The organism is Streptomyces sp. NPDC102514, from assembly GCF_055584525.1.
The window spans coordinates 256419-314089 of the sequence record NZ_JBVJLW010000007.1; the positions used below are offsets into that span (position 1 = coordinate 256419).

Here is a 57671-nt window from a genome sequence, read left to right on the forward strand (position 1 = left end):
GCCACCGTCGAACTCGCGGCGGACGACGTCGGCGCCGCCGCCGAGATCTGCCCGAGCACGTCGATGACCTGCTTGCACCAGCGTACGAAGTCACCGGCAGGCATCTCCGCCTCGCGCAGCACCTCGTCGAGGCCCTTGCCCGACGCCCACTCGTGCGCAGCCCAGGCGAAGCCCAGGTCGGGCTCGCGCTGGCCCACGCCCTCGGTCTGGGTGATGCGGAAGTCCTCCTCCAGGGCGTCGAGGCGGCCCCAGATGCGGACCATCTCGCCCAGCGCGGCCTTCGCCCTGCCGGACGGCAGCTTGGGCGCCATCGCGTCGTCGGCGACCCTGGACTCGTACACCAACGCCGAGACGCACGCGGCCAGTTCGGCCGGTCCCAGGCCCTCCCACACTCCCTCGCGCAGGCATTCGCTGGAGAGGAGGTCCATCTCGCCGTACAACCGGGCGAGCCGCTTGCCGTGTTCGGTGACCTCGTCGTTGCGCAGGTAGTCCATCTCGGTGAGCAGCGCCACGATGCGGTCGAAGGTGCGGGCGATGGTGTTCGTCCGGCCCTCGATGCGCTGCTCCAGCTGTGCGGTGTCACGCTTCAGCCGGTGGTAGCGCTCGGCCCAGCGGGCGTGGTCCTCGCGGTCGCTGCACCCGTGGCAGGGGTGGGCCCTGATGGCGGTCCGCAGACGGGCGATCTCGCGGTCGTCGGCAGCCTCGGCGCGCTTCTTGCGGTGCCGGTCGGGCACGATGTGCCCGGCCTTGGTCCGCAGCGCGGAGGCCAGATCGCGGCGCGACTGCGGTGAGCGCGCGTTGAACGACTTCGGGATGCGCATCCGCTCCAGGGCCTCCACGGGCACCGGGAAGTCCATCGACGCGAGCCGCTTGACCTGCCGCTCGGCGGTGAGCACCAGCGGGCGGGGCCCGTCGTGCTGCTCGAAGCCGCGGTGGCCGTTGGACCGCCCCGCGGGCAGCCCCGGGTCGAGGACCAGGGCGAGCCCCGCGAACTTGCCGGTGGGCACGTGAATGATGTCGCCCGGCTTGAGCTTCTCCAGCGCGACGGCCGCCTCGGCGCGCCGCTGGGAGGCGCCCTGCTTGGCCAGTTCGGTCTCCCGGTCCTTCAGCTCGCGCCGCAGTCGCGCGTACTCGTCGAAGTCCCCGAGGTGGCAGGTCATCGACTCCTTGTAGCCCTCAAGTCCCTCCTCGTTGCGCTGCACCTGGCGGGAGATCCCGACGACCGACTTGTCGGCCTGGAACTGCGCGAAGGACGTCTCAAGGAGTTCGCGCGAGCGGTGCCGCCCGAACTGCTCGACGAGGTTGACCGCCATGTTGTACGACGGCTTGAAGCTGGAGCGCAGCGGGTACGTGCGCGTGCCGGCCAGTCCCGCGAGGTGGTCGGGGTTCATCCCGCGCTGCCACAGCACCACGGCGTGGCCCTCGACATCGATGCCACGGCGGCCCGCCCGCCCGGTGAGCTGGGTGTACTCGCCGGGGGTGATGTCCGCGTGCTGTTCGCCGTTCCACTTGACGAGCTTCTCCAGGACCACCGAACGGGCGGGCATGTTGATGCCCAGCGCGAGGGTCTCGGTGGCGAACACGGCCTTCACCAGTCCGCGGACGAACAGCTCCTCGACGACCTCCTTGAACGTCGGCAGCATGCCCGCGTGGTGGGCCGCGATGCCGCGCTCCAGGCCTTCCAGCCACTCGTAGTAGCCCAGGACGTGCAGGTCCTCGTCCGGGATGGACGCCGTGCGCTCCTCGACGAGGGCACGCACCCGTTCCCGGGCGTCCTCGTCGTTCAGCCGCAGGCCCGCGTACAGGCACTGCTGGACGGCCGCCTCGCAGGCCGCGCGGCTGAAGATGAACGTGATGGCGGGCAGCAGCCCTTCGGAGTCGAGCCGCTCGATGACCTCGGGCCGGCCCGGCGTCCACACCCGGGACCGCTGCCTGCGCTCGCGCTCCCGGTCGGCGTCGCGCATCGCACGGCCGCGCTTGCGGTCCTGGTACGACGGACGGCTGGCCTCCATGCGCGCCATGCGCGTGAGGTCGGGGTTGACGGCCTTCTTGTGGCCCTCGCCCTCCTCGAAGAGGTCGTACATCCGCCGGCCGCCGAGCACGTGCTGGAACAGCGGGACGGGCCGGTGCTCGGAGACGATCACCTCGGTGTCGCCGCGCACGGTGTCGAGCCAGTCCCCGAACTCCTCCGCGTTCGACACGGTCGCCGACAGCGACACCAGCGTGACCGATTCGGGGAGGTGGATGATCACTTCCTCCCATACGGCGCCGCGGAAGCGGTCCGAGAGGTAGTGCACCTCGTCCATGACGACGTACCCGAGGCCGAGGAGGGTCTGCGAGCCCGCGTACAGCATGTTGCGCAGTACCTCGGTGGTCATCACGACCACCGGGGCGTCGCTGTTGACGCTGTTGTCGCCGGTGAGCAGACCCACCTTGTCCGCGCCGTAACGGCGGGACAGGTCCGCGTACTTCTGGTTCGACAGGGCCTTGATGGGTGTCGTGTAGAAGCACTTCTTGCCCTGCTGGAGGGCGAGATGGACGGCGAACTCGCCCACGATCGTCTTGCCCGAGCCGGTGGGCGCGGCCACCAGGACTCCTTTGCCCCCTTCAAGAGCTTTACAGGCCTCGATCTGGAAGGGGTCGAGGCCGAAGTCGTACATCTCGCGGAAGCCCGCGAGCGCGGTGGCCTGCTCGACAGCGCGCTTCCGTGCTGCCGCGTACCGCTCGGCCGGTGAGAGGTCGTCTGTCATCGTGCTTTCGAGACTACCGGCCACCACTGACAACAGGACGATCATTATCCGATCGGAGTTCGCGGATCCACCTCGACCCGGTTCCGTCCGGTGTGTCCGCCCCGCTCCCGGAGGCACCTCCGCCGCCTCCCAGGGCCGCGATCAGGGGCCCGTCCGAAGGCCCGTTCAGGGCCCCGCGACGCGGACCGCTCCCCGTACGCATTCCGCCGTCAGCGGGAGGGGCCCCAGGCGTTCGCCGTCCGCGTAGCCCGTGATGGTCTCCGCGGAAAGTTCGACCTTCGTGGCGCGGTGCGTGGTGATCATGGGGTGGTTCAGGTGGGTGCCCTTGTAGACCTGGGGGAAGACCCGCAGCAGCGAGGCGCGGCTGCACGGGCCGACCACCGTGATGTCGAAGAGTCCGTCGGTGAGGTCGGCGTCCGCGCAGATCCGCATGCCTCCTCCGTAGGAGGGCCCGTTGCCGACGGCCACCAGCGTCGCCTCGATCTCCCGTACCTCGCCGTCGTCCAGCGTGATCCGGTACGGGAAGGGCTTGAAGGCGGCGAGTTCGGCGAGCATCGCGAGGTCGTACCTGAACCGGCCGCTGGGCCAACGCATGCGGTTGCCGCGGTCGTTGACCCGCGAGTCGAAGCCGGAGGCGAGGACCGTGCCGAACCACGTGCCGCCCACCCGGCCGAGGTCGATGTCGCGCACCCGGGCCCCCTTGAGCGCCTCGGCGACCGTCCGTCCCGCGGCGGCCGGGTCCCGTACGGGCAGCCCCAGGGCCCGCGCGAAGTCGTTCCCGGTACCGACGGCGACCAGCCCCAGCGGCGTGTCCGTCCCCGCGACGGCCTGCAGAGCGAGGCCTGTCATGCCGTCGCCCCCGACGGCCACCAGGGCGCCGGTACCGGCCGCCACGGCGGCACGCGCGCGCGTGAGGGCGTCCCGGGCGTTCTCGCCGAGGACCGTACGCACGGAGAAGCCAGCGGCCCGGAGAGCGGAAGCGGCCGGCTGCGCCGCGCGGGCGCCCCGGCCACGTCCCGCGGTGGGATTGACGAAGAGGGTGATCTCGCTGGTCACGGCCCGGACCCTACAAGGCCTGCGCCCGGCTCAGGTCACGTCGTCGTAACCGTTGATCCGGTCCCGCTCGCCGTCCGGCTGCGCGGGCAGCGCGCGGTTGGCCGTCACGGGTTCGATCTCGCCGATGTCCTCGGGGGTGAGGTCGAGCTCGGAGGCCTCGTCGTCGTCGGGGCCCTCGGCCTCACGACGGTCCCTGCGGCGGTCGTTCAACACGGAGAAGGCGGTGGCCGCGAAGTACAGGACCCAGATGGGCCCGGCGAGCGCCAGCATCGTCAGCGGGTCCGTACTGGGCGTGGCGACGGCGGCGAAGACGGTGATGCCCATGATCATGCCGCGCCACCAGCCGGCCATGCGCCTGCCGGTGATCACACCGGTCATGTTGAGCATCACCAGGAGCAGCGGCAGCTCGAAGGAGAGACCGAAGACGACGACCATGCGGGTCACGAGGTCGAGCAGATCGTCCAGCGGCAGCAGGTTGTCGACGCCGAACGGCGTGAACTCGATCAGGACCTTCGCGGTGGTGGGAAGCACCCTGTAGGCGAAGAAGGCGCCACCGAGGAAGAGCGGGACACCCGACGCGACGAACGCGTACGCGTACTTCTTCTCGCTGCGGTGCAGACCCGGCGCGACGAACGCCCAGAGCTGGTACAGCCAGACCGGCGAGGCCAGCACGACACCGGCCATCAGCGAGACCTTCAGGGCCAGCGTGAAGGGCGTCAGCAGACCGTTGATCGTGATCTGCGCGCAGGGGTCGTCGGACGACGACTTCGCCAGCTGCTGGAAGGTCTTGTCGCAGCCGACCTCTTTGAGGATCGGCTCCGTGAAGAAGTTGATGATGTCGTTGTAGAAGAAGGCGGCGACGATCGTCACGAGGACGATGGCCAGCATCGCCTTCGCGAGCCGGTTGCGGAGCTCGCGAAGGTGTTCCGCGAGGGGCATCCGCCCCTCCGGATCCTTCTCTTCCTTCTGACGGACAGACTTCAGCAACCCACGTTCCCATCTCGTGCAGGGGGCCGGCGGTCACCGGCCCTGCGTCAGCGCTTGGTCGTGTCCGTGGGCTCGGTGACCGGGCGGGAGCTGGTCACGTCACCGGGCGCGGCCTGGATGGTGCGGTGGGGCTGCTGGTCGTCCTGGGGCGGCGCGGCCGGAGCGGCGGCGTCGTCCTTGCCCTCGCTCTTCATCGCCTTGGCCTCGCTCTTGAGGATGCGGGCGGACTTGCCCAGGGAGCGGGCCATGTCGGGAAGCTTCTTCGCGCCGAACAGCAGGATGACGACGACGAGGATGAGAATGATCTCGGGAGCGCCGAGCCTTCCGAACATAAGCTTTTACCTTCTCACCGAGGCGGCGTGGTTGGGTTGCTGCCCGACCGGTCGGACGTCTGTCCGAGGGTCGCGCTGGCAGCGATCGTAACGCTCAGGGGTGAACGCGAGGCAATCCCTGTGCGTACTCCCAGTTCGCGGTCGGCGCCTCACTCTCCGGTCCGCGACCTGCAGCGTACCTTCCGACCCCTTGAAGTTGACAGGTCGGAGCGGTTCAAAGCCCGGGCACAGGACGACTCAGAGGGCGTCCGCGGAACGGGCCGCTCCGACCGACGCGTGCTCCAGATCCTCGGCCGCACGGCTGATCCGGCGTGCGGATTCGTCGACCTGCCTGCCCAGCCGCTCCGCCTCCAGGAAGACACGGACGGCGAGCACGCCGAGCACGGCGATTCCCAGGAAACCCACAGCGATCGCGAACATCGGCCAGAACATGGCTCGAGCCTAAGCCCCCCGGACCGTGCCCTGCAGACGCAGGGCACGCACCCCTCCTCCGGTGAGCAGCTCGACGATGCGCTCCCCGGCCGGTTTGCGCACCGCCGCGCGGCACTGCGGGCAGGTGAAGGAGTAGAAAGTGGTCCGATGTGTGGCACCGACGACCAGGCGCAGGGCGCTCGCGGCGAGCTCGAAGCCGCCCCGGCAGTCAGGGCACGCGGCCTTGAACAGCACGGGATCCACTCTCGTCATCCCGGAGAACGCCGACGCCACGGACATCTCACTCGTACCAGACATTGCCGACCCGCTCACAGCCCCTGCTCCTGCCTGCCGTACAGCCCGTCATGAACTCCGTGCGGCCCGTCCTGCGGGTGCCGCACTCCCCCGTCACCACCGGAGGGAGCATCCGTGACACCGTCGCGAGACGCCTCTGAGAGGGCCTGCGGCCCGCTCCCGGCGTCGTACACGTCCAGTGGTCCGTCGTAGGCCGCGAGCGCCTCACGCGCCGCCCGGCGGGCGCTGTCGGCGACCTCCGGCGGCGAGACGATCCGGCCGTCGCGCCCGAGCCGCAGGGCCAGGCGGCGCAGCGACGCCGGGTCCGGGGTGCGCAGCGTGATGCGCAGCCCGCCGTCCGGCAGCTCATCGGCGCTGTCGTGGGGGTAGTACTCGGCGACCCAGCGTCCGCCGGGGCCGACCTCCACGACCACCTCGGGGTCCTCGGCGGCGGGCTGCACCAGCCCCTCCGAGAGGTCCCGCAGTTCGATCTCGGGCGGCGCGGACGGCTCGTCGAGGATCTTGATCTCGGCGACCCGGTCCAGCCGGAAGGTGCGCCGGGCCTCCGAGCGGCGGCACCAGGCCTCCACGTACGTGTGCCCGACGCTGACCAGGCGGATCGGGTCGATCTCGCGCTCGCTCAGCTCGTCCCGCGACGGCGAGTAGTAGCGGATCCACAGCCTGCGACGCTCGGAGATGGCCCGGTCGACGTCGGCGAAGACGCCGCCCTCCGCCTCGAAGGTCACCGACAGCCGGGAGCTGGCGCTCGCCGCCTCACCGGAGGCGGCCTCCACCTTCGCGGTGGCCCGCAGCAGCGCCTGCCGGTCGCCCTCGCGCAGGCCCGGCAGGGTCGACACGGCCCGCGCGGCCACCAGGAGCGCGGTCGCCTCGTCGGCGGCGATCCGCAGCGGCTCCGCGACGTCGTCCGGGTTGTGCCACCAGATCCGGTCGCCGTCGGTGTCGATGTCGAGCAGGTCGCCGCCGCGGAAACTGGTCCCGCACAGCGGCAGCACGTCGAGGTCGGAGATCAGCTCGTCCTCGGTGATCCCGAAGGCCCGCGCCACGTCCTCGATCCGGGCGCCGGGGCGCTCGCGCAGATACGTCACCAGGGACAGCATCCGCCGCGTCTGGTCGATCGCGTTCGTGGGCCTGGCCGGTTTTCCTGCCACTTTCCTACGTCCCCCTCAGCCCTTGGCCACAGCGCGCAGCCGGTCCACGACGTCGGCCCGCAGCTCGGCCGGCTCCAGGACCACCACGTCGGGCCCGAACTCCACCAGCCAGGCGTCCAGACCGTGCCCGTACGGAACCTCCAACTCGTCCCACCCGTCACCGAGTTCCCGCACGGACGCCACCTTGGCGCGCAGCGGGTACCCCGAGCCCGTCCGCAGCCGGATCAGCGCGGAACGGTCGGTGATGTCCCCCGCCCAGCCCGCGACGGTCTCCCGCACGGTGACGACGTCGGGCACCTCCGCCGTGTACGTGCCACTGCGGGTACGGACCTTGCCGGTGATCCGGGACAGCCGGAAGACGCGCTCGGCCCCCCGGTCGCGGTCCCAGCCGGCCAGGTACCAGTGGCCGCGCCAGCACTCCAGGGCCCAGGGCTCCACATGGCGGGGCCCGGGGCGGGCCGCGGTCGCCTTGCGGTAGTCGAAGGTGACGGGACGCCGGTCGCGGCAGGCGAGCATCAGCGGCTCGAAGGCCGCCTCGTGCACGGGGATCCGCGGCTCAAGCGCCCCATGGGACTCGTACGGGTCGACGCCCTCGGGCAGTCCCGCGGCGCGCAGCTTCTGCAGGGCGCCGCTCGCCGCGCCCGCGAGCCGGGCCTGCTGCCAGACCTTGGCGGCCAGCCCGAGAGCGGCCGCCTCCTCGGCGTCCAGCGTGATGGGCGGCAGCCGGTTGCTGTCACGGCGGGCCAGATAGCCGACCTCGCCGTCGAGGTTCTCCACCGTCTCGATGACCAGGCCGAGTTCGCGCAGATCGTCCTTGTCCCGCTCGAACATCCGGTTGAAGGAGTCGTCCGAGCCGGCCTCCAGATAGGCCTCGATGGACTCACGGAGTTCGCGTTTGCTGAGCGGTCGCCGCGTCCCGAGCAGACACAGCGCCAGGTTCATCAGCCGCTCCGCCTTGGCAATGGCCATCGACGCCCTTCCTATGGTGCTTCCGACCGATGACCGTACCGCCCCAGGGTGTCGTGGCAAAAGCCGAGGGCCCATGCCCGGACAGGCATGGACCCCAAGTGATCAAATCCGGTCGGATCGCGATCACACGACCTAGGAAAAACGAGACGTCAGACGCCTACGAGGTCACAGACGAAGATCAGCGTCTCGCCGGGACCGATACGGCCACCCGCACCGCGGTCGCCGTACGCGAGGTGCGAGGGGATGACCAGCTGGCGACGGCCGCCGACCTTCATACCCTGCACACCCTGGTCCCAGCCCGCGATGACCTGACCGACGCCCAGCTTGAACTGCAGCGGCGTACCCCGGTTCCAGGACGCGTCGAACTCCTCGCCGGTGGAGAAGGCCACACCGACGTAGTGGACCGAGACGGTGTCGCCCGCCTTGGCCACCGGGCCGTCACCCTCCCAGATGTCCTTCACTTCGAGGTCCTTGGGGGGCTCGCCGCCCGGGAAGTCGATCTCGGGCTTCTCGATGCTCACGTCAGTGCTCCTGCTCGTTCTCGGTGGGACAACCCGGACAGTCTGCCATCCTCAGCTCGCGGCCAGGATGTCGACCACGAACACAAGGGTGGACTTGGCCGGCAGCTCCTCGCCCTTGGCCTCGTCGCCGTACGCCTGGGCCGGCGGAATCACCAGCAGGACCCGGTCCCCGACGTGCTTGCCGACGAGCCCCTTGTCCCAGCCCGCGATGACCTGACCCTGACCGATGACGGTGCTGAAGGGCTGACCGGTCTTCCACGACGAGTCGAAGAGCGTGGCCTTCGCCTTGCCCTCGTTGAGCTTCCACGCGGCACCGCTGTACTGCATGGTGACCGACTGGCCGCTCTTCACCTCGGCACCCTTGCCCTTGATGAGGACCTGGTCGACGAGCTTGGCCGGCGGGTCGTTCTTCGGCACGGAGATCGTGGCGGGCGCCTCGTCGTCGGCCTTGATCTGCGGCAGGTCCGACGGGATCGTGGCCTGCTTGCCCTCGACCTTGTTCGGGACGACATCGCCCACGTCCAGCGCGAAGACCAGGGTGTCGGTGCCCGTGACCCCGGCCTGCTGGTTGCCCTGACTGCCGAACCCGGCCGCCGGCGGCGCGACCACCAGGACGCGGCTGCCCTCCTTCTGACCCACGAGCGCCTGCGAGAACGCCGGAATGACCGTCTCGGAACCCGCCGTGATCAACTGCGGCGCCCCGCCCTCCTGGTACGAGGAACCGAGGTCCTTGCCGCTCTTCCAGACCTTCCCGGTGAAGTTCATCGACACCAGGTCGTCCTTCTTCACCACCGAGCCGTCGCCCTCGGAGACCGTGTGCACGACGAACTTGTCCGTCGGGTCGCCCTTGGGCACCTCGATCGTCGCCTTCTTACCGAAGGCACCCTTCACCGCGGGCATCGGCGACGCCGAGTCCACCGGCTTCGGCGCCGCGGCGTTGGACGCGGAGGACGACGCCGACGGATCGGCCTTGTCCTTGTCGCCCTTGTCGTCGTCACTTCCGCAGGCGGACGCGGTCAGCGCCAGGGCAGGCACGATCAGGAGAGCAGCAAGTCGGCGTCGCACATCGATCCTCAGGTCGCTCGAATGGGGTCCGGCCACTCTAGGCCCTCGCACCACCGGGCCGGGGCAGGCGGAACCGACCGTACCGACCGAGACATACAGAGGAGATAACACAGGACATGGCAGGGGTCCTGCACACCCGCGGTGCACAGGACCCCTGCCATGCCGACGAACCCCTACATGCCGGCGATCAGCTTCTCCACGCGATCGTCGACGGACCGGAACGGGTCCTTGCACAACACCGTGCGCTGCGCCTGGTCGTTGAGCTTCAGATGCACCCAGTCGACGGTGAAATCACGGCGCTGCTCCTGCGCACGCCGGATGAAGTCACCCCGCAGCCGGGCCCGAGTGGTCTGCGGCGGAACGGACTTGCCCTCGAAGATCTTCAAGTCGTTGCAGATCCTCGCGGCCTGACCCCGCTTCTCCAGCAGGTAGTAGAGACCCCGGCGACGGTGGATGTCGTGGTAGGCGAGGTCTATCTGGGCGACGCGCGGATGCGACATCGTCATGTTGTGCTTGGCGCGATACCGCTCGATGAGCTTGTACTTCATCACCCAGTCGATCTCGGTACCGATCCGGTCGAGGTCCTCGGACTCGATCGAATCCAGCGTGCGGCCCCACAGCTCCAGAACCTGGTCCACGACGCCCGTACGGATACCGCGGCGCTCCACGAAGTCCACGGCCTTCTCGTAGTACTCGCGCTGCACCTCCAGCGCGGATGCCTCCCGGCCACTGGCCAGGCGCACCTTGCGGCGGCCCGTGATGTCATGGCTGACCTCGCGGATCGCCCGGATCGGGTTCTCCAGGGTCAGGTCACGCATCACCGTGCCCGCCTCGATCATGCGCAGCACGAGATCGGTGGCACCGACCTTGAGGAGCATGGTCGTCTCGGACATGTTCGAGTCACCGACGATGACGTGCAGCCTGCGGTAGCGCTCGGCGTCCGCGTGCGGTTCGTCCCTGGTGTTGATGATCGGCCGGGAACGGGTCGTCGCCGAGGAGACGCCCTCCCAGATGTGCTCCGCCCGCTGACTGACGCAGTACACCGCGCCCCGCGGGGTCTGCAGCACCTTTCCGGCACCGCAGAGGAGCTGCCTCGTGACGAGGAAGGGAATGAGAATGTCCGCGAGCCGGGAGAACTCCCCGTGACGGGCCACCAGATAGTTCTCGTGACAGCCGTAGGAGTTGCCCGCCGAGTCGGTGTTGTTCTTGAAGAGGTAGACGTCGCCCGCGATTCCTTCCTCGTGCAGGCGTCGTTCCGCGTCTACCAGGAGTCCTTCCAGAATGCGTTCGCCGGCCTTGTCGTGGGTGACGAGTTCCGTCAGGTTGTCACATTCGGGAGTGGCATATTCCGGATGTGATCCCACGTCTAGATAGAGGCGGGCACCGTTTCGCAGAAAGACATTGCTGCTGCGGCCCCATGACACGACACGGCGGAAGAGGTACCGCGCCACCTCGTCGGGAGACAGGCGCCGCTGTCCCCTGAACGTACACGTGACGCCGTACTCGTTCTCCAGCCCGAAAATGCGGCGGTCCATGACTGAACATTACGCCTGATGGACTGTGCTGAAACGGGGTTCGGCTCCTACGTTTCGATCATTTCCGAACTTGACTCCACCACCGCACCCCCGCCCGTAGCTGCGAGGACCCGCCCCGTGGCCAGCAGAACCAGCAGCGCGGCACCCCCCGCCACCCCCGGTACGGCGAAGCCCCGCACCGCTCCGCCCCACTCGACGACCGGTCCCGCGAGGCCCGTTCCGACCGACGCACCCACGGTGAACGTCGTCACCAGCCAGGAGAACGCCTCGGTGACCGTGCCCCTCGGAGCATGCCGGTCGACGATGATGAACGCACACGCGATACACGGCGCCAGGAAGACACCCGCCAGCGCCACCAGCCCCGTCATCGCCACCGCGCCCGGCATGAGCGTCAGCGGCAGATAACACAGCGCCAGAAGCGCCACGAGGACCCGCAGTCGCCGCTCCGGCGCACCACTCCACTGCCGCGCCCCGTAGACCGTGCCCCCGACGAGCGCACCCAGCCCGAGCGCCGCCATCAGCCAGCCGTACGTCGCGTCACCCCCGTGGTCGTCCGCGTACGACACACCCGCGACCGTGATGGACCCGAGCGCCATACCCACAAAAAGGAACGCGCCCAGCAGCGCGATGAGCCCGCGCGAGCGCAACGCGCCGAGCCAGTGCGCCTCCCGGGGCGCCGAACGCCACGCGCGCGAGGGCCCCGACACCACTACGGAGAGGGCACCCAGGACACCGATGACGTTGATGACGACCAGCGCCGCCTGCGCGGACCACAGGGCCACGCACAGGGTCACCAGCAACGGCCCGACGGTGAACATGACTTCCTGCGCCACGGCGTCCATCGCGTACGCCGTGTGCACCTGGCCCTCCTTGCGCAGGACCGACGGCCACAGCGCCCGCAGACCGCCCTCCAGCGGCGGCGTGAAGAATCCGGCGACCACCATGAGGGCGTACGCGAGCGGAAGCGACTGCAGGCCCGTGAGGGCGATCACGGTCACCCCGAGGGCGGAGACGAGCGCGGCGGGCAGCTGGATCCGCGGCTGCCCGTGCAGGTCCACCAGACGGCCGAGCAGCGGCTGCCCCACGGCGTTGGACACTCCGTAGACCGCGGTCAGCGCCCCCGCCAGGCTGTAGCTGCCGCCCTCCGCGCGCACGAAGAGCACGACGGCGATGGCACCCGCGGCGTTCGGCAGGCGGCCCACCAGAGTGCCCGCGAGCAGCCGTGCGGCATGTCTCGTCCGGAGGATCTCCAGGTACCCCGCGGCCATGTCCCGCCCCTCTGTCCCGTCCGGCTGACTGATCCGGCTCCCTTGTGCGGTCTCCTTGTGCGGCTTTCTTCCTCCGTGCCGCCGCGAGCGTCGGACGTTTTACGTATAACGTCGCTCGTCATACGTACCATGTGCGCAGTCCGCGAGTCCAGCAGAAAGACAGGTCGACGGTGGCAGCAGGCAGCCCCCGCCCCACGAGCCGTGACGTCGCCCAGGCCGCCGGAGTGTCCCAGGCGGCCGTCTCCCTCGTGCTCGGCGACAAATGGCGCGGACGGGTCTCCGAACGCACCGCCGAACGCGTACGAGAAGCCGCCCGGGAACTCGGCTACCGACCCAACCTCGCCGCCCGCAACCTCCGCCTCGGCAGCACCCGCACCGTGCTCCTGGTGGTACCCGCCCTCACCACCGAATTCTTCGCGGGTGTGTACACCGGCGCGGCCCGCGTCGCCGCCGCTCACGGATTCGGCGTACTGCTCTACCCCTCCCCCGAAGGCATCGGCCCGGCCCGCGACCCCTTCGCCTCCGCCCAGGCCGCCCTCGACGGCGTCATCGCCTCCTCCATGGCCGCCGACGCCCTCACCGCCATCCGCGGCGACCAGCTCCCCCTCGTCATGCTCGACAGCGACCCCGCGGGCAGCACCGGCGCGGCGACCGTCAACCTCGACATCCGCGACGGCGTCCGACAGGTCGCCGAACACCTCCTGGCCCTGGGCCACCGCCGCTTCCTGCACCTCGCGGCGGACATCCCGTCCTGGACCTTCGACATTCGCGCACGCGAACTCGCCGCACGCCTGGCCGCCGTCCCCGGCACCGAACTGCGCACGGCCGCCGCCCCGATCTCGATCGACGACGCACGGGCCGCCGCGGAAACCGCCCTCTCCGCCCCCGGACCCCGCCCTACGGCCCTCGTCTGCGACGACGACAAACTGGCCGCCGGCGCCTACAAGGCCGCCCGCCGCCTCGGCCTGCGCATCCCCGACGACCTCTCCGTCACCGGCCTCGACGACCTGGCCCTCGCCACCGCCCTCGACCCCGAACTGACCACGGTCCGCCTCGACGCCGAACTCTTCGGCGAACGCGGCATGCAAGCGCTCCTGGCGGTCCTGGAGTCCCGCGCCCCCACCCCGGGCGACATCCCGGTCACCTTGGTACTCCGAGGCTCCACGGCACGACCGGGGGCCCGTTAGGGGCGGCGGTTCCCTGGGGGCGCGGGAAGCGGAGCAATCTTGTGTCTTCGGCTTCTACGGGCACGGCGAACAACGCAGCCTTCCGCCCCTAAGGGGCGCGGGGAACGGCGCAGTCTTTTGTCTGTCAGGGGCGCGGGGAACGGCGCAATCCTGTCGCTTGTAAGGGGCGCGGGGAACTGCGCGACCAGCCCCCACCGGGCCCGCACAACACCGCGTGCCCCCGGCCGGAGAGGCCAGGGGCACGCAGGAGCCAAGAAGGTCGAGGAGACCGAGGAGGTCACTCCTCGTCGTCAGGATCCTCCGCCTCCGCAGCGGTGGAAGCCCCACCTTCCTCCAGCAACCGCCCGAGCTGCCGCCCGACGATCCGCTTGAACTTCCGCGCCTGCGGCCGCGTCCGGTCCAGCACAGCGACCTCCAGCCGCTCCGCCGGAATCTCCCGCTCACTGCCGTTCGTGTCACGCGACAACGCCTGAACGGCCAGCTTGAGCGCCTCGGCCAAGGACATCCCGTCCTCGTGCCGCTGATCGAGATACGTACTGATCGTCTCGGCGTTCCCGCCGACCGCCACCGAACCGTGCTCGTCCACGATCGAGCCGTCGTGCGGCAGCCGGTAGATCTGGTCACCCTCGGGGGTCTCCCCCACCTCGGCGACCACCAGCTCCACCTCGTACGGCTTCTCCGCCGCCGACGAGAAGATCGTGCCCAGCGTCTGGGCATAGACGTTGGCGAGACCGCGGGCGGTCACATCGTCACGGTCGTACGTGTAACCCCGCAGATCGGCATAGCGGACACCGCCGATCCGCAGATTCTCGTACTCGTTGTACTTGCCGGCGGCCGCGAAGCCGATCCGGTCATAGATCTCGCTGAACTTGTGCAGCGCACGGGACGGGTTCTCGCCGACGAACACGATGCCGTCGGCGAACTGCAGCACAACGAGGCTGCGACCACGGGCGATGCCCTTGCGGGCGTATTCCGCCCGGTCGGCCATGGCCTGCTGGGGTGATACATAGAACGGCGTCGACACCGGCTATCCGTCCCTTTCTGTGGAAGTCACTGGATCACCTGGAAAACGGGCCGCTGCTAGAGCAGCGCGGCGCGCGGACCGTCGGGCTGCTCCAGGCGCCGCTCGATGATCGCGCGAGCGATGTCGGAGGACTCCTCGTCCGTCAGCCGGCGGAAGCCGTCCTCGGTGATCACGGTGACGATCGGGTAGATCCGGCGGGCGACATCGGGACCACCGGTCGCCGAGTCGTCGTCGGCCGCGTCGTACAGCGCCTGCACGACGAGCGTCGTGGCCTGCTCCTCCGTCAGATCCTTGTGGTACAGCTTCTTCATGGCACCGCGCGCGAAGAGCGAACCGGAGCCCGTGGCCGCGAAGCCGTGCTCCTCGGAGCGGCCGCCCGTCACGTCGTAGGAGAAGATGCGGCCCTTGTCGCGGTCGACGTCGAACCCGGCGAAGAGCGGGACCACGGCGAGGCCCTGCATGGCCATGCCGAGGTTCGAACGGATCATCGTGGACAGGCGGTTCGCCTTGCCCTCCAGGGAGAGCGTGGTGCCCTCCACCTTCTCGAAGTGCTCCAGCTCGAGCTGGAACAGCTTCACCATCTCGACGGCCAGGCCTGCCGTACCGGCGATACCGACGGCCGAGTACTCGTCCGCCGGGAACACCTTCTCGATGTCCCGCTGCGCGATGACATTGCCCATCGTGGCCCGCCGGTCGCCGGCGAGGACGACACCACCGGCGAAGGTGACGGCGACGATGGTCGTGCCGTGCGGGGCCTCGATGACTCCCTGCGTGGGCGGCAACTGCCGCTTGCCCGGGAGCATCTCCGGCTGATGGTCGGACAGGAAGTCCATGAAGGACGACGACCCGGGCGTCAGGAAGGCAGCTGGTAGACGCCCGGTGCTACGGGTGTTGGCTTCCACGAGGATCCCTCCAAGTAGGCGGCAGCCCGACGAACTGCGTCGGGATCATCTCCCAACTTGCCGATGGCCGAATTGCAGTTGAAGCACAGTACGCCACGGACCCTACCCGTCTCATGGCAGTGATCCACATGAACGGCCGGAGCTTTCAGGCAGATCACGCAGAGCCCCTTTTGAGAGGCGACCATCTCGTCACGCTCAGCTTCGGTCATGCCGTAGTGGCGCTTCAGGTGGCCCTGCCGCCCCTGTACGACCCGACATGCTTTGCAGCGCGTGGAAAGACCGTCCGACGCAGACGCGTTGCGGTGCCACTCACCGTGCGGTTTGATCTCGCCGCACGTCCGGCACAGCTTGTGCCCAGCCGGAACATCCACCTTTTCTCGGACTGCTTTTCCTTCAGCCTCGCGACGACGGCGGTAGTGCGCTGCGCCGTATTCGGCGACGCACTCCTTGCATCGCACCTGAAGGCCATCGAGTCGGTTCCTGTCCCGTGCAAAGGCAGCGAGAGGGAGAACCCTCTCGCAGCCCGTGCACCGCTTCTCCGGCAGCCTTCCCGCCATCTCCCGCACCTTCACTTCGAAGGCAAGCTAGCCGATCGGCCTTTATTCTCCGCCTTTTTGCACGAAACTTCGAACGAAGTCCTCTGCATTTTCCTCTAGTACGTCGTCAATTTCGTCCAGGACCGAGTCGACATCGTCGCTCAGTTTCTCCTGGCGTTCCTTGAGGTCCTCCGATGCCTGTGCCTCGGGCGCTTCCTCGACCTGCTCGGTCTCGCGCGTCGCCTTCTGCTGTCCGCCGCCGGTGTCCTTGGTCGCCATAACCCTCACCCCGCTCGGTTTCGACGTTCTTGATCAGACCCTACAAGCAGGGTCCGACATCGGCCCCACAGTTGCCACAACGTCCGGGAACCACCTCGATGATTCCCGGACTGGGGCTTTTCCACCCTGTCGGGCCGGATCGGCCCGGTGGTCGTTTCAGTTGCCCGACAGGACCTTGACCAGGTCTTCTGCCGTCCGACAGCGGTCGAGAAGCTCTTTCACGTGATTACGCGTTCCGCGAAGCGGCTCCAGGGTTGGAACGCGCTGGAGCGAGTCCCGGCCCGGCAGATCGAAGATCACCGAGTCCCAGGAGGCCGCCGCGACGTCGTCCGCGTACTGTTCGAGGCAGCGCCCGCGGAAGTACGCGCGGGTGTCCTCCGGCGGCTTCGTCTCGGCCCGCTCGACGCCCGTCTCGTCCAGCAGCCGCTTGATGCGGCCGCGGGCCACCAGGCGGTTGTAGAGGCCCTTGTCGGGCCGTACGTCGGCGTACTGGAGGTCGACCAGGTGCAGCCGGGCGGCGTCCCAGTCGAGGTCGTCACGGCGCCGGTAGCCCTCCATGAGTTCCCGCTTGGCCACCCAGTCCAGCTCGCCCGACAGGCTCATCGGGTCGGTCTCCAGCCGGCCCAGGACGTCCTCCCAGCGGGTCAGCACGTCCTTGGTCTGCTCGTCCGCGTCGGCCCCGTAGCGCTCCTCGACGTACTTGCGCGCCAGTTCGAAGTACTCCATCTGGAGCTGGACCGCGGTGAGTGTCCGGCCGCTGCGGAGGGTGATCAGTCGCTTGAGGGTGGGGTCGTGCGAGACCTGGTGCAGGGTGCGCACGGGCTGGTCGACGGCGAGGTCCACGGCGATGAAGCCGTCCTCGATCATGGACAGGACGAGGGCGGTGGTGCCGAGCTTGAGGTAGGTCGAGATCTCGGAGAGGTTCGCGTCGCCGATGATCACGTGCAGGCGGCGGTATTTCTCGGCGTCCGCGTGCGGCTCGTCGCGGGTGTTGATGATGGGGCGCTTGAGGGTGGTTTCGAGGCCCACCTCGACCTCGAAGTAGTCGGCGCGCTGGCTGAGCTGGAAGCCGTGTTCGTGTCCGTCCTGACCGATGCCGACGCGGCCCGCTCCGGTGACGACCTGACGGGAGACGAAGAACGGCGTGAGGTGGCGCACGATGTCCGAGAAGGGGGTCTCCCGCTTCATCAGGTAGTTCTCGTGCGTGCCGTAGGAGGCGCCCTTGTTGTCGGTGTTGTTCTTGTAGAGGTGGATCGGCTGGGCGCCGGGGAGCTGGGCGGCGCGCTCGGCGGCCTCCGCCATGATGCGTTCGCCGGCCTTGTCCCACAGGACGGCGTCCAGTGGGTTGGTCACTTCGGGGGAGCTGTATTCGGGGTGTGCGTGGTCGACGTACAGCCGTGCCCCGTTGGTGAGGATGACATTGGCGAGGCCGATGTCCTCGTCGGTGAGCTGACTGGAGTCGGCGGCTTCGCGGGCGAGGTCGAAGCCCCGCGCGTCCCGCAGCGGGTTCTCCTCCTCGAAGTCCCAGCGGGCCCGCCGGGCCCGGTGCATCGCCGCCGCGTAGGCGTTGACGATCTGGGACGAGGTGAGCATGGCATTGGCGTTGGGGTGGCCGGGGACGGAGATCCCGTACTCCGTCTCGATGCCCATTACTCGCCGTACGGTCATGCGGCCCTCCTTGCCCGGCGGCGTCCTCGGTCGGGGACGCCGCTCAAGTACCGCTGGCGCTCCGGTGCGTGTGCGGTGCCCGTCCCCGCACTGCGCGACTCGGCGGTACCGAAGAGCCTAGAGCGCCTTTGCGCTGGTGGGGAGATCATTTGCGTCATTGCTCAGCTCCAGCTGTGCCCTGGAAAACAGTTGGCTGCGGGTACCCGGTGAGGGCACCCGCAGCCACCCTGTCTTTTACAGGTACTGACCGGTGTTCGCCACCGTGTCGATGGAGCGTCCGGTGTCCGCGCCCTGCTTTCCGGTGATGAGTGTCCGGATGTAAACGATCCGTTCGCCCTTCTTTCCGGAGATGCGGGCCCAGTCGTCCGGGTTGGTGGTGTTCGGCAGGTCCTCGTTCTCCTTGAACTCGTCCACGCAGGCCTGGAGCAGGTGGGAGACCCGCAGGCCCTTCTGGGTGTGTTCGAGGAAGTCCTTGATCGCCATCTTCTTGGCGCGGCCGACGATGTTCTCGATCATGGCGCCGGAGTTGAAGTCCTTGAAGTAGAGGACTTCCTTGTCGCCGTTGGCGTACGTGACTTCGAGGAAGCGGTTTTCCTCGGACTCGGTGTACATGTGCTCGACGGCGGTCTGGATCATGCTCTGGACGGTGGTGCTCTTGCTGCCTCCGTGCTCTCCGACGTCGTCGGGGTGCAGCGGAAGGCGCTCGGTGAGGTACTTGGCGAAGATGTCCTTGGCCGCTTCGGCGTCCGGACGCTCGATCTTGATCTTCACGTCGAGGCGGCCGGGGCGCAGGATGGCGGGGTCGATCATGTCCTCGCGGTTGGAGGCGCCGATGACCACGACGTTCTGCAGGCCTTCCACGCCGTCGATCTCAGCGAGCAGCTGGGGGACGATGGTGTTCTCCACGTCCGAGCTGACGCCGGATCCGCGGGTGCGGAAGAGGGATTCCATCTCGTCGAAGAAGACGATGACGGGGGTGCCCTCGCTGGCCTTCTCACGGGCGCGCTGGAAGACGAGGCGGATCTGCCGCTCGGTCTCGCCGACGTACTTGTTGAGGAGTTCGGGGCCCTTGATGTTGAGGAAGAAGCTCTTGCCGGTGGCCTGGCCGGTCACTTCCGCGACCTTTTTGGCCAGTGAGTTGGCGACGGCCTTGGCGATGAGTGTCTTGCCGCATCCGGGGGGCCCGTAGAGGAGTACGCCCTTGGGTGGGCGCAGTTCGTGCTCCTTGAACAGGTCGGGGTAGAGGTAGGGGAGCTCGACCGCGTCGCGGATCATTTCGATCTGGCCGCCCAGACCGCCGATCTGCTCGTAGCCGATGTCGGGGACCTCTTCGAGGACGAGTTCTTCGACCTCGCTCTTGGGCACGACCTCGTAGACGTAGCCGGAGCGGGGTTCGAGGAGGAGGGCGTCGCCCGGACGGATGACTACGTCCAGGAGTGGTTCGGCGAGCCGTACCACCCGTTCCTCGTCGGTGTGGCCCTGTACGAGGGCGCGCTCGCCGTCCTCAAGGATCTCCTTGAGGGTGACGATGTCGCCGACGCTCTCGTACTCCATGGCCTCGACCACGTTGAGAGCTTCGTTGAGCATCAGTTCCTGGCCGCGTCGGAGCTCTTCGAGTTCGACGCTGGGGCTGACGTTCACCCGGAGTTTGCGGCCGCCGGTGAAGATGTCGGCGGTGCCGTCCTCGTTCGCTGCGAGGAAGACTCCGAAGCCGGCCGGCGGCTGTGCGAGCCGGTCGACTTCCTCCTTGAGTGCCACGATCTGGTCGCGGGCCTCTCGGAGGGTGTTGGCCAGCCGCTCGTTCTGCGCGGACACGCCGGCCAGGTTGGTCTGCAGCTCGACGATCCGCTCTTCGAGAATCCTCGTGTGTCGCGGAGAGTCGGCGAGCTTGCGTCGCAGGACGGCGATCTCCTGCTCAAGGTAGGCAATCTGCCCGGACGGGTCGTCGGACCCTCGTCCCGGGCGGATGCCGCGGTTCATGTCGTCGTCGTGGGCTGCCACGGTCCTCACCTCCTCCAAGGGGAGCTGGACGCTTCCAGACCCTACCTGGGTGGGTGTCGATTGAAACCCCTAGATCAAAAGACTGTCGGGGTGTGTCCGATCTTCACCCTTGCGCTCTCCCTCACGCCAGTGGAATACCCACCGAACATGCTCGGGAAGCCGACGGAGGTAGGGTCGAAGTGTTCAACACCCGTCAGAGCTGGCGCGATTCCCCGTCTTCGGGCCGCTCTGCGCAGGAAACGGCAGGAGAAATGACCGTGCAGCAGGAGGCCGGAGTCGACGGCGAGGCGCTTGAGGTCTGGATCGACCAGGATCTGTGCACCGGCGACGGGATCTGCGCCCAGTACGCGCCCGAGGTGTTCGAACTGGACATCGACGGGCTGGCCTATGTGAAGAGCCCGGGTGACGAGCTTCTGCAGACTCCGGGTGCGACAACGCCCGTACCGCTGACGCTTCTGCGTGATGTCGCCGACTCCGCGAAGGAGTGTCCGGGCGACTGCATCCATGTACGCCGTGTGTCGGACAGTGTCGAGGTCTACGGTCCCGACGCGGAGTGAGTGTGCGGGCACCTCGCGTGACGCGGGTGCCCGGGTCCTCCTGGTTGTCTTTCTTCTCACATGGGCGGGCTCAGCCGCTGCGGTGTCCCGGTCTCACATACTGCGGGCCGCGGGTGGTGTCGAGCGTACGAAGGCGCCGTTCTTCCACTGCCACTTGGCGCTCTCGTTCACGTCGGGGCAGCAACTGGGTACGTCGGGCGAGGAGTAGCCGAGCAGGGTCGCGGTGACGGCGGCGTCGCGGACGGCGAAGTCCTTGACGGAGAGTCGCTCCTTGGGGTCCACGAGGGTGGCGACGACTCTGGCTTTGGCTTTCGGGGTGTCCTCGGTCTTGGTGAGGACGTAGACGCCGCTGGGCGGGGTGCCGGATCCCGCGTCGCAGCGGACGACGGCGACCGTCTCGGGGAGGCCGTCGCCGTCGAGGTCGCCGGAGGCCTTCTTCTGGACGAGGACCTTCGCGGGGCCGCAGTCCAGGGGGTAGTCGGCGTGGGCGGGGTCGGGGGGCGTCGCGGCCGCGGGGGCGCCCTTGGCCTCGATGCCGTGCTGGGCGGCCGTGGCCTTGTCGGGCTGGAGGAAGCCGGAGGCCGCGACGACCGCGGCGAGCGCTGCCGCCGTGGCGACCCAGTGGATCGGGCGGGTGTGGGTGTGGGCCAGTTCCGGGACGGCGGAGTGCTGCACTAGGAAGTGTCTCCTGTGAGGGCTGTGCCGGTGGGGTGGCCAGAATGGTGCCACACGTCACACCGCGAGGGAACGGTGGGGTGGACGGTACTGGCGGAACGTCAAGGGGAATGCGCTGTGGCCGAGTTCCGAGGGGTCCTCGGGAACTCGGCCACGGTGTTTGCGCGTTGTGTGCGGCACGGGGCCGCGTCAGCGGCCGGGGGCTCCGCCGTCGGCGTTGGGGCCGGTGTAGTCGTCGCCGTAGGCGCCCTTGGAGGGGCGGCGGCGGCGCATGGGCGGTTCGACGCCGTCCGCGAGGCGGCGGGCGGTGAGCAGGAAGCCGGTGTGGCCGATCATCCGGTGGTCGGGGCGGACGGCCAGGCCCTCGATGTGCCAGTTGCGGACCATGGACTCCCAGGCGCTCGGCTCGTTGAAGCAGCCGATCTCGCGGATGGACTCGACGGTCCGGGCGAGCTGGGTGGTGGTCGCGACGTAGCAGCAGACGATGCCGCCGGGGACGAGTGCCTTGGAGACGGCTTCCAGGCACTCCCAGGGGGCGAGCATGTCGAGGACGACGCGGTCGACCTCGGTGTCCGAGAGGTTGTCCTGGAGGTCGCCGACGGTGAGCTGCCAGGCGGGGTGGGGGCCGCCGAAGTAGCGCTCCACGTTCTGCTGGGCGATCTCGGCGAAGTCCTCGCGGCGCTCGTACGAGTGGAGCATGCCCTGGTCGCCGACGGCGCGGAGCAGGAAGGTGCTGAGCGAGCCGGAGCCCACGCCGGCTTCGACGACGCGTGCGCCGGGGAAGATGTCGGCGAAGGCCAGGATCTGCCCCGCGTCCTTGGGGTAGACCACGGCGGCGCCGCGGGGCATGGACAGGACGTAGTCGGGGAGCAGGGGGCGCAGCGCCAGATAGGCGACGTTCCCCGTGGTGCGGACAACGCTGCCCTCGGGTGCGCCGATCAGCTCGTCGTGCGGGAAGGAACCCTTGTGGGTGTGGAAGTTCTTCCCTGCTTCGAGCGTGAACGTGTAGTGGCGGCCCTTGGGGTCGGTCAGCTGTACCTGGTCCCCGACCTTGAAGGGCCCGCGTCGGCGGGCGGCACCGGTCGGTTCGGACATGTGCGCCAGCCTACCCGCCTCCGGGGCGGGGTCCGACCACTGTCCGGGTGTGCTCGGGTGCGTGGCTCGCTGCGGGTGCTTCGTGGCTGAGCGCGCGGTTCCCCGCGCCCCTGCGGGCGCTCAGCTGGGGCGGGCCATGGCCTTGACGAAGGCCTTCTCCACGTCCGCCGCTGAGAGGACTCCGTAGATCTCTCCGGAGTCCTCGACCACGAGGTATTCGGTGGCCGGGGTGGCGCGCAGGACTTCCAGGAGGTCCTCGCCGGCGAGTTCGGCGGAGACGCGCATGCCGTCGGTGAGGTCCTGGGCGAGTCCGCTGACGGCGACCCAGGGGCGGCGGTGTTCCGGTACGCCGACGATGGCGGCCTCGCGGACGAGGGAGAGGGGGTCGCCGTCGGCGTCCACGACGACCAGGGCGCGTGCGCCGGCCTCGTTGGCGCGGCGCAGTGCTTCGGAGAGCGGGGTGTGGGTCTCGACGGGGACCGCGCGCCGGGTGAGGGCGCGGGCCCTCAGCTCGGGCAGGTGTTCGCGCAGTCGGGCGACGCGGAGGCTGTTTCCGGCGCCGGTCCAGATGATTCCGGCGAGGATCGCGGCGAGCAGGGCGTCCATGACGGTGTCCATGCCGCCGATGTCCTGGGCTTCGGTGCCGAGGCCGCCGGAGTGGGTGAGCAGGGGCAGTCCGATGAGTACGGAGATCGCGAGGGCGCGGCCGACCCAGGCGGCGGCGATGGTGCCGCTCATGGGTTTGCCGGTGATCTTCCAGACGACGGCCCGGAGCATGCGGCCGCCGTCGAGGGGCAGGCCGGGGAGGAGGTTGAACGCGGCGACGATCAGGTTGGAGATCATCAGGCCGCCCAGCAGGACGCCGGGGACGGTGCCGGGTTCGACGGTCTGGAGGGCGAGGTAGAAGACGCCGCCGAGGATGAGGGAGAGCAGGGGGCCGACGAAGGCGAGGACGAACTCGCGTCCGGGTGTCTCGGACTCCTTCTCGATCTCGGAGACGCCGCCGAAGAACTGCAGCTGGATCCGGCGTACGGGCAGCTTGAAGCGCAGGGCGGCGACCGTGTGCGCCAGTTCGTGGACGAGCACGGAGGCGTAGAAGGCGACCGCGAAGAACAGGGAGACGAGGTAGCGGGCCATGCCCAGTTCGGGCAGGACGCGTTCGAGCTGGCCGCCGAAGACCCAGGTGATGAGTGCGGCGACGAGGAACCAGCTGGGTGCGACGTACACGGGTACGCCGAAGGGGCGTCCCATGAGGAGACCGCCGCCGGGTTCCTTGGCCCGCTTGGGGGCGGGGCCCTTCCTGCCCTTCTTGCCGCCGGGCGGCGCGGGGGTGTGGGCCTCGGACCTGTGGGTGGGGTGCGGCTGTTCGGGCGTGTGGCTGTCGCTTCGCGTGTCCGCCGGGGCCGGAGTGGGAGCCGGGGCGGGAGCGGGAGCAGCGTGGTCGCTCTTGTCGGTGGGCGGTGCGGGGGGCCGCTCTTCGCCGTCCTGGCCGTCGGCCGCTTCGGGGTGGGCCGCGTCGGCTGCCTTCTCCGGTGCGGCCGGGGTGGCGGCGTCGTGCGGCTGCTGGTCGGAGGGCGGCCGGGCCGTCGTGGTCGCCGGGTCACCGGGTCGCGGCCGACCCGTGCGGCGCTCGTCCGCCTCGTCGGTGCCGGAACGCGGCTGCCCGCTCCCGCCGCTCTCGTCCACGATGTCCCCTCGTTCGACGCGTGTCCCGCTCGCGATCATGCACGCGAGAGGTCTTGTGGTCGATGGTATGCGGCCGTCGCGGCGTGTTCGGCCCCGGCACCCCCTCCGTTTCCCGGGCGGGCGCATGGCACGCAGGTCACCGTGTGTCGTGGTGTCAGTGGCGAGCCGTAAGGTCTGTCGTCATGGAAACCAGCACCGACGGCGTCGCGCGGGACGGCTCCGAAGCCGTACCGGCGGGCGATGCGGTCCAGCTGTCCGACGTCGTGGCCGCGCCGCCCGCGGCCTCCCCTGCCGGACCGGCCGGAGCCGTGGTGCCCCGGCCCGCGGACGCCGTCACCGGGTCGGGCGGGTCGTCCGGGCGGGTGCGGGAGCCCGCGCCTCCGACCTCGTTGTCGCCGTCGCGGGCCGGGGACTTCATGCAGTGTCCTTTGCTGTACCGCTTCCGGGTGATCGACAAGCTGCCCGAGAAGCCGAGTGAGGCGGCGACCCGCGGGACGCTGGTGCACGCGGTGCTGGAGCGGCTCTTCGACGCTCCGGCCACCGAGCGGACGGCGCCGCGCGCCAAGTCGCTGATCCCCGGTCAGTGGGACCGGCTGCGGGAGGCGAAGCCGGAGCTGGCCGAGTTGTTCGCGGACTCCGACGAGCAGACGGCCGGCGAGAAGCTGACGCGCTGGCTCGGTGAGGCGGAGCGGCTGGTCGAGCGCTGGTTCACCCTGGAGGACCCGACCCGTCTGGAGCCGGCGGAGCGCGAGCTGTTCGTGGAGGCGCAGCTCGACTCGGGTCTGAAGCTGCGGGGCATCATCGACCGGGTGGACGTGGCGCCCTCGGGTGAGGTGCGGATCGTCGACTACAAGACGGGCAAGGCCCCGCGTCCGGAGTACGCGGAGGGCGCCCTGTTCCAGATGAAGTTCTACGCCCTGGTGGTGTGGCGGCTGAAACAGGTCGTCCCGCGCCGTCTGCAGCTGGTCTATCTGGGCAGTGGTGACGTGCTCACGTACGACCCGGTGCCGGCCGATCTGGAGCGTGTGGAGCGGAAGTTGCACTCGTTGTGGGAGGCGATCCGGCTCGCGACGGAGACCGGTGACTGGCGTCCGCGGCCCACGAAGCTGTGCGGCTGGTGCGATCACCGGGCGGTCTGTCCGGAATTCGGCGGTACTCCCCCGCCGTATCCGCTGCCGGTGCGTGCTCCCGGGTCCGACGCGGTCTGAGCGTGGGGCGGCCGGCGTGCCCCGAGGGCGTGGCGGGTGACCGTCGCAGGGCAGAATGGGGCCGGACTAGCGAAGGAGACTTACGTGGCCATCCGCGTCCTACTGGTCGACGACCAGCCGCTGCTGCGCACCGGCTTCCGGATGATTCTGGAGGCGGAGCAGGACATCGCGGTCGTCGGCGAGGCCGGTGACGGTCTCCAGGCGATCGATCAGGTTCGTGCCCTGCAGCCCGATGTGGTTCTGATGGACATCCGTATGCCGAGGATGGACGGGGTCGAGGCGACCCGTCAGATCACCGGTCCCGGCCGGGACGGTCCGGCGAAGGTGCTGGTGCTGACGACCTTCGATCTCGACGAGTACGTGGTGGAGGCCCTGCGGGCCGGCGCCAGCGGTTTCCTGCTGAAGGACGCCCCGGCCAACGAGTTGGTGCAGGCGATCCGGGTGGTGGCGGCGGGCGAGGCGATGCTGGCACCGAGCATCACCCGCCGGCTGCTCGACAAGTACGCGGGTCATCTGCCCTCGGGCGACGAGCCGGTGCCGGACACCCTGCACACGCTGACCGAGCGTGAGGTCGAGGTGTTGAAGCTGGTGGCCCGCGGGTTGTCGAACGCGGAGATCGCCGCCGATCTGTTCGTCAGCGAGACCACGGTCAAGACGCATGTGGGCCACGTCCTGACCAAGCTGGGGCTGCGGGACCGGGTGCAGGCCGCGGTGTACGCGTACGAGAGCGGTCTGGTGCGTCCCGGCGCGCAGTGACCGTGCGCGGCCCGCGGTGATGGCCGAAAACGGTTCCGGCGGCACAACAGGAACGGCCGCCCCCTTCTGGAAGGGGGCGGCCGTTCTCATGTGCCGGTCGTCAGTCGCTGCCGACTCCGCGGCCCAGCTCCCACAGCTGCAGCGTGGCCGACGAGTTGAGCGCGTACTCGGCGCCGGTGATGTCGTCCCGTACGGCGACGTACTGCTTGCCCTGCCACAGGGGCAGGAGCGGGACGTCCTTGGCGACGATGGTCTGGATCTCCTCGATGCTCTTCGAGGCGCTGAGGCGGTCGGCCTCGCGGCGGGACTCCGGGATCAGGTTCTCCCGGATGCGCTTGTTCACGTACGGCGACGCGATGGTGTTGTCCTTGTCCAGGAACGGCGTGAGGAAGGTCTCCGCGTCCGGGAAGTCGGGGAACCAGCCCATGCCGTACGCCGCGAACTTGCCCTCACGCTGCTTGGGACGGTAGGTGTCCCACTTCTCGCCCTTGATGTCCACGTCGAAGAGGCCCGTGTCGTTGAGCTGCTTCTGCAGCGTCTCGAACTCGGTCTTGGTGGCGGGTCCGTAGTGGTCCGTCGTGTAGTTCATCGTGAACTTCACCGGCGTGGTGACGTTCGCCGCGGCGAGGAGGTTCTTGGCCGCGGTGACGTCGGGCTCGCCGTACTCGTTGAAGAACGAGTTGGCGTGGCCGGTGACGGTGGCCGGGACCATGGAGTACAGCGGGTCGGCGCCGGTGCCGTACACCTTGGAGGTCAGTTCGCCGCGGTTGACGATGTGGGCGATCGCCTGGCGGACGGCCTTGTCCTCCAGGGACGGCTTCTCGACGTCGAAGCCGATGTAGCGGATCTCGAGGCCGGGCTGCTCGATCACATCGATCTTGCTGTCCTTGGCGTTCTGCAGCTTCTTGATCTGCTCGGGCGACATGGTGCGGGTCATCATGTCGATGTCGCCCTTGTCGATCGCGGCGCCCATCGAGTCCGTGTCCTCGAAGGACCGCAGCTCGACCTTGTCGTTCTTGACGTCCGAGATCCCCTGGTAATACGGGTTCTTGGTGAAGACGACCTTGGTGACGTCGTCGCCCTTGGTCTCGGCCTTGAGGCTGTACGGGCCCGAGCCGCTGACGTCGAAGCCGTCCCGCAGCTTGTTCTTGGCGTAGTCCTTGGGGTTCAGGATGCCCGCGACCGGCGTGGACAGCTTGAACGGGAAGGTGGCGTCGGCGCTGTTGAGGTGGAAGATCACCTCGCGGTCGCCCTTGGTCTCGACGGCGTCGACGGTCGACAGCAGGGCGAAGACGCCCGTGTCGGCCTTGATCTGCAGCGCGCGGTCGATGGAGAACTTCACGTCCTCGGCGGTGACGGGGTCACCGTTGGAGAACTTGAGGTCCTTGCGCAGCGTGCAGGCGTACCGCTCGTTGCCGGAGTCGGTGAATCCGCACTCCTCGGCGGCCTCCGGAGTGGGGTCGCCGCCGCCGTTGGGCATGGCCATGAGGGTCTGGACCGTCTGGCGCAGCACGTTCCAGGCGCCGACGTCGTACGCGTAGGCCGGGTCGAACGGGGCCGGTGCCTCCTTCGAGGCGGTGAACCGGTCGGTGGTACCGACGACGATTGCGTCGCCGCCGTCGCCTCCACTGTCGGAACCGCCGCACGCGGCGAGGACAGAGGCGAGCAGACCGATCGCGGCCGGCAGCACCAAAGGCTTACGGTTCATGCTCGAAGTTCTCCAGAGCTGTCGATCCCGCGGGCCCGGCATGCCGGGGTGTTGCGGTCGGGTACACGGGGGTTACGGCGATGTTCTCGCGATGAGATTAGTCGGGACCGGCAGGACGGTTCGCAGGTACCGGAGTTGAGTTCCCATCACGCTGCGAGACCGGCTGTGGACGCACCGAAAACCCGACAGTGGAAGGATTCGTACAGGTTTCCACGAATCAGGACACAAGGGCGCGCACATGACCCCCACAATGGCTCGTCAGACACACCGGGAGCCTCTTGTCGACCCCCTCGGCAGTGGCGAACGTCACACCTTCAACTGTGTGTGAGAGTACCGGAATTCGGCCATCCGAGGCGCGCGGCCGATGATCGAATTAACTCGATGCAGTGACCACGCAGTTTTTCCGCATTCACGCGTGCACCGTGGGTGAACGATTAGCGCTTTTCCGTCATCAGGCCCCGGAGAAAAGGCAGGTCGACCTGTTCGAGGGATCGTACGACGGTCCTTCCGGCAGTCGGGGCGATCGGTGCCACGGAGGGTACGGCCACGACCTGGCAGCCCGCCGCCTCGGCGGCCGCCACGCCCGTCGCGGTGTCCTCGATGACCGCGCACCTGGCCGGATCCGCGCCGAGCCCGGCCGCCGCGATCAGATACGGGTCGGGGAACGGCTTGGTGCGTTCCACCTCGTCCCCGGCGACGGTCAGGGTGAAGTTCCGCGCGCCGAGCGAGAGCAGGACGCGGTCGATGATGCGGCGGTGCGAGGCGGAGACCAGCGCGGTGGGGACGCCGTGCGCGGCCAGCTCGGCCAGGAGTCTCGCGGCGCCGGGCATCAGCGGGAGGGAGCGGGCGATGCGGTTCTCGAACCCGTCGTTCAGCAGCACGGTGAGTTCGGAGAGGGTGATCGTCGCGCCGGTGGCTTCGATGAGGAAGCCGGCGCTGCGGGTCATGGGGCCGCCGACCACCACGTGGCGCCAGGCGTCGTCCAGCCGGTGGCCGAGCTGGGCGAAGACCTCCACCTCGGCGTCCCACCAGAAGCCCTCCGTGTCGACGAGGGTTCCGTCCATGTCCAGGAGAACTGCCTGGAGGGTGGAGCTTTCGGCTGTACGGGTGCCTGGTGGGGGGACCGTACTGGTCATAGGCGCACCTCCGTTTAAGGGACGAGAAGGCCGGCTCCCTCCTGGGGAGCCGGCCTGCGCTGGACCGACCAGTGTACGTCCACGCTCGCGCCGGCGCCTGTTGGTATTGCGGGGCTGGTGCGTGGGGGTGCGTCGTCGGCTGACGGTGCGTCGTGGTTGCTCGCGCAGTTCCCCGCGCCCCTAAAAGCCAAAAGACTGCGCAGTTCCCCGCGCCCCTGAGTGGGACGGGGCGCAGCCCCTCCCTGAGGGGCGCGGGGAACTGCGCGGCACGCCCCCACCGGGCCCGCACCCGTTTGTCGTGCTCCTCAAGAAGTTCTCAACGGGCGTTGAAGTACTTCGCTTCCGGATGGTGGATCACGATCGCGTCCGTGGACTGTTCCGGGTGGAGTTGGAACTCCTCCGAGAGGTGGACGCCGATGCGCTCCGGCTCCAGGAGGCGGGCGATCTTGGCCCGGTCCTCCAGGTCGGGGCAGGCGCCGTAGCCGAGGGAGAAGCGGGCGCCGCGGTACTTGAGCGCGAACATGTCCTCCATCTCGGCCGGGTCGTCGCCCGCGAAGCCGAGTTCGGAGCGCACGCGCGCGTGCCAGTACTCGGCCAGCGCCTCGGCCAGCTGGACGGACAGGCCGTGCAGTTCGAGGTAGTCGCGGTAGGAGTTCGCCTCGAAGAGCTTCGCCGTCTCCTCGCCGATCCGGGAGCCGACGGTGACGACCTGGAGGCCGACGACGTCCGTCTCGCCGGACTCCTCCGGGCGGAAGAAGTCGGCCAGGCACAGCCGGCGGCCACGGCGCTGGCGCGGGAAGGTGAAGCGGGTGCGTTCGTTGCCCTGGTCGTCCAGGAGGATCAGGTCGTCGTCCTTGGAGACGCACGGGAAGTAGCCGTATACGACCGCCGCTTCGAGGAGGTTGCCCGTCTGCAGCTGGTCCAGGAGACCGCGCAGCCGCGGCCTGCCCTCCGTCTCCACCAGCTCCTCGTACGTCGGCCCGTCGCCCGAGCGGGCCTGCTTGAGGCCCCACTGGCCCTTGAACAGCGCGCCCTCGTCGAGCCAGGACGCGTACTCCTTGAGCTGGATGCCCTTGATGACGCGGGTGCCCCAGAAGGGCGGGGCGGGGACCGGGTTGTCGACGGCCACGTCCGAGCGGGCCGCGCCCTCCTCCGGGCGTTCCTCGACGACCGTCCGGGCGGTGGCCCGCACCCTGCGCTGCTTCAGCTCCGGCAGGGTGGCTCCGGGTACGCCGCGCTTGACCGCGATGAGCGCGTCCATCAGGCGCAGGCCCTCGAACGCGTCGCGGGCGTAGCGGACCTCGCCCTCGTAGATCTCGTGGAGGTCCTGCTCGACGTAGGCGCGGGTAAGGGCGGCGCCGCCGAGGATGACCGGGTAGTCGGCGGCCATCTTGCGCTGGTTGAGCTCCTCCAGGTTCTCCTTCATGATCACCGTGGACTTGACCAGGAGCCCCGACATGCCGATGACGTCGGCGCGGTGTTCCTGGGCGGCCTCCAGGATCGCGGAGACGGGCTGCTTGATGCCGAGGTTGACGACGGTGTAGCCGTTGTTGGACAGGATGATGTCGACGAGGTTCTTGCCGATGTCGTGGACGTCTCCGCGGACGGTGGCGAGCACGATGGTGCCCTTGCCGTCGTCGTCGGTCTTCTCCATGTGCGGCTCCAGGTGGGCCACCGCGGTCTTCATGACCTCTGCGGACTGGAGCACGAACGGCAGCTGCATCTGGCCGGAACCGAACAGTTCGCCGACGACCTTCATGCCGTCCAGGAGGGTCTCGTTGACGATGTCGAGGGCCGGGCGCTCCTTCAGGGCGTCGTCCAGGTCCTGTTCGAGGCCGTTCTTCTCGCCGTCGATGATGCGCCGCTTGAGCCGCTCGTCCAGGGGCAGTGCCGCCAGTTCCTCGGCGCGGCCGGCCTTGAGGGACTTGGTGGTGGCGCCCTCGAAGAGGGCCATCAGCTTCTGCAGCGGGTCGTAGCCCTCGCGGCGGCGGTCGTGGATGAGGTCGAGGGCGGTGGCGACCTCCTCCTCGGTGAAGCGGGCGATCGGCAGGATCTTCGAGGCGTGCACGATCGCCGAGTCGAGGCCGGCCTTGACGCACTCGTCGAGGAAGACCGAGTTGAGCAGGACGCGCGCGGCCGGGTTGAGGCCGAAGGAGATGTTCGACAGGCCGAGGGTGGTCTGGACGTCGGGGTGGCGCTGCTTGAGCCGGCGGATCGCCTCGATGGTGGCGACGCCGTCGCCCCGGGACTCCTCCTGGCCGGTGCAGATGGTGAAGGTCAGGGTGTCGATGAGGATGTCCGACTCGTGGATGCCCCAGTTGCCGGTGAGGTCGTCGATGAGCCGCTCGGCGATCGCGACCTTGTGCTCTGGGGTGCGCGCCTGGCCCTCTTCGTCGATGGTGAGGGCGATGATCGCGGCGCCGTGTTCCTGGGCGAGCCGGGTGACCTTCGCGAAGCGCGAGTCGGGGCCGTCGCCGTCCTCGTAGTTGACGGAGTTGATGACCGCGCGCCCGCCGAGCTTCTCCAGGCCGGCGCGGATGACGTCGACCTCGGTGGAGTCCAGGACGATCGGCAGGGTGGAGGCGGTGGCGAAGCGGCCTGCCAGTTCCTGCATGTCGGCGACGCCGTCGCGGCCCACGTAGTCGACGCACAGGTCGAGCATGTGGGCGCCCTCGCGGATCTGGTCCCGGGCGATCTCGACGCAGTCGTCCCAGCGGGCCTCCAGCATGGCCTCGCGGAACTTCTTGGAGCCGTTGGCGTTGGTGCGCTCGCCGATCGCCATGTACGCGGTGTCCTGGCGGAACGGCACGGTCTGGTAGAGCGAGGCGGCGCCGGGCTCGGGGCGCGGGTTGCGCGGGGCCGGGGTCAGGTTCCGTACGCGCTCGACGACCTGGCGCAGATGCTCGGGGGTCGTGCCGCAGCAGCCGCCGATCAGGGAGAGGCCGTACTCGGTGACGAAGGTTTCCTGGGCGTCGGCGAGTTCGGGGGCGGTCAGCGGGTAGTGGGCGCCGTTCTTGCCCAGGACCGGGAGGCCGGCGTTCGGCATGCAGGACAGCGGGATGCGGGAGTGGCGTGCCAGGTAGCGCAGGTGCTCGCTCATCTCGGCGGGCCCGGTGGCGCAGTTCAGGCCGATCATGTCGATGCCGAGGGGTTCCAGCGCGGTGAGCGCGGCGCCGATCTCCGAGCCGAGGAGCATGGTGCCGGTGGTCTCGACGGTCACGGAGACGATCAGCGGCAGGTCCACGCCGAGGGTGTCCAGGGCCCGGCGGGCGCCCAGCACGGACGCCTTGGTCTGCAGCAGGTCCTGGGTGGTCTCCACGAGCAGCGCGTCGGCGCCGCCGGCGATCATGCCCTCGGCGTTCCGCTGGTAGGCGTCGCGCAGCAGCGTGTACGGGGCGTGGCCGAGGGTCGGCAGCTTGGTGCCGGGGCCCATGGAGCCGAGCACCCAGCGCTGCTGTCCGGTGGAGGCGGTGAACTCGTCGGCGACCTCGCGGGCGATGCGGGCACCGGACTCGGAGAGTTCGTAGACGCGTTCGGCGATGTCGTACTCGGCGAGGGCCGCGTGGTTGGCGCCGAAGGTGTTGGTCTCGACGCAGTCGACGCCCACCGAGAAATATTCCTCGTGGACGGAGCGCACGATGTCGGGGCGGGTGAGGTTCAGGATCTCGTTGCAGCCCTCAAGGTTCTGGAAGTCCTCAAGGGTCGGGTCCTGTGCCTGGAGCATGGTGCCCATCGCGCCGTCGGCCACCACCACGCGGGTGGCGAGCGCCTCGCGGAGGGCGTCGGTTCGAGCCCGGCTGTAGGCCGACTCGGACGGAAGGGACGGGTTCGGCAACGAGGCCATGGAAGATGCTCCCTGGAGTGCGACGGCTGTCGGCTTTGCGCTTCTTGTGGAAGACGCACGCCGTCAGGGTAGCCCGCGGCGGCACCGGAGGGGCGGGAGCGTCCACGGGACGGACGCGCGATCCGTACCCGGTGTCGGGTTGGATGCGTTCGCAACTCATCACGGCCACCCATTAGCGGGAGGTCGGCGGCGAGCGGTAATGTTCGACATTGCCGAACGGTGGCAGCGAAGCGGCGACCGACGGTCCAAGGGGACGGAGGGCACGACGGCGATGGCACGGAACATCCAGTCGCTCGAACGGGCGGCCGCGATGCTGCGGCTGCTCGCAGGCGGGGAGCGACGGCTCGGCCTGTCGGACATCGCCTCGTCGCTGGGCCTGGCGAAGGGCACGGCCCACGGGATCCTGCGCACACTGCAGCAGGAGGGTTTCGTCGAGCAGGACGGGCCCTCCGGGCGCTACCAGCTGGGCGCTGAGCTGCTGCGCCTGGGGACGACCTATCTCGATGTGCACGAGCTGCGGGCGCGGGCCCTGGTGTGGACCGACGATCTGGCCCGCTCCAGCGGCGAGAGCGTCTATCTGGGCGTGCTGCACCAGCAGGGCGTACTGATCGTGCACCACGTGTTCAGGCCCGACGACAGCCGGCAGGTGCTGGAGGTCGGGGCCATGCAGCCCCTGCACTCCACGGCGCTGGGCAAGGTCCTGTCGGCGTACGACCCGGTGGCGCACAGCGAGGTCCTGGAGGCCGAGCGCGAGGAGTTCACGGCGCGTACGGTCAGCGCGCCCGAGGCGTTCGAGCACGTCCTGGACCTGACCCGCGCGCGCGGGTACGCGGCCGATGTCGAGGAGACCTGGACGGGGGTCGCCTCGGTGGCGGCGCCGATCCACAACCAGCGGCGGATGCCCGTCGGCGCGGTGGGCGTCACGGGGGCGGTGGAGCGTGTCTGCGACAAGGACGGCGGGCTGCGTCCCGAGCTGATCGCCGCCGTCCGCGACTGTGCCCGCTCGGTGTCGAGGGACCTGGGCGCCGGGCGGTTCTGAGTCCGGGCCCGCGATTGTGGGAAGAAGGCCGGTACGTCGACGACGTACCGGCCTTCTTCGCGCTCCCCCGACGATGGAACGTTCCTGCTCGCACGTGGTGTGCGGCCGTTCCCATGATCGATAGGTCACACCAATCAATAACGATCGTGTTTTCGATAACAGAGGCCTTGACGAGGTGGTATTGGCAGAGCAAGACTCCCGTCCATCGGTCGGCATTGTCGAACACCTACCGGCAATACGCGTTAGAGTGTGACAAGGCCAAGGGCCGGCAACGACCTCACCTGAGGTCGCGAACCACCGGAGGGACCCGGGGTTCGCCTTCCCCTGGACGAAGGACAAAGGAGTCGCGGGTGTCCAGCTCCGACATCTTCATCGGCGAGACCATAGGTACCGCCATACTCATCCTGCTCGGCGGTGGCGTGTGCGCCGCCGTCACGCTGAAGGCCTCCAAGGCACGCAACGCCGGGTGGCTCGCCATCACCTTCGGGTGGGGTTTCGCGGTGATGACCGCCGTGTACATCTCGGCGCCCCTCTCCGGTGCCCATCTGAACCCGGCCGTCACCCTCGGCATCGCGATCAAGGACGACGACTGGAGCAACGTCCTGACCTATTGGTCGGGCCAGCTCCTCGGCGCCATGATCGGCGCGCTGCTCGTGTGGGTCGCGTACTACGGACAGTTCCTGGCGCACCTCACCGACCGCGAGATCGTGGGCGGCCCCGGTGCGCAGGACGTCAAGTCCGTGGAGGCACGGGAGGCCAAGGCGGGCCCGGTGCTCGGCGTCTTCTCCACCGGCCCGGAGGTCAGGGTCGCCTGGCAGAACGTCGCGACGGAGGTCATCGGCACGATCGTGCTGGTGCTCGCCGTCCTCACCCAGGGGCTCAACGACAGCGGCAAGGGTCTGGGCACTCTGGGCGCGCTGATCACCGCCTTCGTGGTCGTCAGCATCGGTCTCTCGCTCGGTGGCCCGACGGGGTACGCGATCAACCCGGTCCGTGACCTCGGCCCGCGCATCGTGCACGCCCTGCTGCCGCTGCCCAACAAGGGCGGGTCGGATTGGAGCTACGCCTGGGTCCCGGTGGTGGGACCGCTGATCGGCGGAGCGATCGCCGCCGGTATCTACAACGTGGCCTTCGCCTAGAGCTTTACAGCTTTGCTTGGAGCCGTACGTCCGCTCGGCGCCGACGTCCGTCCGGTACGGGACGGACGTCGGCCGGAGCCGGAAGCAATACGCCGTAAGCCAGCCCCTCACCCACGGAACCCACGGACTTTCAGGAGCACACCGTGACCGACGCGCACACCGCCGGCCCCTTCATCGCCGCCATCGACCAGGGCACCACGTCCAGCCGCTGCATCGTCTTCGACCGGGACGGCCGGATCGTCTCCGTCGACCAGAAGGAGCACGAGCAGATCTTCCCGAAGCCGGGCTGGGTCGAGCACAACGCCACCGAGATCTGGACGAACGTCCAGGAGGTCGTCGCCTCGGCCGTCGAGAAGGCCGGCATCACCCGCGAAGACATCAAGGCCATCGGCATCACCAACCAGCGCGAGACGACGCTGCTGTGGGACAAGAACACCGGTGAGCCCGTCCACAACGCCCTCGTCTGGCAGGACACCCGCACCGACGCGCTCTGCAAGGAGCTCGGCCGCAACGTCGGCCAGGACCGCTTCCGCCGCGAGACCGGCCTGCCGCTCGCCTCGTACTTCGCCGGTCCCAAGGCCCGCTGGCTGCTCGACAACGTCGAGGGCCTGCGCGAGCGCGCCGAGGCCGGCGACATCCTCTTCGGCACCATGGACAGCTGGGTCATCTGGAACCTGACGGGCGGTGTGAACGGCGGCCGGCACGTCACCGACGTCACCAACGCCTCCCGCACGATGCTGATGAACCTGCACACCATGCAGTGGGACGAGAAGATCGCCGAGTCCATCGGCGTCCCGCTGAACATGCTGCCCGAGATCCGCTCCTCCGCCGAGGTGTACGGCGAGGTCACCGGCGGCAAGCTGGGCGACCTGCTCGGCGGCATCCCGGTCGCCTCCGCGCTCGGCGACCAGCAGGCGGCCCTGTTCGGCCAGACCTGTTTCGCCGAGGGCGAGGCCAAGTCCACGTACGGCACCGGCACGTTCATGCTGATGAACACCGGTGACAAGCTCATCAACTCGTACAGCGGCCTGCTGACCACCGTCGGCTACCAGATCGGCGACCAGAAGCCGGTCTACGCGCTCGAGGGTTCCATCGCCGTCACCGGCTCGCTCGTCCAGTGGATGCGCGACCAGATGGGCCTCATCAAGTCCGCCGCCGAGATCGAGACGCTCGCGCTGTCGGTCGAGGACAACGGCGGCGCGTACTTCGTGCCGGCCTTCTCCGGTCTGTTCGCCCCGTACTGGCGTCCCGACGCCCGCGGTGTGATCACCGGCCTGACCCGGTACGTCACCAAGGCGCACATCGCGCGCGCCGTCCTGGAGGCCACCGCCTGGCAGACCCGTGAGATCAGCGACGCCATGACCAAGGACTCCGGCGTCGAGCTGGCGGCCCTCAAGGTCGACGGCGGCATGACCTCCAACAACCTGCTGATGCAGACCCTGGCCGACGTCCTGGACGCCCCCGTGGTGCGTCCGATGGTCGCCGAGACCACCTGCCTCGGCGCCGCCTACGCCGCCGGCCTCGCCGTCGGCTTCTGGACGAACACCGAGGACCTGCGCGCCAACTGGCGGCGGGCCGCGGAATGGACCCCGAACATGGCCGCGGAGACCCGTGACCGTGAGTACAAGAGCTGGCTCAAGGCCGTCGAGCGGACCATGGGCTGGCTCGAAGACGATGCTGACGAGGAGTAATTCGCAATGACCACCCTGCAGAGTGTCCCGGCTCTTGGGACGCACCCGGCCAACGGCTCCGCCGCGTTCCATGCGAAGGCAGTGGGCCGCGCCGAGACCCGGGAGCAGCTGTCCAAGTCGACATACGACCTCCTGGTGATCGGTGGCGGAATCCTGGGCATCTCCACCGCCTGGCATGCCGCGCAGTCGGGTCTGCGGGTGGCCCTGGTCGACGCCGGCGACTTCGCCGGCGCGACCTCCTCCGCCTCCTCCAAGCTGCTCCACGGCGGTCTGCGCTATCTGCAGACCGGCGCGGTGAAGCTGGTGGCGGAGAACCACTTCGAGCGCCGTGCGGTCTCCCGTCAGGTGGCCCCTCACCTGGCGAACCCGCTCACGTTCTACCTCCCCGTGTACAAGGGCGGGCCGCACGGCGCGGCGAAGCTGGGCGCGGGTGTCTTCGCGTACTCGGCACTGTCGGCCTTCGGTGACGGCGTGGGGCACCTGCTCTCGCCGTCGAAGGCCGCGCAGGACGTTCCCGAGCTGCGTACGGACAACCTGAAGGCCGTGGCCGTGTACGGCGACGACCAGATGAACGACTCCCGGATGGCCCTGATGACGGTCCGCGCGGCCGTCGAGTCGGGTGCCACCGTGCTCAACCACGCGGCCGTCACCGGTCTGCGCTTCACCCGGGGCCGGGTCACCGGCGCCGAGCTGAAGGACACGCTCTCCGGTGACGAGTTCGGCGTGTCGGCACGCCTGGTGCTGAACGCGACCGGGCCGTGGGTGGACCACCTGCGCAAGATGGAGGACGAGAACGCGGCGCCGTCCATCCGCCTCTCCAAGGGCGCGCACCTGGTCCTCAAGCGCACCTCCCCCTGGAAGGCCGCGCTGGCCACGCCGATCGACAAGTACCGCATCACCTTCGCCCTCCCCTGGGAGGACATGCTGCTGCTCGGCACGACCGACGAGGAGTACGAGGGCGACCCCGCGGACGTCTCGGTCACCGAGAAGGACATCTCACAGATCCTGGACGAGGCCGCGTTCTCGATCCGCGACAAGCAGCTGACCCGTGACCTGATCACGTACTCCTTCGCGGGTCTGCGTGTCCTGCCCGGCGGCCCCGGCGACACGTCCAAGGCCAAGCGGGAGACCGTCGTCACCGAGGGCCGGGGCGGCATGCTGTCCGTCGCGGGCGGCAAGTGGACGACCTTCCGGCACATCGGCCGGACCGTCATGAAGCAGCTGGAGTCACTGCCGGGCCGGCCGCTCGGCGAGGACTTCGAGCCGATCTCCGCGCTGCCGAAGAAGCTGCCGCTGCCGGGTGTCGCCAACCCGCGCGCGGTCGCGCACCGGCTCCTGGTCGACACCCCCGCGGCCGGTCCACGGATGGGCGCCGACACGGCCAAGCACCTGGCGACGCACTACGGCTCGCTGGCCTTCGACATCGCGCGGCTGGCCGAGGACAACCCGGAGCTGGCGCAGCGTGTGCACGAGGACGCGCCCGAGATCTGGGCGCAGGTCGTGTACGCCCGCGACAACGAGTGGGCGGAGACGGCGGACGACGTCCTGCGGCGCCGGACGACCCTCACGATCCGCGGCTTGGCGGATGACGAGATACGGGGCAAGGTCCAGAACCTGCTCGACAACAAGTAGTCACCCGGGGGTCCGCCCCCACGGGGCCGCACCGCGGGTCGGACGGTGCGGCCCGTCGTGGCCGGTCGCGCAGTTCCCCGCGCCCCTGAAGGAGCGGGGCCGGGCGCTGCGTCCCGCGTGCGGCTCAAAGCCAAAAGATTGCGCAGTTCCCCGCGCCCCTAAACGACAAAGCACCGCGCCGTTCCCCGCGCTCCTCAAAGACAAAAGACTGCGCCGTTCCCCGCGCCCCTGGGTGGGACGGGGCGCAGCCCCTCCCCGAGGGGCGCGGGGAACGGCGCGGCCAACCCCCACCAGCCCGCACATTCAGGAGCGCGGGGAACGGCGCAATCGTTTGGGCCCACCCCCACCGTCCCGCAGACGAACACGGTTCTTCAGGGGCGCGGGGAACTGCGCGAACGGCCCCCACCGGGACGCGGCGGGACGCGGCGGGACGCTCAAGCATGCCAGCGGCCGCCGGACAGGCGGGCGAATGCGTCGGCTAGATCCGGCGGCATGGCCTCACGCACATGCAGCGCCATCACGAGAAACCACCCGTCCCGCCCCCGGAACAACCGCGGCGGCTCCACCGCCCCCGGCCGCAACCGCACATGCGGCCCGTACACCCGCTGGTTGCGCCCCCGGACGTACACCTGCCGGACGCGGACAGCGAGGACGTCGTCCCATGCGTACGCCGCTCGATGCCGCCCCTTCGACACGGTGATCCCCCAGTGGTCGATCCGCAGGGTCATGCGCATCTTCGGCAGCAGGAGCGCGAACACGTTGACGGACAGCGCGAAGCCGGGCCAGAACAGCACGCTGCTCCAGCCCATCGCGTTGTCCCAGTTGCCGGTCGCGGCCATGCGCACCGCCGAGAGCACCATGAACAGGCCGCACAGCGGCCAGTGCCCCAGCGGCAGACGCCGGTCACGGGCGTCGACGACGTACTCGTGGTCGTTGGACACGACGGTGTAGCCCCGCAGTTCGTGCAGCGGCGGCGGACGGTCGAGGAGCCCGGACAGCCGGTCCGGCCGGTGCGGCCGATGCGGCTGGGGACCCGTCACCGTGAACGGCTGCCGCGGACCGGCCCCGGTGGGGGCGGCCGGGGGCCGGGCCGCCGCGGGCACGGCGGCCGGACGCCCCGCCAGGTGTTCCTGCAGTCTGAGGTGCCGGAACCGGTACGTGCCGCCGTACCGCTGGAGCAGTCCCCCGCCGTACGCGTCCCGCAGGAACTCCATGAGGGACCAGGGCACCCGGCCGAGCACGGCCAGCCATGCCTTGGAGACCACCCACAGGCACCAGGGGCTGACGGCGACCAGGACGATCACCGCGCCCGTCATGCCCTTGGCGAAGGCGACCCAGAAGTCGACCGTGCCGTGCCCGGTCAGCAGACTGTGCGCCCCGGTGCCCAGGCCGATCAGCGGGGCGACCACGCCGAGGGTGAGCAGGCCCGCGCGGCGCTCGTCCGCCAGGAGTTCGTCCGGGGTCGCCGCGTCGACCGTGTCGGCGGGCGCGGCGATGACGAGCATCACGAGCGCGGGGAGGACGAAGCCGAGGACGGCCTGAGCCGTGAACGCCTCGCTGTGGTACATCCCCTGTGCCGTGAGCAGGAAGAACGCGGCGGGCACCACGAGGATGGCGAGCGAGGTCAGGGCGCGGCGCACGGAGGCCGCCCGGGTCGCGGAGCGCAGTGCGGCACCGGCCTTGAAGGGGTTGGCCCTGCGACGGGGTTCCCAGAAGCGGTCGCCGTACCACTGGAGCGTGGTCAGCTGGATGCCGGTGGCCATGACGGCGGCGCCGAACAGGTAGTTGCGGTCGAACATCTCGATGTTCAGCTGGGGCGAGTCGCTGTAGGTGTCCTCCACGCGCGTCACCACGGCCATCATCGACTCGGCGAGCACGATGCACAGGGCCACCAGGGTCGGTATCGCGAGCAGCCGTGCCGCCCTGGCCCGGTTCAGCCGCCACCAGGCGAACTCTCCGGTGCGGTGGCGTTCCAGTTCGCGGGCGAGGAACGCGAGCCAGCCCCGGGCGCGGGCGGGGTTCCACTGCCCCGGTGCGTGCAGCCGCTCGCTGTCGTGGGCGCGGGGTGCGAAGGCGGCCGGGACCACCGTGTCCATCAGATGGCTCTCGACGGCCTCCCTGGTGGGCAGCCGGGCGCGGTCGGCGAGGCGGCCCGGGTCGGTGTGGGCCGGCCGGTGGGCGCGTCGGGCGAGCCAGATCATCAGCGGGGTGGAGAGGGCCCGGCCGAGGGGTCCTTCGGGGTGCTCGGCGAGTTCGTCGAGGACCGGGCCCCACTGTTCGTGCCGTTCCTGGTCGGCCGTGCGCAGCAGATGGACCGCGGCGTCGCGCGGGCCCACCGGCAGGGCCTCGATGTCCGAGGCGCCCACGGCCCTGACGTCGAGTGTCCGGTACTCCTGGGTCCGGGAGGCCAGGACGAAGCCCAACTCCCGGGGTGCGGAGTTCAGTTCGCGGACCACGGCGGCCCTTCGGTGGTCGGGCAGTTCGTCGAGGCCGTCGAGTACGGGCAGGACGCGCCCGTCGCGTACGAGGCGGCGGGCGGGATGCGCGCCGGCCACCCGGGGCAGTCCGGGGTGGTCCTCGGTGAGCCGGGCGACCAGCCAGTCGCGCAGCCCCACGCTCTCGGCGTCCCACGACTCCAGGGAGAGGAGGAGCGGGACGGGTACGCCCCGGTCGCCGGGTATGCGGCGGGTCACATCGCCCAGATGGCGTGCGGCGAGCAGGACGACGGTCATGGCGAGCAGGGTCGACTTGCCGGAGCCGGGGCCGCCGAGCACGAGGAGGCGTCGTGCGTCCAGGCCGAGCAGGGTGTCCGCGATGTCACCGAGCCGGTCGCTGCGCGCGGGCCGTGGCGCGGTGACGTCCGCGGCCGGGACTGTGCTGCCTGCCGTTGCCGTTCCGCCGGCCGGCGCTGTGCCGCCGGCCGGCGCTGTGCTGCCGGTGGGGGCCGTGGTTCCCCACCGGGCGAGCCAGCGCACGGCGAGGGGGCCCTCGATGTCGCCGAGTTCCCAGGCGGCCACCTCGGCCGACCACTGGGCGCGTAAGGACCGGGCGAGTTCCTCGGCCGCGGTGTCGACGGGTTCCCGCGGAGGCGGCAGGTTGACGACGAGGTCGCCCTGGATCCAGCCCGCCTGGACGAGGTATTCGATCGTGCTGTCGCGCACGATGTTGCGTACCTCGGACGGTGGTCTCCAGTCGTCCCGCCCGCCCCGTAGCGTTTCCATGAGCAGATTGTCACCGTGTGCATGCTGCCCGTCACGCGAACTCACAGCATCGGCACACCTGTTGGCTCGTTCACACCTGCGATGCCCTGATGCTGTCGGCGTTCCTGGTGTTCTCGGCGTTCTCGACGGCCTGGATGTCCTCGGGGCTGTGCAGTTCCGCCCTGCGGAGGACGAGTTGGCGTCCCAGCAGGAGGGTGGCGCGGGAGGCGGGGACCGGGTCGGGCAGGGTCGTCAGGTCGGTGAGGTGGGCGAAGCCGATGACGCGGCGGACGATCTCGGTGCCCGCGAAGCCGACCGCGTCGGTCCAGACGCGGCGCAGGAAGCGGTCGAGGTAGGCGTCGTCGAAGAAGGTGTCGACGCGGGTCGGCCACAGGCGGCGGAACTCGGACTCGAACCCCTCCCAGGAGAGGCGGAGTTGGGCCGCGTGGTCGGTGACCGTGCCGAGGGCCCGCGCCCGGGCCGTGGCGACGAGGACGTTGGCCCAGTACAGGCCGATGTCGTAGCCGATCGGGCCGACGAAGGAGAACTCGGGGTCGAAGACCCGGATCACGGGGGCGGCGTCGCGTTCGCCGACCATGACGCTGCCGGTGTGCAGGTCGCCGTGGAGGAGGGCCTGCGCGGACGTCATGAAGGTGTGGCGCAGGTCGGCGACCTCGGTGCGCAGCCGGGTGTCGGCGCGGAACCCGGCCGCCAGGTCGTCGAGTTCGGGAAGCCAGTGGTTGTGCTCGTGCTCGATGTACGGCTCGGAGAGGACGACGTCCTCGGTGATCTTGCACAGTTCGGGGCTGACGGAGGCGGCGATCAGAGCCTTGCGTTCGGCGGACGGCATCCCGAAGTCACTGGTGGCGAAGGTGAGTTGGGCGACGAACTCGCCGATCCTGCGTGAGGTGTCCGGGCCGTAGGAGGCACCCTCGTTGAGGACCGTGCGCAGGACCTCCAGGTCGGACATGTCCTCCATGACGAGGGCGTGGTGGCCCGGGTCGTAGCCGTGGATCGCGGGGATCTTGTCCGGAGCGACCCTGGCGACCTGCTCGTAGGCGCGGGCCTCGGCGTCGGCGCGCTCGGGGCTCATCGGCCAGGAGGGGCCCGCGACCCGGACCCAGGGCAGGGCCTGCTTGACGGCGAGGCCCCGGGTGCCCGCGCCGTTCGAGGCGAGGAACACACGGTTCATGTTGCCGTCGGAGACCTCGCGGACGTGGATGTCGGCCAGGTCGTCCCAGTGGCCGCGCTCGCGCAGGTACGCGGGCACGTCCTCGGTCTCCAGGATGCGGTAGCCCATGTGAACGGTGAACTCCCTTATGCGGTGCGGCGCTTGGACAGGGTGAAGCTGAAGATCAGGGCGAGGATGAGGACCGCGCCCTCGACGACGTCCTGCGTGTAGTACGGCAGGCCCTTGATGGTCAGGCCGGTCGTGATGATGCCGATCAGGACGGCGCCCAGCGCGGTGCCCCAGACGTTCGGGCGGCCCCGGCCGAGGACGGAGGTGCCGACCAGGGCGACCGCCACCGCCTCCAGGAGCTGGGAGGTGCCGGCCGAGACGTCTCCCTGGCCGATACGGGAGGCCAGGATGAGGCCGCCGATCGAAGCGAGGACGCCGGACAGGACGTACGCCAGGGCCCGGTAGGCGCCGACGCGGATGCCGGCCAGCCGGGAGGCCTCCGGGTTCGCGCCGATCGCGTACAGGACGCGGCCCCAGCGGGTGCGGGCGAGGAACACCCAGGCCACGACCGTGAGCGCGCCGAAGAGCAGTACGGAGACGGGGATGCCGAGGACCGTGCCGCGGTCGATGCGCAGGAAGCCCTCGGTGAACTTCCCCGGCGCGGTGGAGCCGTCGGACTGGGTCATGCCGGGGGTGATGGACTGGCCGTCGACCAGGACGAGTTTGGTGCCCTGGATCACGAACATCGTGCCGAGCGTGGCCAGCATGTCGGGGATCTTGAGGACCACGATCAGCAGGGCGTTGAGGAGCCCGGCCAGCGCGCCCGCCGCGATCACGGCGAGGATCGCCACGAGACCGACCTGGTTGTACGAGACCATCGTCTTGGCGGCGACCGTCACGCCGAGCCCCGCGACCGCGCCGACGGACATGTCGATGCCGCCCACCGCCATCGTGAGGGTGACGCCCAGGCCGAGGATCGCGGCGACGGACACGTACCGGAGGGTGTCCAGGAGCGTCGCGGAGTCGCGGAAGGACGGCTCGCTGAGCGCGAAGTACGCGAAGAGCGTGACGGTGACGAAGATGAAGCCGTACTTGATGACGGCGCTCTGGACCCGCAGGGCCGGGGAGGTCGCGGGCGGCGGGGCCGCCTTGGTCGGCACCTCGGTGCTCTGGGTGGTGGTCATGGCGTGCTTCCCCGAACTTCCCGGTGTGACTTCGTGCGTGGCTTCGTGCGTGGCTTCGTGCGTGACTTCGTGCGTCGCTTCGTGTGCGGCTTCGTGTGTGGCTTCGCGGTGGCCGGCATCAGACGGACGCCGAGATGGTCCGGATGACGCGGTCGCGCTCCGCGTCCTCGCCGTACGCGTCGAGGTGGATCTCTCCCGCGGCGAGGACGACGACCCGGTCGGCGACCTCCAGGACCTCGTCCACGTCGGCGGACAGGACGAGGACCGCGGCGCCTTCGGCGGCCAGAGCGCGGGCACGGCGGCCGATGTCACGGCGGGCGCCGATGTCCACGCCTCGGAACGGCTCGTCCAAAATAAGGACACGGGGTTCCTCGGCGAGCCAGCGGCCGACGACGATCTTCTGCTGGTTGCCGCCGGACAGCTCCTCGACCGTGCTGTGCTCGTCGCGGGCGACGACGCCGAGCTGTTCGATGGTGTCGCGGCCCAGGGCGTTCTCCCTGCGCCGGTTCACGAGCCCGGCCGTGGAGAGGGAGCGCAGGAACGGCAGGGAGACGTTCTGGGCCAGGGACCAGCCGGGGACCAGGGCGTCGGCGTGCCGGTCCTCGGGGACGAGGTGCACACCCCGGCGGATCGCGTCGGCGGGGCGGCGGGGTGCGTACGGCTTGCCGTCGAGTTCGACGGTTCCGCTCGGGAACGGCTCGGCGCCGAAGAGGCCGCGGGCCAGTTCGGTCTTGCCCGCGCCCAGCAGCCCGACCACGCCGGTGACTTCGCCCGCCCGGAGGTCGAGGTCCTGGGGGGTCCGGCCGGGGAGCAGCGGTACGCCCTTGAGTGAGACGGCGATCTCACCGGAGCCGGTGCCTGTGCCGGAACCAGACCCGGTGCTCGCATCGGTGCCCGGGGCCTGCTTGGCGTCCGACGGGCGGGCCGTCCGGGCGCCCTGGGCCTGGGCGAGCATCGCGCGCAGGGCGCGGTCCCAGTCGAAGGGCTTGGCCTGGTCCTCGGTGAGACGGCCGTCCCGCAGGACGACCAGCCGGTCGGCGAGTGCGTCGATCTCGCCGAGGCGGTGGGAGACGTACAGGACGGCGATGCCGTCGTCCCGCATCCGCTCGACGAGCGCGAACAGGCGCTCGGCCTCGGCGGCGGAGAGCGCGGAGGTCGGTTCGTCGAGGACGAGGAGGCGGGGGCTGGTCGCGAGGGCGCGGGCCAGGATGAGCAGCTGCCGGTCGGAGATGCCGAGTTCGGTGACGTCCCGCTTGAGGATCTGGTCGCTCCAGCCGAGGTCGAGCGCCGACTGGATCTCCCGGGCGCGGGTCAGCAGCCTGCGTCCGTCGAGGAACGGGTTGCCGCGCCGCTGGGCCAGTTCCTCGAAGACGAGGTTCTCGGCGACGGTGAGGCCGGGGACGATCCCCTCGCCGATGCGCTGGTGCACGGTCTGGATGCCCAGCTGGCGGGCGGCGAGCGGGGACTGGAGCGCGGCGGGTCCGCCGTTCACCTCGACCTGGCCGCTGTGGTCGGTGTGCACCCCGGACAGGATCTTGATCAGGGTGGACTTGCCCGCGCCGTTGGCGCCGAGCAGCGCGACGACGCTGCCGGGCGCGATGTCCAGCGAGACGGACTCCAGGACCGTCTTCCCGCCGAAGGCCATGCCGACGCCGCGCAGACTGACCGCGGCGGACGGGTCGGCGGGCCGGTCGCCGGGCTGATCAGCGGCCTGGTCAGTGGGCGACATTGGGGATCCAGTCGGCCGTGCTGACCTTGGCGAGGTTCAGCGCGGGCAGTGCCTCGCGCAGCTGGTCCATGTTCGCGATGTTCTTGCTCTTCAGGAAGTCCTGGGTGATCGCGACGGCCGGGAACTCGACCGAGGTCCTGTTCAGCTGTCCGGCCAGTTCCAGGGCCGCGGTCCGCACGACGGCGGCGCCGACCGCCGAGGGGTCCGTGCCCGCGGTGGCCACCCAGGGGCTGTCCTTCGCGGTCATGTTCTGGATGTCGGCGTTGGAGACGTCCGCGCCGAAGACCTTCACCTTGTCCTGGAGCTTCTTGTTGTTGACGGCGAGGACGGTGCCCTTGGCGAGTTCGTCGTAGGGGGCGAAGACGCCCGCCACGTCCGAGTGCTGGGTGAGCGCGGCACTGACCAGGGGCACGTTGTCGGTGGCCGTGGAGTCGGTGACCTTGCCGACCTTGAACGTCTGCTTCCAGCCGTTGGCGTCGGCCGTCTTCTTCCAGACGCTGTCGCGCTTGTCGAGCGCCGCGTACCCGGCGACGTTGACGTAGCCGACCTTGGCGTCCTTGCCGAGTTCGCCGGCCATCACGTCGAGGACGGCCTGGGCCATGCTGGCGTCGTCCTGCTTGGTGCTGACGACCGACTTGTTCGTGGTCTCCACGTCGTAGACGACGACCTTGATGCCCTTCTTCACCGCCTTGTCGATCTCCGGCTGGATCGTGGCGGGGAAGCCGTGGTCGACGATGATCGTCTTCGCCCCGGAGTTGATGGCCGAGGAGAGGTCGGTGGCCTGCTTGGCGTTGTCCGCCTGGGCGTCGTACACCGTCAGGTCGATACCGAGGGCCTTCGCCTGGGCCTTCGCCCCGTTGCCCCACTGCTCGAAGTAGTCACCGGCGCCGCTCTGCCGGACCAGCGCGACCTTGACCTTGCCCTCGCTGAACGGCGCGGGCTTCTTTCCGGTGGCGGTGGCGGCGGGCGCGGCGCTGTCGGCGGTCTTCTCCGAGGCGTCCGACGACTGCGAGCAGCCGGCGAGGAGGAGCGCGGAGGCGGAGGCCAGCGAGAGCGCGGCGAACGGCAGACGGGTTCGGGGCAGACGGGTACGAGTACCGGGCATGACGGCTCCAGGAGCGGTGCGGGGAGGGGGAGAAGAGGGCGTGCGGAGTGCGGGGGTGCCGGTCCGGAGCGCCGGGCGGGGGCCGATTCGGGCCATGGCCGCGGGCGGGTCAGCGACAGCGGGCTGTGGTCGACCGGAGCAAGTCCACGTACAGCCGCCGCACGAGCAGCAGCGTCTTCATACGCAGATCATGAGAACGTTTCCAGCCAGCCGTCAAAGTATTGGGACGGGATTCTCAGTTGTTGAGACAACAACTTCGTCACACTCGGCCGACCGCCGGTCGGGAGTTACGATCTCGGGACCGGCACCCGACCCGGGACAGTGAGGTCTCCGATGGCGACACCAGGCGCGACAGCGACACACCGCTGTACCGGCGCGGCGTGTCGCGGCTGATCACGGGTCCGGACCCCGACGTCGAGATCCCTGTTCGAGCCGCTGCCCGCCGCGCGGCCCGAGCCGCCCGCGATCGGACCGGTCCGACGGCCTGTCCAGTATCCGGACGGGCGTCCACCGCCTTCCGCCGTCCCTTCCCACCCCTGGAGTTGTTCCCATGACCCTGCTGACCACGTGGCCCGAGTCCGGACCCGAGACGACCGTGCGCCGCACCTCCGAGCCCGCCGAGATCGCCGCCGCGCTCGCTCCGCTCGGGGTGCGCTACGAGCAGTGGCCGGTCCGCGAGGACGTTCCCGCGGACGCCGACACCGAGACCGTCTTCGCCGCGTACGGCCGGGAGATCGACAAGCTGAACGCCGAGGAGGGCTTCACCACGGTCGACGTCCTCGGGCTGCACCCGAGCGACGACCCGGAGTTCCCGGCGAAGGCGAAGGCCGCGCGGGAGAAGTTCCTCCAGGAGCACACGCACGACGACGATGACGAGGTCCGGTTCTTCGTCGCGGGCTCCGGGATCTTCTACCTGCACGTGAACGGCGAGGTGCACGCCGTGTTCTGCGAGAAGGGCGACCTGCTGGGCGTCCCGCGCGGCACGACGCACTGGTTCGACATGGGGACCTCGCCGGCGTTCACCGCGATCCGGTTCTTCCACGAGGAGGACGGCTGGATCGGCAGCTTCACCGGTTCCACCATCGCCGGCCGCTTCCCCGACTACGACACCATCGCGGCGGGGTACGAGCAGGACCGGGCCGCGGCGTGAGCCTGCGGCCGGCGTTCGACGTGGACGCCGTGGTCCTCGACATCGAGGGCACCACGAGCGCCACGGGCTTCGTCGTCGACGTCCTCTATCCCTACTCGCGCTCCCGGTTCGGGGCGCTGCTGGCGGAGCGGGGCGGTGATCCGGAGGTACGGCGGGCGGTCGCGCAGGTGCGTGAACTGCTCGGCGAGCCGGACGCCGACTCCGTACGGGTCGAGAAGGCGTTGAACGAGTGGCTCGACGGGGATGTGAAGGCGACCCCGCTGAAAACCCTTCAGGGCCTCATCTGGTCCGAGGGGTTCGCCCGGGGCGACCTGGTCTCGCACTTCTACGACGACGTGGTGCCGGTGCTGCGGCGGTGGCACTCCGCCGGCGTACGGCTGCACGTGTACTCGTCCGGGTCCGTGGCCGCGCAGCGCGCGTGGTTCGCGAGCAGCCCCGACGGTGACCTGCTGCCGCTCGTCGACGGGCTGTACGACACGGAGAACGCGGGGCCGAAGCAGGAACCGGAGTCGTACCGGCGGATCGCCGCGGCGATCGGTACGGAGGCCGGGCGCCTCCTCTTCCTCTCCGACCGGCCCGGTGAGCTGGACGCGGCCCGTGCGGCGGGGTGGCACGCCGTGGGGGTCAGGCGGGCCGGGGAGCCGTACTACGAGCAGGGCGTCGGGGATCACGCGCAGGCGGGTTCGTTCGACGAGATCGAGATCATCGGCGGCGGCACCAACAGCGGTACCGGTACCAGTACTTCAAGGAGCAGCACGTGAGCACGGACGTCAGCACGCGCGAACTGGAGGAGGCCGGGGCCGTCCTCGCGGCCGAGTCCGCCCGCTTCGCGTCCTTCGGCTGGATGCGCGGCACCTCCGGCAACCTGTCCGTGGTGCTCTCCCGCGATCCGCTGCGGCTCGCGGTCACGGCCAGCGGTCACGACAAGGGTGAACTGACGCCGGCGGATGTCGTGCTGGTCGACGGGCAGGGGTCCGCGGTGCGCGGCGGCAAGCCGTCCGCGGAGGCGGCGTTGCATGCGCGGGTGGCCGCGCTGACCGGTGCGGGTGCGGTCGTGCACGTGCACACGGTGGCTTCCGTCGCGCTGGGGCGGCGGTCGCCCGGCGGGATCGTGCTGTCCGATCTGGAGATGCTGAAGGGGGTGGGGGTGCCGGCCCATGGTGTGGAGGTGACGCTTCCCGTCATCGCCAACAGCCAGGACATGGGGGTGCTCGGGGATCGGCTGGAGGCCGCGCGGGATTCTCGGATGCCGGCGGTTGTCGTGGCGGGCCACGGTCTGTATGTCTGGGGAGACTCGCCTCGGCAGGCCCGCCACCACACGGAGGTGGTGGAGTGGCTGCTGGAACTGGAACTTACGGGTACGGGGCGCTGACGGGGGTTGACCGCCTGCGGGCCGGTGGGGGCCGGTCGCGCAGTTCCCCGCGCCCCTTCACCACGAAGGTCGTTCGTCGGCTGCGGGTGCGTCAGCCTGCGGCGCTGGTTGTTGGTTTGCTGCGGGTGTGTGGGGGCTGAGCGCGCCGTTCCCCGCGCCCCTTAAGGGCAAAAGCTGGGGCGCAGCCCCGCTTTTGAGGGGCGCGGGGAACTGCGCGGTCAGCCCCCACCGGGCCGCAGGTGATCCCCCGGCAGCTCCCCCGCCGACACCTCCAGTACGCCCCGTTCCGTCACCATGGCCGTTATCAGGCGGCCAGGGGTGACGTCGAAGGCCGGGTTGTGGCCTCGGGAGGACGTCGGGGCTGTTCGGACGCCCGACCATTCCAGGACCTCGGACTCGTCCCGTAGTTCGATGTGGATGTCGGCACCCGTGGCCGTCGCCACATCGACCGTCGTCGTGGGCGCGGCCACCAGGAACGGCACCCCCGCGTCGGCGCACGCCAGTGCGACCCCCACCGTGCCGACCTTGTTCGCCGTGTCCCCGTTCGCCGCGATCCGGTCGGCCCCGACGATCGCGGCGTCCACCTCGCCGCGGAGGATCGTGCCGGCCGCCGCCCCGTCCGCCTGGACGAAGTGCGGGATGCCCTCCTGCACCAGTTCCCAGGCGGTGAGCCGCGAGCCCTGGAGCAGGGGGCGCGTCTCGTCGGCGTACACCACCTCAAGCAGCCCCCGGGCGTGCAGTTCGCGGATGACGCCGAGCGCCGTGCCCCACCCGGCCGTGGCGAGCGCCCCGGTGTTGCAGTGGGTCAGCACGCGCAGTGGCCGGTCCACGCCGACGCGCTTCAGCAGCCAGTCCGCCCCGAACGCGCCCATCGCCCGGTTCGCCGCGACGTCCTCGCGCTGGACGGCCGCCGCTTCCGCGAGCACCGCGTCGAGGCCGTCGTCGAAGCGGGTCAGTACCCGGTCGACGCACACCATGAGGTTGACCGCGGTGGGCCGTGCCTCCCGGATGCGCGCGACGGCGGCGAGGACCTGCTCGCGCGACCATCCCTCGCGCTCCCCCTGGAGCATCGCGAGCGCCACCCCGTACGCCCCGGCCGCCCCGATCGCGGGCGCCCCGCGGACGACGAGCCGCCGGATCGCGTCCACCAGGCCGTCCACGTCACGGATGTGACGGGTCTCGGTGCGCTGCGGGAGGACGGTCTGGTCGATGAGCGCGAGGCTGTTTCCGGTCCAGTCGACAGCACGCAGTTCCTGGGGCATAGCGGGGCACTCCTGAAGTTCCGAAGATGCGCGACACCGTACATGACCTCGAAGAACCACAGTTCGAGACAGTTGCGCGGGTGTCCGGAAACCGGTGTTACAGTCCAGCACCCGCAGCCCTGAGGGCCGATGTGTTGGAGGACGTGTGCTGCTGACGATGCGCCGCTTCCTCGACCACGGCCGCTGTGCAAGCGACGGCTGTCGACGCTGACCGCCGAGACAACGGCTCCCGTTCCGGTGTCCCCCGTGCCACCCCTGGTTCCACCTCACCTCTCAGCGTTTGTGCTTGAGCGCGCACCGCCGCACGCACCTTCATGGAAGGCCGGTCCCATGCCCCGTACCCGTACCCGTAGACCCCGCTCGCTGCGCCTCGCCGCCGTCGCCACCGGCAGTGTGCTGCTGGCCGTCGCCGCGACCGGCTGCAACGCGGCCGCGAAGGACGACAGTTCCTCGGCCGGCGCCAAGGGCGACGGCACGTCCTTCACGCTGGTGACGCCGGACTCGGTGGGTCAGAACCAGTTCCTGAAGCTGGCGGTCGACGGGGTGAAGGCGGCGGCCAAGGCGCACGACGGGACGCAGAAGGTCTACCAGTCCACCGACAGCGCCTCGCAGCAGCAGAACGTGCAGGCCGCGGTCGACGCCGCGCCCGACGTCGTCGTGCTGGTCGGTTTCGAGTTCGCCGACGTGGTCGCGCAGCAGGCCGAGGCGCACCCGAAGCAGCAGTTCCTGATGGTCGACGCCTGCACCGAGAAGACGTTCGAGAACGTGAGCTGTGCCGTCTTCCGTGAGCACGAGGGCGTCTATCTGGCGGGCGCCGAGGCCGGGCTGCTCAGCGAGAACGGCAAGGTCGGCGCGGTCGTCGTGCTCGACACCGGACAGTTCCGGCGCTACAGCGACCCGTTCGCGGCCGGTGCGAAGAAGGTCACGCCGAAGGCGTCCGCGAGCACCCGCTTCGTCGGCGGGCAGTCGCCGTTCGACGACTCGGCGCGCGCCAAGGAGCAGGCGAACTCGCTGCTCGCGAAGGGCACCGACCAGATCATGGCGGCGGCAGCGGCCGGCAACTACGGCGTCTTCGAGGCGGCCGAGGCGAAGAAGGCGTACGCGTACGGCGTGGACGTCAACCAGTGCGGCGCCGCTCCCGGCACCGTCGTCGACAACGTGATCAAGAAGACCGATGTCGCCGTGCAGGAGGGCATCGAGCAGGTTCTGGCCGGCAAGGCGGGCAAGACCGTCTCGTACGGCCTCAAGGAGGGCGGCATCAGCCTGACCGGCCTTGAGGACGGTGTGGATTCGTCGAAGTGCGTGATCGCCGACCACAAGGACGTGCTGAAGAAGGTCGAGGCGCTGCGCGACCAGATCGTGTCCGGAGAGCTGACGGTCGATGACCCGGCCGCCAAGTGACATACCGGCGGCGGGCGACGGCGCTGCGCCGTCGCCCGCCGCCGGGCTGCCGCCCGCCGTCGAACTGCGCGGCATCACCAAGCGTTTCCCCGGCACCCTCGCCAACGACGCGGTCGATCTGACGGTCCGGCGCGGTGAGATCCACGCGCTGATGGGCGAGAACGGCGCGGGCAAGTCGACGCTGATGTCCGTCCTGTACGGGATGGAGCGGCCGGACGCGGGCTCGATCCGTATCGACGGCGTCGAGGTGTCCTTCGGGAGCCCGGGTGCCGCGATGGCCGCCGGGCTCGGCATGGTCCATCAGAGTTTCAAGCTGTTCGACTCGCTGACGGTCGCCGAGAACGTCGTCTACCGGGCCGAGCCCCGCCGCTTCGGTCTGGTGGACCGGGCCGCGGCCCGTCGCCGGGTCCGTGAACTGGGCGCCGAGCACGGTCTCGTCGTCGATCCGGACGCCCGGGTCGGGGACCTGCCGGTGGGGCTGCGCCAGCGCGTGGAGATCCTGAAGCTGCTGCACCGCGGCGCCCGTACGCTCATCCTCGACGAGCCGACGGCGGTGCTGACGCCCGCCGAGGCCGACGCCCTGTTCGTGGTGCTCAGGTCGCTGACGGCACGCGGCCGGACGGTGATCCTTGTCACCCACAAGCTGCGTGAGGTGCTGGAGGGCAGCGACAACGTCACGGTGCTGCGGGACGGCCGGGTCGTCGCCCGGCTGCGTACGGCCGACACGAGCGGCGCCGGGATCGCGGCGGCGATGACCGGCCGCGATGTCGAGCTGGACCGCGTCCACCCGGCGGGTACGCCCGGTGACGTGGTGCTGGCCGTCGAGGGTCTGCGCACGGCGGGCGTGCACGATGTCGGGCTGTCCGTGCGGGCCGGGGAGATCGTCGGTATCGCGGGGGTCGCGGGCAACGGGCAGAGCGAGCTGGTCGAGGCGCTCGCCGGGCTGCGGCCCGCCACCGCCGGGCGGGTCGGGCTGCGCGGTGAGGACATCACGCATGCCTCGGCCACCGAGCGGCGTGCGAAGGGCCTCGCCTACGTTCCGGAGGACCGGCACGCGGTCGGCACCGCGCCCGCGGCGTCCGTCGCGGACAACCTCGCCATGGGCCACCACCGCACCTCGCTGTCCTCGCGGCACGGTCTGCTGCCGCCCTCGGCGGTACGCTCCCACGCGCGCGAACTCGTCGACCGCTTCGGCATCAAGGCGTCGACACCCGACGTGCCGGCCTCCGCCTTGTCCGGCGGCAACCTGCAGAAGCTGCTGATCGGCCGCGAACTGGCCCACGGCGCACCGCTGTTGCTGGTCGAGCAGCCCACGCGCGGTGTGGACATCGGGGCGATCCAGGCCATCCACGACGAGCTGATCGCCTACCGCGACGCGGGCCACGCCGTCCTCCTCGTCTCCGCCGAACTGAGCGAGATCCGCGGCCTCGCCGACCGGATCCTGGTGATGTACGAGGGCCGGGTGACGGCCTCCTACGACAGGTCGGACGCGGACGAGGCGACGCTGGGCCTCGCCATGGCGGGCGGCAGGTCCGAACCGCCGACCACGGAAGCCGCCGCACCGGACACCTCCGCCTCCACAGACACCCCCGCGCCGGACGGAGACTGACATGGCCCTGCCTCTGGACGCGGCCCGCATCAAGGCGGCACTGCGCTCCCCCGTCACGTTCTCGGTCGTCGCCGGGCTCGTCATCGGTGCCCTGTTCCTGGTGGGCACCGGCGCCGATCCGTTCGCCGCGTACGGGGCGGTCGTCACCGGTTCCCTCGGGGCCGACGGGATCGGGTCGACGCTGACGACCGGCACGAGTGTGCTGGGCATGGCCCTCGCGCTGGCGATCCCGCTGCGCGCCGGGCTCATCAACCTGGGCGGGGACGGACAGATGGTGCTCGGCGGTGTGGCCGCCGCCGTCACCGGTCTGTACTCGCCGCTGCCGGCGCCGCTCACCGTCGTCCTGGCGCTGCTCGCCGGGGTCCTGGCGGGCGCCGCGTACGCGGCGCTGGCCGCGCTGTGCGAGAACCGGTTCGGGGTGCCGCTGCTGGTCAGCAGCCTGCTGCTGAGCTACCCGGCGATCTCCCTCGCCTCCTATCTGGTGCGCTATCCGCTGAAGGAGCCGGGCTCCAGCCTGCCCCAGACGCGGCGGCTCCCGGAGGGCGTGGCGCTGCCCGCCTTCGGCACGTCGACCGTGACGGCCGGACTGGTGCTGGTCGTGCTGGCGGCGGGCGCGTACTGGTTCGCGGACCGGCGCACGGCCGTCGGCTACGAGATCCGGATGACCGGCCTCAACGCGCGCTTCGCCGCGTACGCGGGCGTGGAACGCAAGGGGCTCACGCTCCGGCTGGTGGCGACCTCGGGCGCGCTGGCCGGGCTGGTCGGCTCGATCGGTGTGCTGAGCTTCCCCTACCGCTTCCTCGACGGATCGCTGACCGCACCCGGCTACACCTGGACGGGCCTGACCGCGGCGCTGCTCGCGGCGGCGGCCCCGCTGGGCACGGTGCTGGCGGCGTTCTTCTTCGCCGTCCTCCAGGTCGGCGGGCTGTCCATGGAGCGCACGACCGAGGTGCCGCGCGAGCTGACGCAGGTGCTCCAGGCCATCGTCATCGTGTTCCTCGCGGCGCGGCTGCGCTTCCCGCGGCTGCGGCGCCGAAAGCCCGGGGAGCCCGCCGCGCACGAGCCCGACGGCCCGGCGCCCACCGTCAAGGAACCCGCGTCCCAGGGGGAGTTCGCCTGATGTTCTTCGACTCCGATCTCCTCATGTCGGCGCTGCGCGCGCTGACGCCGATCCTGCTGGCCGCGCTCGGCGGCGCCCTGTGCGAGCGGGCGGGCGTCTTCAACATCGGCCTTGAGGGCATGATGCTGATGGGCTGCTTCACGGCCGTCACCACCAGCTGGTTCACCGGCAGCCCCTGGCTCGGTGTGCTGGCCGCCGCGCTGGCCTCCGCCGCGTACTCGCTGATCCTCGCCGTCGGCGCCGTCACCCTGCGCGGTGACGCGGTCGTGCTCGGCATCGCGATGAACCTCCTGGCCGTGGGCCTGACCGGTTTCCTGCTGCGTACGATCTTCGGCGTGCAGGGCACTTTCGACGATCCGTCACTGGCCGGGCTGCCGCTGATCAGCGGTTTCTCGCCGCTCGCGTATCTGGCGTGGGCGGCGGTCGGCGTGACCGCGCTGCTGCTGTCCCGCCATGTGTGGGGGCTGCGGCTGCGCGGGGTCGGCGAGGCACCCCGGGCCGCCGCCACGCTCGGGGTGAGCCCGACGCGCTACAAGTACGCGGCCGTGCTGGTGTCCGGTGTGCTGTGCGGACTGGCCGGGGCGCAACTCGCCCTGGGCAACGTCACGTTGTTCTCCGAGAACATGACGGCGGGCCGTGGCTGGATCGCGGTCGTGGCCGTCATGCTCGGACGGGCCCTGCCGCTCGGGGTGCTGCTCGCCGCGCTGCTCTTCGGTCTCGCCGAGGCCGCGGGCTTCCGGCTGCAGGGTCTCGGCATGCCGCAGCAGGCCACCGACGCCGCCCCGTACGTCGTCACGCTCGTCGCCCTCTTCCTCAGCACGGCGCAGCGCCGCCGCCGCAACGCCCGTACCCGCATGACCACGAGTACGACTGGAGTCACCTCATGACACAGGAACAGGCCCCGCAGGACCTGGCCCCCATCACCCGCATACCCCGCACCGGGCTGCCCGCGCGGGCCGTCGTCGTCGGCGATCCCGCGCGCGCCGCGATCGTCGCCGCACTGCTCGACGGCGCCGAGGAGGTCTCGTACCACCGCGAATACCGTGCCTTCAGGGGGACTTGGAAGGGCGTGCCGGTCGTCGTCGCCTCCCACGGGGTGGGTGCGCCGGGTGCGATCCTGCTCTTCCAGGAGCTGGCGGACGCGGGCGTGTCCACCTTCGTGCGGTTCGGTACGGCGGGTGCGATGCGGCCCGGGATCCAGGACGGCGACCTGGTCATCGCGGAGGCGGCGGTACGCGACGACGGGGTGACCCAGCAGTTGCTGCCGCCCGAGTATCCGGCGGTGGCCACCCCGGAGGCGGTGCTCGCGCTCCAGCTGGCGGCACGTGAGCAGGGCGCTCCGCACCACCGCGGCCTGGTGTGGACGCGGGCCGCGTTCCAGCCGGGGCTGATACCCCTGTTCTCGTACGAAGGGGCGGGGCTCGCCGCCATCGAGATGGAGCTGTCCGCGCTGTACGTGACGGCCTCCCTGCGCGGGCTGACCGCGGGCGGGGTGCTCGTGATCGACGGCGCGAACGCGGACGAGCTGGTCGACGAGGCCGGTACCGGCGGCTACAACCCGCACCGCGACATCGTCGCGACGGGTGTGGAGCGCGGCTCGGTGGTCGCGCTGGAGGCCCTGCGTCTGCTGGCCGAGGCGGAGGAGCGCGCGCTGTGAGCGTCCCCTCCCCACGCCCCGCGGCGGGCGCCGGCACCGCGGACCTGCTGGTGCACGGCGGTGACGTCCTGACCGTCGACGAGGCGGGCACGATCGTGCCCGACGGAGCCGTGGCCGTCCGCGACGGCGAGATCGTCGAGGTGGGCCCGGCCTGGGAACTGCGCGCCCGGTACGCCGGCGCCGAGGCCCTCGACGCGAGCGGCTGTCTCGTGCTCCCCGGTCTGGTCAACGCGCACACCCATCTGGCGATGACGCTGCTGCGCGGTCGCGCCGACGACGTGACGCTCCAGGGGTTCCTGGAGCGGGTGATCCGCTGGGAGAGCGAACTGCTGTCGCCGGAGAACGTCGCGACGGCGATCCGGGTCGCGATCGCGGAGAGCGTACGGGCCGGGGTGACCTCGGCGCTCGACATGTACTGGTTCCACGAGGCCGCCGAGCGGGTCGCGCACGAGGCGGGCTGGCGGCTGCACACGGGCCCCACCTTCATGGACGTACCGGACCCGGCCGACGGCATCGCGTACGAGGACCGGCTGGCGTGGGCCCGCCGCGACCTGGCGGGCCGTACGGCGCGGCCCGGTACGCGGCCCGTCCTCTTCGCGCACTCCGCCTACACCCTCTCCCTCGAGCAGCTGACCGAGATCGCGGCGCTGGCACGGGAGTTCGGCGCGCTGCTGCACATCCACGCGGCGGAGAACGCCACCGAGGTCGCCACCGTCGAGGTGCGGTACGGGAAGCGGCCGGTCGAACTGCTCGACTCGCTCGGGCTGCTCGGCCCCGATCTGCTGCTGGCCCACACCGTGGACCTCACCGGAGCCGAGATCGCCGCGCTGGCCCGTACCGGCACGTCGGTCGCGCACTGTCCGGTGTCCAACCTCAAGCTGGGCTGCGGCATCGCCCCAGTGCCGCGGCTGCTGAGCGCGGGCGTGACGGTCGGCCTCGGCACGGACGGCGCGGTCAGCTCCAACACCCTGGACATGCTGCGCTCCCTGGGTCTCGCCGCCCTGGTGCACAAGGCCGGCGGGGACCCCACCGCCGTCGGCGCCGAGCAGGCCGTCCGGATGGCCACGATCGAGGGCGCCCGCGCGCTGGGACTTGACGCCCAGCTGGGTTCGCTGGAGGCCGGCAAGCGCGCCGACCTGATCGTCCTGGACCTGGGCGGCCCGCATCTGGCGCCCCGCCACGACCCCTGGTCGACGCTCGCGTACGCGGCCCGCGCCGAGGACGTACGGGACACGGTCGTCGACGGCCGGGTCCTGATGCGCGGCCGTACGCTCACCACCCTCGACGAGGGCGCGGCGCTCGCGGAGCTGGCGGCTCTCGTGTCACGGTCCGCCCTCGCGTGAGCCGCATAATGAGACATCGGATGTAAGACGGATGCAAGACAGATGTAAGTCATCGGGTGTCCGCGTGACAGCCTGAGGGACGGGGAGGCCTGCCATGGCAGTCACCGACGAGGCGATCGAGAAGATCAAGGGGATGATCGTCTCCGGCGCGCTGCGCCCCGGCGACCGGCTGCCGAAGGAGAGCGAGCTCGCCGCCGACCTGGGCCTGTCCCGCAACTCCCTGCGCGAGGCGGTACGGG

General features: G+C 70.1%; 47 protein-coding genes and 1 pseudogene (2 of these 48 cut by a window edge). 18 read left to right on the forward strand and 30 right to left on the reverse strand.

Annotated elements, in window-relative coordinates; genetic code table 11:
- The 12 genes and pseudogenes from ACZ60E_RS20085 to ACZ60E_RS20140 form a co-directional block, all read right to left on the reverse strand.
- On the reverse strand, positions 1-2795 hold the 5' portion of the coding sequence (locus ACZ60E_RS20085) for a DEAD/DEAH box helicase (protein WP_384808397.1). 67 nt of this gene lie to the left of the window's left edge; only the first 2795 of its 2862 coding nucleotides appear in the window; it begins with the start codon at positions 2793-2795; its stop codon lies beyond the left edge, outside the window.
- A 120-nt stretch (positions 2796-2915) separates the two neighbouring features.
- Positions 2916-3806, reverse strand: coding sequence for a diacylglycerol kinase (locus ACZ60E_RS20090; RefSeq protein WP_469442068.1), 891 nt, complete (start codon positions 3804-3806; stop codon positions 2916-2918).
- Between the two features lie 30 nt (positions 3807-3836).
- On the reverse strand, positions 3837-4793 hold the full coding sequence (gene tatC / locus ACZ60E_RS20095) for a twin-arginine translocase subunit TatC (RefSeq protein WP_469442069.1): 957 nt from the start codon (positions 4791-4793) through the stop codon (positions 3837-3839).
- 47 nt (positions 4794-4840) lie between these two features.
- On the reverse strand, positions 4841-5125 hold the full coding sequence (gene tatA, locus ACZ60E_RS20100) for a Sec-independent protein translocase subunit TatA (RefSeq protein ID WP_107019846.1): 285 nt from the start codon (positions 5123-5125) through the stop codon (positions 4841-4843).
- Between the two features lie 237 nt (positions 5126-5362).
- Positions 5363-5557: a hypothetical protein gene (locus ACZ60E_RS20105; protein ID WP_384808404.1), complete on the reverse strand. Its 195-nt coding sequence runs from the start codon at positions 5555-5557 to the stop codon at positions 5363-5365.
- Between the two features lie 9 nt (positions 5558-5566).
- The gene (locus ACZ60E_RS20110) at positions 5567-5854 is read right to left on the reverse strand and encodes a hypothetical protein (RefSeq protein WP_453791893.1); all 288 of its coding nucleotides are present in this window, start codon (positions 5852-5854) and stop codon (positions 5567-5569) included.
- 11 nt (positions 5855-5865) lie between these two features.
- The gene (locus ACZ60E_RS20115; RefSeq protein WP_469442071.1) at positions 5866-6999 is read right to left on the reverse strand and encodes a helix-turn-helix transcriptional regulator; all 1134 of its coding nucleotides are present in this window, start codon (positions 6997-6999) and stop codon (positions 5866-5868) included.
- A gap of 15 nt (positions 7000-7014) precedes the next feature.
- A complete protein-coding gene (locus ACZ60E_RS20120; protein ID WP_469442073.1) occupies positions 7015-7968 on the reverse strand; it encodes a helix-turn-helix transcriptional regulator in 954 nt (317 codons plus the stop codon).
- Between the two features lie 149 nt (positions 7969-8117).
- Positions 8118-8489 (reverse strand): FKBP-type peptidyl-prolyl cis-trans isomerase, encoded by a 372-nt coding sequence (locus ACZ60E_RS20125; RefSeq protein WP_384808412.1) that lies wholly within the window; start codon positions 8487-8489, stop codon positions 8118-8120.
- A 51-nt stretch (positions 8490-8540) separates the two neighbouring features.
- Complete coding sequence (locus ACZ60E_RS20130) at positions 8541-9554, reverse strand: FKBP-type peptidyl-prolyl cis-trans isomerase (protein ID WP_384808413.1); 1014 nt, start codon at positions 9552-9554, stop codon at positions 8541-8543.
- A gap of 173 nt (positions 9555-9727) precedes the next feature.
- Entirely contained in the window at positions 9728-11089 is a 1362-nt protein-coding gene (gene pafA, locus ACZ60E_RS20135) for a Pup--protein ligase (RefSeq protein WP_149512755.1), read from the reverse strand.
- Positions 11090-11098: 9 nt separating this feature from the next.
- A pseudogene (locus ACZ60E_RS20140) lies at positions 11099-12357 on the reverse strand (MFS transporter).
- A 170-nt stretch (positions 12358-12527) separates the two neighbouring features.
- On the opposite strand from ACZ60E_RS20140, the gene ACZ60E_RS20145 reads away from it, so the two are divergent.
- Complete coding sequence (locus ACZ60E_RS20145; protein WP_469442076.1) at positions 12528-13544, forward strand: LacI family DNA-binding transcriptional regulator; 1017 nt, start codon at positions 12528-12530, stop codon at positions 13542-13544.
- Positions 13545-13821: 277 nt separating this feature from the next.
- On the opposite strand, the gene prcA is transcribed toward ACZ60E_RS20145, so the two are convergent.
- The 6 genes from prcA to arc all read right to left on the reverse strand — a co-directional run bounded on the left by prcA (position 13822) and on the right by arc (position 19954).
- The gene (gene prcA / locus ACZ60E_RS20150) at positions 13822-14568 is read right to left on the reverse strand and encodes a proteasome subunit alpha (RefSeq protein WP_107019853.1); all 747 of its coding nucleotides are present in this window, start codon (positions 14566-14568) and stop codon (positions 13822-13824) included.
- Positions 14569-14624: 56 nt separating this feature from the next.
- Complete coding sequence (gene prcB, locus ACZ60E_RS20155) at positions 14625-15470, reverse strand: proteasome subunit beta (RefSeq protein ID WP_384808417.1); 846 nt, start codon at positions 15468-15470, stop codon at positions 14625-14627.
- On the reverse strand, positions 15422-16027 hold the full coding sequence (locus ACZ60E_RS20160) for an endonuclease VII domain-containing protein (RefSeq protein WP_469442078.1): 606 nt from the start codon (positions 16025-16027) through the stop codon (positions 15422-15424). The genes prcB and ACZ60E_RS20160 overlap by 49 nt, the downstream gene beginning before the upstream one ends.
- 42 nt (positions 16028-16069) lie before the next feature.
- Complete coding sequence (locus ACZ60E_RS20165; RefSeq protein WP_267025476.1) at positions 16070-16285, reverse strand: ubiquitin-like protein Pup; 216 nt, start codon at positions 16283-16285, stop codon at positions 16070-16072.
- 156 nt (positions 16286-16441) lie between these two features.
- Entirely contained in the window at positions 16442-17953 is a 1512-nt protein-coding gene (dop, locus tag ACZ60E_RS20170) for a depupylase/deamidase Dop (RefSeq protein ID WP_384808420.1), read from the reverse strand.
- Between the two features lie 234 nt (positions 17954-18187).
- Positions 18188-19954: a proteasome ATPase gene (gene arc / locus ACZ60E_RS20175; protein ID WP_107019858.1), complete on the reverse strand. Its 1767-nt coding sequence runs from the start codon at positions 19952-19954 to the stop codon at positions 18188-18190.
- Between the two features lie 251 nt (positions 19955-20205).
- Here arc and ACZ60E_RS20180 point away from each other — a divergent pair, with 251 nt between their 5' ends.
- Entirely contained in the window at positions 20206-20511 is a 306-nt protein-coding gene (locus tag ACZ60E_RS20180; protein WP_189779315.1) for a ferredoxin, read from the forward strand.
- A 93-nt stretch (positions 20512-20604) separates the two neighbouring features.
- Here ACZ60E_RS20180 and ACZ60E_RS20185 read toward each other — a convergent pair whose 3' ends face one another.
- The 3 genes from ACZ60E_RS20185 to ACZ60E_RS20195 all read right to left on the reverse strand — a co-directional run bounded on the left by ACZ60E_RS20185 (position 20605) and on the right by ACZ60E_RS20195 (position 23967).
- Complete coding sequence (locus tag ACZ60E_RS20185; protein WP_469442080.1) at positions 20605-21186, reverse strand: hypothetical protein; 582 nt, start codon at positions 21184-21186, stop codon at positions 20605-20607.
- A gap of 189 nt (positions 21187-21375) precedes the next feature.
- Positions 21376-22281 (reverse strand): tRNA (adenine-N1)-methyltransferase, encoded by a 906-nt coding sequence (locus ACZ60E_RS20190; RefSeq protein ID WP_267025481.1) that lies wholly within the window; start codon positions 22279-22281, stop codon positions 21376-21378.
- Positions 22282-22401: 120 nt separating this feature from the next.
- Positions 22402-23967: a site-2 protease family protein gene (locus tag ACZ60E_RS20195; RefSeq protein WP_469442082.1), complete on the reverse strand. Its 1566-nt coding sequence runs from the start codon at positions 23965-23967 to the stop codon at positions 22402-22404.
- Positions 23968-24149: 182 nt separating this feature from the next.
- Here ACZ60E_RS20195 and ACZ60E_RS20200 point away from each other — a divergent pair, with 182 nt between their 5' ends.
- Together ACZ60E_RS20200 and ACZ60E_RS20205 are read left to right on the forward strand one after the other, a co-directional pair.
- The gene (locus tag ACZ60E_RS20200; RefSeq protein ID WP_469442083.1) at positions 24150-25175 is read left to right on the forward strand and encodes a RecB family exonuclease; all 1026 of its coding nucleotides are present in this window, start codon (positions 24150-24152) and stop codon (positions 25173-25175) included.
- An 84-nt stretch (positions 25176-25259) separates the two neighbouring features.
- Positions 25260-25931 (forward strand): response regulator, encoded by a 672-nt coding sequence (locus ACZ60E_RS20205; RefSeq protein ID WP_107019862.1) that lies wholly within the window; start codon positions 25260-25262, stop codon positions 25929-25931.
- A 100-nt stretch (positions 25932-26031) separates the two neighbouring features.
- Here ACZ60E_RS20205 and ACZ60E_RS20210 read toward each other — a convergent pair whose 3' ends face one another.
- The 3 genes from ACZ60E_RS20210 to metH form a co-directional block, all read right to left on the reverse strand.
- Complete coding sequence (locus ACZ60E_RS20210) at positions 26032-27639, reverse strand: ABC transporter substrate-binding protein (RefSeq protein WP_384808425.1); 1608 nt, start codon at positions 27637-27639, stop codon at positions 26032-26034.
- A gap of 434 nt (positions 27640-28073) precedes the next feature.
- Entirely contained in the window at positions 28074-28775 is a 702-nt protein-coding gene (locus ACZ60E_RS20215; RefSeq protein ID WP_469442085.1) for an HAD family hydrolase, read from the reverse strand.
- 316 nt (positions 28776-29091) lie between these two features.
- Complete coding sequence (gene metH, locus ACZ60E_RS20220; RefSeq protein ID WP_469442087.1) at positions 29092-32619, reverse strand: methionine synthase; 3528 nt, start codon at positions 32617-32619, stop codon at positions 29092-29094.
- A 271-nt stretch (positions 32620-32890) separates the two neighbouring features.
- On the opposite strand from metH, the gene ACZ60E_RS20225 reads away from it, so the two are divergent.
- The 4 genes from ACZ60E_RS20225 to ACZ60E_RS20240 all read left to right on the forward strand — a co-directional run bounded on the left by ACZ60E_RS20225 (position 32891) and on the right by ACZ60E_RS20240 (position 38120).
- Complete coding sequence (locus ACZ60E_RS20225; protein WP_384808430.1) at positions 32891-33658, forward strand: IclR family transcriptional regulator; 768 nt, start codon at positions 32891-32893, stop codon at positions 33656-33658.
- A gap of 350 nt (positions 33659-34008) precedes the next feature.
- The gene (locus ACZ60E_RS20230) at positions 34009-34797 is read left to right on the forward strand and encodes an MIP/aquaporin family protein (RefSeq protein ID WP_381834097.1); all 789 of its coding nucleotides are present in this window, start codon (positions 34009-34011) and stop codon (positions 34795-34797) included.
- Between the two features lie 143 nt (positions 34798-34940).
- Positions 34941-36488, forward strand: coding sequence for a glycerol kinase GlpK (glpK, locus tag ACZ60E_RS20235; RefSeq protein WP_469442089.1), 1548 nt, complete (start codon positions 34941-34943; stop codon positions 36486-36488).
- 6 nt (positions 36489-36494) lie between these two features.
- A complete protein-coding gene (locus ACZ60E_RS20240; protein WP_385838994.1) occupies positions 36495-38120 on the forward strand; it encodes a glycerol-3-phosphate dehydrogenase/oxidase in 1626 nt (541 codons plus the stop codon).
- 434 nt (positions 38121-38554) lie between these two features.
- Here ACZ60E_RS20240 and ACZ60E_RS20245 read toward each other — a convergent pair whose 3' ends face one another.
- The 5 genes from ACZ60E_RS20245 to ACZ60E_RS20265 form a co-directional block, all read right to left on the reverse strand.
- The gene (locus ACZ60E_RS20245; protein WP_469442091.1) at positions 38555-41341 is read right to left on the reverse strand and encodes an NACHT domain-containing protein; all 2787 of its coding nucleotides are present in this window, start codon (positions 41339-41341) and stop codon (positions 38555-38557) included.
- A 70-nt stretch (positions 41342-41411) separates the two neighbouring features.
- Positions 41412-42620, reverse strand: coding sequence for an S-methyl-5-thioribose kinase (gene mtnK / locus ACZ60E_RS20250; protein WP_469442093.1), 1209 nt, complete (start codon positions 42618-42620; stop codon positions 41412-41414).
- Between the two features lie 17 nt (positions 42621-42637).
- On the reverse strand, positions 42638-43684 hold the full coding sequence (locus ACZ60E_RS20255) for an ABC transporter permease (protein ID WP_469442095.1): 1047 nt from the start codon (positions 43682-43684) through the stop codon (positions 42638-42640).
- Positions 43685-43802: 118 nt separating this feature from the next.
- On the reverse strand, positions 43803-45413 hold the full coding sequence (locus ACZ60E_RS20260; protein ID WP_469442096.1) for a sugar ABC transporter ATP-binding protein: 1611 nt from the start codon (positions 45411-45413) through the stop codon (positions 43803-43805).
- Positions 45400-46518 carry a substrate-binding domain-containing protein gene (locus ACZ60E_RS20265; protein ID WP_469442097.1) on the reverse strand — a complete coding sequence of 373 codons (1119 nt, stop codon included), beginning with the start codon at positions 46516-46518 and terminating at the stop codon, positions 45400-45402. The genes ACZ60E_RS20260 and ACZ60E_RS20265 overlap by 14 nt, the downstream gene beginning before the upstream one ends.
- Positions 46519-47068: 550 nt before the next feature.
- Between ACZ60E_RS20265 and ACZ60E_RS20270 the strand changes: the two genes are divergently transcribed.
- The 3 genes from ACZ60E_RS20270 to mtnB are packed head-to-tail and all read left to right on the forward strand — an operon-like array spanning position 47069 to position 49040.
- Positions 47069-47668: a 1,2-dihydroxy-3-keto-5-methylthiopentene dioxygenase gene (locus ACZ60E_RS20270; protein ID WP_107021041.1), complete on the forward strand. Its 600-nt coding sequence runs from the start codon at positions 47069-47071 to the stop codon at positions 47666-47668.
- Between the two features lie 2 nt (positions 47669-47670).
- Positions 47671-48429, forward strand: coding sequence for an acireductone synthase (gene mtnC / locus ACZ60E_RS20275; protein WP_469442281.1), 759 nt, complete (start codon positions 47671-47673; stop codon positions 48427-48429).
- A complete protein-coding gene (mtnB, locus tag ACZ60E_RS20280) occupies positions 48426-49040 on the forward strand; it encodes a methylthioribulose 1-phosphate dehydratase (RefSeq protein WP_453791905.1) in 615 nt (204 codons plus the stop codon). The genes mtnC and mtnB overlap by 4 nt, the downstream gene beginning before the upstream one ends.
- Before the next feature lie 218 nt (positions 49041-49258).
- On the opposite strand, the gene mtnA is transcribed toward mtnB, so the two are convergent.
- A complete protein-coding gene (mtnA, locus tag ACZ60E_RS20285) occupies positions 49259-50302 on the reverse strand; it encodes an S-methyl-5-thioribose-1-phosphate isomerase (RefSeq protein ID WP_469442099.1) in 1044 nt (347 codons plus the stop codon).
- A 330-nt stretch (positions 50303-50632) separates the two neighbouring features.
- Between mtnA and ACZ60E_RS20290 the strand changes: the two genes are divergently transcribed.
- The 7 genes from ACZ60E_RS20290 to ACZ60E_RS20320 form a co-directional block, all read left to right on the forward strand.
- Positions 50633-51703, forward strand: a complete 1071-nt coding sequence (locus ACZ60E_RS20290; RefSeq protein WP_469442101.1) for a BMP family ABC transporter substrate-binding protein — start codon at positions 50633-50635, stop codon at positions 51701-51703.
- Entirely contained in the window at positions 51684-53312 is a 1629-nt protein-coding gene (locus ACZ60E_RS20295; RefSeq protein WP_469442103.1) for an ABC transporter ATP-binding protein, read from the forward strand. Before ACZ60E_RS20290 ends, ACZ60E_RS20295 begins: the two co-directional genes overlap by 20 nt.
- A 1-nt stretch (position 53313) precedes the next feature.
- A complete protein-coding gene (locus tag ACZ60E_RS20300; RefSeq protein WP_384809432.1) occupies positions 53314-54432 on the forward strand; it encodes an ABC transporter permease in 1119 nt (372 codons plus the stop codon).
- The gene (locus ACZ60E_RS20305; protein ID WP_469442104.1) at positions 54432-55319 is read left to right on the forward strand and encodes an ABC transporter permease; all 888 of its coding nucleotides are present in this window, start codon (positions 54432-54434) and stop codon (positions 55317-55319) included. The genes ACZ60E_RS20300 and ACZ60E_RS20305 overlap by 1 nt, the downstream gene beginning before the upstream one ends.
- Positions 55316-56089 (forward strand): nucleoside phosphorylase, encoded by a 774-nt coding sequence (locus ACZ60E_RS20310; RefSeq protein WP_384809436.1) that lies wholly within the window; start codon positions 55316-55318, stop codon positions 56087-56089. The genes ACZ60E_RS20305 and ACZ60E_RS20310 overlap by 4 nt, the downstream gene beginning before the upstream one ends.
- Entirely contained in the window at positions 56086-57432 is a 1347-nt protein-coding gene (locus tag ACZ60E_RS20315; RefSeq protein WP_469442105.1) for an amidohydrolase, read from the forward strand. Before ACZ60E_RS20310 ends, ACZ60E_RS20315 begins: the two co-directional genes overlap by 4 nt.
- Positions 57433-57526: 94 nt before the next feature.
- Positions 57527-57671, forward strand: the start of a protein-coding gene (locus ACZ60E_RS20320; protein WP_384809440.1) for a FadR/GntR family transcriptional regulator. 527 nt of this gene lie beyond the right edge of the window; 145 of the gene's 672 nt are visible here — the first part of the coding sequence; it begins with the start codon at positions 57527-57529; its stop codon lies off the right edge, out of view.

Coding starts and splice junctions, on each gene's coding strand:
- ACZ60E_RS20245 (WP_469442091.1), bottom strand. CDS start 41,341: ATGGAAACGCTACGGGGCGGGCGGGACGACTGGAGACCACCGTCCGAG.
- ACZ60E_RS20240 (WP_385838994.1), top strand. CDS start 36,495: ATGACCACCCTGCAGAGTGTCCCGGCTCTTGGGACGCACCCGGCCAAC.
- ACZ60E_RS20305 (WP_469442104.1), top strand. CDS start 54,432: ATGTTCTTCGACTCCGATCTCCTCATGTCGGCGCTGCGCGCGCTGACG.
- ACZ60E_RS20300 (WP_384809432.1), top strand. CDS start 53,314: ATGGCCCTGCCTCTGGACGCGGCCCGCATCAAGGCGGCACTGCGCTCC.
- mtnK (WP_469442093.1), bottom strand. CDS start 42,620: ATGGGCTACCGCATCCTGGAGACCGAGGACGTGCCCGCGTACCTGCGC.
- ACZ60E_RS20200 (WP_469442083.1), top strand. CDS start 24,150: ATGGAAACCAGCACCGACGGCGTCGCGCGGGACGGCTCCGAAGCCGTA.
- ACZ60E_RS20290 (WP_469442101.1), top strand. CDS start 50,633: ATGCCCCGTACCCGTACCCGTAGACCCCGCTCGCTGCGCCTCGCCGCC.
- ACZ60E_RS20160 (WP_469442078.1), bottom strand. CDS start 16,027: ATGGCGGGAAGGCTGCCGGAGAAGCGGTGCACGGGCTGCGAGAGGGTT.
- ACZ60E_RS20190 (WP_267025481.1), bottom strand. CDS start 22,281: ATGTCCGAACCGACCGGTGCCGCCCGCCGACGCGGGCCCTTCAAGGTC.
- ACZ60E_RS20270 (WP_107021041.1), top strand. CDS start 47,069: ATGACCCTGCTGACCACGTGGCCCGAGTCCGGACCCGAGACGACCGTG.
- mtnA (WP_469442099.1), bottom strand. CDS start 50,302: ATGCCCCAGGAACTGCGTGCTGTCGACTGGACCGGAAACAGCCTCGCG.
- metH (WP_469442087.1), bottom strand. CDS start 32,619: ATGGCCTCGTTGCCGAACCCGTCCCTTCCGTCCGAGTCGGCCTACAGC.
- tatA (WP_107019846.1), bottom strand. CDS start 5,125: ATGTTCGGAAGGCTCGGCGCTCCCGAGATCATTCTCATCCTCGTCGTC.
- pafA (WP_149512755.1), bottom strand. CDS start 11,089: ATGGACCGCCGCATTTTCGGGCTGGAGAACGAGTACGGCGTCACGTGT.
- ACZ60E_RS20295 (WP_469442103.1), top strand. CDS start 51,684: ATGACCCGGCCGCCAAGTGACATACCGGCGGCGGGCGACGGCGCTGCG.
- ACZ60E_RS20265 (WP_469442097.1), bottom strand. CDS start 46,518: ATGCCCGGTACTCGTACCCGTCTGCCCCGAACCCGTCTGCCGTTCGCC.
- ACZ60E_RS20180 (WP_189779315.1), top strand. CDS start 20,206: ATGACCGTGCAGCAGGAGGCCGGAGTCGACGGCGAGGCGCTTGAGGTC.
- dop (WP_384808420.1), bottom strand. CDS start 17,953: ATGACCGTACGGCGAGTAATGGGCATCGAGACGGAGTACGGGATCTCC.
- ACZ60E_RS20310 (WP_384809436.1), top strand. CDS start 55,316: ATGACACAGGAACAGGCCCCGCAGGACCTGGCCCCCATCACCCGCATA.
- ACZ60E_RS20210 (WP_384808425.1), bottom strand. CDS start 27,639: ATGAACCGTAAGCCTTTGGTGCTGCCGGCCGCGATCGGTCTGCTCGCC.
- ACZ60E_RS20165 (WP_267025476.1), bottom strand. CDS start 16,285: ATGGCGACCAAGGACACCGGCGGCGGACAGCAGAAGGCGACGCGCGAG.
- ACZ60E_RS20260 (WP_469442096.1), bottom strand. CDS start 45,413: ATGTCGCCCACTGACCAGGCCGCTGATCAGCCCGGCGACCGGCCCGCC.
- ACZ60E_RS20105 (WP_384808404.1), bottom strand. CDS start 5,557: ATGTTCTGGCCGATGTTCGCGATCGCTGTGGGTTTCCTGGGAATCGCC.
- ACZ60E_RS20120 (WP_469442073.1), bottom strand. CDS start 7,968: ATGGCCATTGCCAAGGCGGAGCGGCTGATGAACCTGGCGCTGTGTCTG.
- ACZ60E_RS20215 (WP_469442085.1), bottom strand. CDS start 28,775: ATGACCAGTACGGTCCCCCCACCAGGCACCCGTACAGCCGAAAGCTCC.
- ACZ60E_RS20255 (WP_469442095.1), bottom strand. CDS start 43,684: ATGACCACCACCCAGAGCACCGAGGTGCCGACCAAGGCGGCCCCGCCG.
- ACZ60E_RS20110 (WP_453791893.1), bottom strand. CDS start 5,854: ATGTCTGGTACGAGTGAGATGTCCGTGGCGTCGGCGTTCTCCGGGATG.
- ACZ60E_RS20225 (WP_384808430.1), top strand. CDS start 32,891: ATGGCACGGAACATCCAGTCGCTCGAACGGGCGGCCGCGATGCTGCGG.